This window comes from Amycolatopsis sp. EV170708-02-1, from assembly GCF_022479115.1.
Lineage (GTDB): Bacteria > Actinomycetota > Actinomycetes > Mycobacteriales > Pseudonocardiaceae > Amycolatopsis.
Map to the genome: position 1 here is coordinate 9615357 of NZ_CP092497.1, position 45031 is coordinate 9660387.

The following is a 45031-nucleotide window of genomic DNA, read 5'->3' on the forward strand; positions in this document are numbered from 1 at the left end:
GGCCGAAGACGGCGAACGTCGACGCCGCCCTTCGTGGCCACTATCTGCTGTGGCGCCGCGCGGGCGGCGACCCGTTCGCCGGGCGCTCGCTGCCCGCCGCGGTCACGGCGGCCGGTTTCACCGACGTGCGAACGAAAACGCGCTACCGCACGGACACGACGTACCGTGCGCTGGCGACGTCCGTGGAGGCGCGGCTGGTGACGGCGCTGGAAACCGCGACGACCCCGGACCGCGACCAGCTGGCCTCGGCCGCCCGCTCGGCCTGGTCGTGGGCGCGTTCGGGCGACGGGGATTTCGCGCAGTGCTGGACCGAGCTGCTCGCGACGCGCTGAGCCGCCGCTCTTCGCTTCTTGCTCACCTCCGGCTTTCGGCGCCCCCAATGTGGCACGGGGGAGGTTGAGCGCCCCCAATGTGGCACTGGGGACGTTGAGTGTCCCCAATGCCACATTGGGGACACTCAACGTTCTCGAATGCGGCATTGGGAACCCTCGGTCCTCGGCGGCGCCCTTCGGTTGTCCACAGCCCCTCGCCGTTGTGGACAACCAACCCCTCTGCCCCTCTTTCGCCCGGTCCCGACACCCCTCGGCGATACGCTGGACCCGGGGTCGCCCCCCTGGGAGTGGCGGGGCTGCCGGTGGGGGCTTGGGCCTCGGTGGCTTGGTGCGGCGGGGAGCTGTGTCCTGAAGGGGGCCTTTGGGGCATCGAGCGTCTCAAAGGTGGCCTTGAAGACATGTGGCCCGTAACGCGAAAGAGCCTTGCTCACCAAAGTGAACAAGGCTCTTTCGATCCTGCGTCGGGGTGGCGGGATTCGAACCCACGACCTCCTCGACCCGAACGAGGCACGCTACCAAGCTGCGCCACACCCCGGATACTTCTTAGCGGGTCGAGGAGAAGTTTAGCGGACGGTGTTTCGGGCTTTGCGGGGGGCTGCTTTCCGGTGGTTCTCGCTGGTCGTGCCCCGTGGGACGAGGGTCAGCAGGCTCGCCTCGGGCGGGCACGCGAAGCGGGCGGGCGCGTACGGCGAGGTGCCCAGCCCGGCGGAGACGTGGAGCCACATCTGGGCGCCCCAGCGGGACGCGCCGCGGGCGCGGGTGCGGTCCAGTTCGCAGTTGGTGACGAGCGCGCCGTAGCCGGGGACGCGGAGCTGCCCGCCGTGCGTGTGGCCCGCCAGGACGAGGTCGTAACCGTCGCCGGCGAACTCGTCGAGCACGCGGGGCTCCGGCGAGTGCGTGACACCGATGCGGACGGCGGCCGCGGTGTCCACGGGGCCCGCGATGTCGGCGTAGCGGTCGCGGTGGAGGTGCGCGTCGTCCACGCCGGCGGTGAACACGTACTGGTCGGCGACCTCGATGGTGCGCCGCACGTGGGTGAGGTCGTTCCACCCGTGTTCGACGAAGGCCGCGCGGAGGTCGCGCCACGGCAGGTGCTCGCCGTGGATCCGCTTCTTCTTGCCCTTCGGCATGAGGTAGCGCGCGGGGTTCTTGGGTTTCGGCGCGTAGTAGTCGTTGCTGCCGAAGATGAACACGCCGGGCCGGTCGAGCAGGGGGCCGAGCGCGCGCAGCACGGACGGGACGGCCTGATGATGTGACAGGTTGTCACCGGTGTTGACGACGAGGTCCGGTTCGAGTTCGTCGAGCGCCGCTACCCAGCGTTGTTTGCTCACATGACCGGGCAACATGTGCAGATCGGAGATGTGGAGGATCGTGAAGGGCTTCGCCCCTGCCGCGAGGACCGGGAGCTCCGCGGTGCGAAGCGTCCACCGGCGCCTTTCGATACCGACCGCGTAACCGAGGGTCGCGGCTCCCAGGGCGACGGTTCCCACGGCCAAGCGCCGTACCGTCGCCCCCGAAGTGCTTTTGTTACTGAGCGTGCTCACAATGTCCAGTTTACGTGCTCTCCGGTGGTGATCGTTCGCCCCCATTCCGGCGATCTCGGTAAATCGCTGGAATGGCCTCTTTTCTTCACCTTCCGTGGTCGGCGCGGAGTGTCGCGATCAACCGACATGATCCCGTCGACCGCTGTTCCCCGTTAGGCCGCCGAGCGGTCACGCAAAGTTAGATTCGTGTGACTCATCGTGATTTGCGCTGGTGAACGTGGTCAGCGCCCGCCGCCCATGTACTTCGGGTCCGGAGCCGGCAGCGGCAGCGGTTCCTGGCCTTCGAGGATCTTCGACATCGCCCCGAACCAGGTCTGCGCCGGCGTCTTCCCGCCGAACATGTTTTCGCAGCCGCGAGTGGTCACGTTACCCGGGCCGAGGTAGCAGAGGCCGCCGTTTCCACCCTTCGGACGGAACACCATCGCCGCGCCCGCGAGCTGCGGGGTGGCGCCGAGATAGGTCCCCGAGCCGTTGCTCTGGGTCGTACCGGTCTTGCCCATCACCGGCCGGTTCCAGCGGGCGCCGTTCGCGGCGCCGAACGAGGTCCCGCCGGGCTGGCTGTCCCTGCTCATGCCGACCGCGAGGGTGTTCGCGAGACCTTCGGGCACCACCTGCTCGCAGGCGGCTTCCTTGACAGGCACCGGCTTTCCGTCCCGGTCGGTGACACCGGCGAGGGGGGTCGGCGGGCACCAGACGCCACCGCTCATGATCGTGGCACCGACGTTCGCCAGCTCCAGACCGCTCAGCGGGGCCGGGCCGAGCGTGAACGACGCGTTCCCGGCCCAGCCGGGCCTCGGCCCGAAGGCCTGCAGCTGGCTGGTGTTGGCGCCGGGGTTGTCGGACTTCGGATCCACGGCGCCGCCGCCGAGGTTGCTGGCCATGGTGTCGCGCATACCCAGTTTGCGCGCCATCTCCACGATCGGGCCCGTGCTCCCGACCTTCTCTTCGAGGGCCACGAACGCGGTGTTCGGCGAAGTCGCCAGCGCCTGCTGCATCGACATGGTCCCGCCCGCCGGGTTGTAGTCGCCCGCGTTGCCGAGGCAGTACCAGCGGGAGCGCAACGGCGGCCCGGTCGGGGCGCACTTGGGGCCACCGCCGGCGAACACGTGAGAGGTGTAGAAGTCGGGTACCGGAAGGGGAGAGTTGATCCCCGCGACGCCCGCTTCCAACGCCGCCGCGGCGGTGAAGACCTTGTACGCCGAGCCGGCGCCGCCGGTGTTGTAGACGCCGGAAGGCAACGCGAACGTCGTCTGTCCCTGGTCTTCGTGCAGCCCGTAGTCACGGTTCGCCGCCAGCGCCACGACTTCATGCCGCTGTTTGCCCGGCTTCACCAGGGAAAGCGTGTTCGCGACGTTGTCCTGCGTCTTCTTGACCTGGGCTTCGGCCGACATCTTGGCCTCGTGGTTCGCCCGTTCGTCCAAAGTGGTCTTGATCTGGTAGCCGCCGGTGTAGAGGTCGTCCTTCGTCATCCCGGACTTGAGGAGATAGTCCTCGACGTACTGGCAGAAGAAACCGTTCTCCGGGCCGGCGCCGGTGCAATTCGACGCGGGTTTCTGCGGGCCGCCTTCGACGACGCCGAGCGGCTCGGCCTTGAAGCGTTCGGCGTCCACTTTCGCGAGCTTCTGGTTGTCGACCATGCGGTCCAGCACCAGGTTTCGGCGTTCGGTGGCCTTCGCCGGGCTCTTCCAGGGGTCGTTGACGATCGGGTTGTTCACCAGACCGGCCAGCAACGCCGCCTGCGGCACGGTGAGCTTCTCGACGGGCGTGTTGAAGTACGCGTTCGCGGCCGCGCCGACGCCGTAGATCTCGCGCGAGAACTCGACGACGTTCAGGTAGCCGGTCAGGATCTGCATCTTGTTCAGCTTGGTTTCCAGCTGGATCGCGATCCGGGCTTCCTTCAGCTTCCGGGCGACCGACTGTTCCTGTGCGCGCTTCTGGCCCGGTTTGTCGTCCCGGTAGACGACGTTGATCAGGTAGTTCTTGACGTACTGCTGGGTCAGCGTCGACGCGCCCTGCGTGTCCCCGCCGGTGCTGTTGCTGACCGCCGCGCGCAGCGTGCCCTTCCAGTCCACCCCGTTGTGCTCGTAGAAGCGCTTGTCCTCGACCGAGATCAGCGCCCATTTCATGGCGTCGTTGATCTGGGTCTCGGCGGTCGGGATGCGGTACTGCTTGTACAGCGTCGCGATCTGCTTGCCGGTGTTGTCCGTGATCGTCGTCACCAAGGGCGGCGGGATGTCCGCCAAGTCCGAAGATGTCTTGTCGACGGTCTCGCTCGCCTGGTTCGACAGCACCCCCGCGGCGCCCGCCACCGGGAACAACATCCCCGCGACCAGCACCCCCGCGAGCACACAAAGGCCAATGAGCTTCAGCAGACCGTCCGTTTTGCGCACGCGGACCAGGGTACGCGGATGCCGTTAGCCCACCGTGACGTCACCTCGCTGTAAGTGTGGATTCGGTTACGAAATCGACCCCATGAGGTGACGGCCGGTAACGGCAGGCATTCTAGGGCTTGGCGGGGGGAACCGAGGGCCCCTACAGTCCGTCAACGTCTCACGTATGAAAAAGCCGACAGACGGGTGAGTGCGAGCGGCAGTCGCATTCGGCCGAACGGAGGCACCGGCACCGGGGAGGTGTCGGCTCAACCGACGTGAGCACACAGGGAGACACGCTCATGGGGGCAGGAGCGCAGGCTTTTCGTCCTCCCGTGGTGTGTCGAACACCAGGGTAGGGAGCTGGGGGTATGGAAACCAACCAGTCGAGCTGGCGAGTCAATGCGTCGTGCCGCGACACCGATCCGGACGGCTTGTTCGTCCGAGGGGCGGAACAGAACCGGGCCAAGGCGGTCTGCCTCGGTTGCCCGGTCAGGACGGAATGCCTCGCCGAGGCGCTCGATGGCCGGATCAACTTCGGCATCTGGGGAGGTATGACCGAACGGGAACGGCGGGCGCTGCTGCGGCGGCGGCCGGACGTTTCCAGCTGGGCGGACCTGCTTGAAGCGGCGAAGCGCAGTTTCACCGGGATCGACGAAGAGGAAGACGTGCGCGTCCGAGTCTCGTGATCAAGGTTTGGCGTGGAAGGCCCCTTCCCTGAGTCCAAGGTAGGGAAGGGGCCCTTCGCGAAAACTCAGGACTGAGTGGCCAGACGCGTGCCGATGTCGCGCAGGCCTTCGAGATCGTGCACGTCACTGGGGAGCGCGGGCACCCGCACCAGCGGGACCTCGGGATGCGCCCGCGTGAACCTGGCGAGCAGCCGCGTCTCTCGATCGGCCAGCGCGACACGGTCCGCGTGCAGGCGAAGGACGGCTTCGGCCAGCGGAGCGCTGGTCTCGCCCTTCGCGAGCTGCTCGGCGGCCGCGACGGCTTCGGCGCTGGACAGCGGGGCGAGCACCGGATGCGTCCGGTTCGCGACCAGCCCCGCCAGCGGCATGCTCTCCTCCGAAAGCCGCTCCACGAAATAGGACGCCTCGCGCAGCGCGTCCGGCTCCGGCGCGGCCACCACGAGGAACGACGTTCCGCCGGACCGCAGCAGCTCGGAGGTCTTGCGCGCGCGTTCGCGGAACCCGCCGAACATGCTGTCGAAGGCCTGCATGAACGCCGAAGCGTCCGTCAGGAGCTGGCCGCCGATGATCGTCGAGACGGCCTTCGCGAACATCGAGAACCCGGCGTTGACGACCTTGCGCAAACCCCAGCCGCCCGCCTTGGCCGGACCGGTGAGCAGCCGGATCATCCGGCCGTCGAGCGCGCTCGAAAGGCGCGTCGGCGCGTCGAGGAAGTCCAGCGCGGACCGGCTCGGCGGCGTGTCGACGATGATCAGATCCCACTCGTCGGTGGCCGCGAGCTGCCCCAGCTTCTCCATCGCCATGTACTCCTGTGTGCCGGAGAACGACGTGGAAATGGTCTGGTAGAAGGGGTTCTGCAGCAGCTGCTCGGCGCGTTCCGGGCCGGCGTGCACGCGCACCATGTCGTCGAAGGTGCGCCGCATGTCGAGCATCATCGCCCACAGCTCGCCCTTGGGCTCGAAGCCTTCGACCTGCACCTGCTTCGGGTGATTGCCCAGTTCACGCAGGCCGAGCGCCTGCGCCAGCCGCCTGGCCGGGTCGATGGTGAGCACCACCGTCTGCCGTCCGCGTTCGGCCGCGCGCAACGCGAGCGCCGCCGCGGTCGTCGTCTTGCCGACCCCGCCGGAACCGCAGCACACGATGACCCGGCTCTCCGGATCGTCGATCAGCTTGTCGACCTCCAAGACGTCCGACATCAGCGCACCCCCTGCTCGGTCAGCGCTTCGGCGAGGTCGTAGAGCGCCGCGACGTCGACCCCGTCGGTCAGATCCGGCAGTTCGAGGCCAGGCAAGTCCGCTTCGGACAGTTGCTCGCGGGCACGCTGCTCGGCCGCGACCCGCACGGCGTGCTCGACGGTCTCCTCGACCAGCGCGTCGAGGGTGCTGTCGGGCAGGTTCAGCCCGGCCGACGCGAGCCCGGCGCGGACGCGCGAGGCGTCGACGCGGCCGTCGGCGGCGGCGGTCACCGAGCGGGCGGGCAGCCGCGGCGGGCGCACCCGGTTCACCAGCACGGCGCCGGGACGCAGGTCGGCGCCGTCGAGTTCGGCGACGGCTTCGACGGTCTCCCGCACCGGCATCTCTTCCAGGAGCGTCACCAGGTGGACCGCGGTCTCACCGGAGTGCAGCAGCCGCACGACGCCGTCGGCCTGGCCGCGGATCGGGCCGGTCTTGGCGAGATCGGTCAGCGCCTTGGTGACGTCGAGGAATTTCACGACCCGGCCGGTGGGCGGCGAGTCGACGACGACGGCGTCGTAGGTGTGGCGGCCGTCCGATTCGGTGCGGCCGACGCATTCCTTGATCTTCCCGGTGAGCAGGACGTCGCGTAGACCCGGCGCGAGCGTGGTCGCGAACTCGATCGCGCCCATCCGCCGCAGCGTCCGCCCCGCGAAGCCGAGGTTGTAGAACATCTCGAAGTATTCGAGCAGCGCGGCCTCGACGTCGATGTGCAGGGCGCGCAGTTCGCCGCCGCCGGGCACGGCCGCGATGCGCTGCTCGGCGTACGGGAGCGGCTCGGTGTCGAAGAGCTGGGCGATGCCCTGGCGGCCTTCGACCTCGATCAGCAGCACCCGGCGCCCGCCCTTGGCGAGCGCGAGGCCGAGCGAGGCGGCGAGCGTGGTCTTGCCCGTCCCGCCCTTACCGGTGACGAAATGCAGCCTGGCTCTCGCGAGTTCGTCGGTCCAGCCGGCAAGGGGTGTGCTCACCGGTCCCACCCTAATTGAGCGGTCAGCTCGCCAGCATCATGACGCCGAGCGCGGCCACGACCAGTCCCGCGACGCACCAGGTCAGGACGCCGGGCAGCACCGTGAGCATCACCACACCGAGCAGCAGGAGGACGACGAAGGCCACCGCGCCGGTGATCGCGACCGTCCCCGAGCGGTCCGTGCGGTCCCGCGCCTTGGCCATCAGGACCAGCACCAGCGGCAGCCCGGCCGCGGCGAGCAGGACGGTCGCGACCACGCGCCAGGTCTCCACGGCCCCAGCCTAGTGGGGGCTGAAGGGGACTTTCCCCGCATGCGACGCGGTGAAAGCTCCCTTCACCGCGTCGCATGCGGGTATGGCGTCCTTCAGCTCCCGATGGGGGTCGCGGGCACGCAGGGGACCGGCTTCGCGTTCGCCGGGTCCAACGCGTTGAGGACGTGCCCGGCGGCGTTGCGGTCGGCGGCGACCCCGGCGTGTTCGGCCAGGTCGAGCAGGCAGCTGTCCTGCAGCACGATGTTCTTCACGTTCGGGCCGGTGCCCATTCCGCTCGTGTACGGGACGACGGCCTCGTCGTAGCGGGTCATGATGTTCGTGTAGGTCACGCCCGGCTGGAAGACGCCGTTGCCCGACCGCAGATTCGTGAGGAATTCCGAGCCGCGCAGGAACTGGCGGCACGAACCGCAGACCGGGTCGAGGATGCCGTTGAACCCGGGCGTGAGGCCCAAAGCGGCGGCCACTGCGTACAGCTGCGAGGCGCCGAACAAGGTTGTGCCGTTCCAGAGCGGGGTCAGGCTCACGTACTTGTCCACTTTGGACGCCCCGCCGAGGAACTTCACATAGTAAGAAGGCATGAGCGTGCCTTCGGAATGCCCGAGGATGTCCACCTTGGACGCGCCGGTCGCGCCGCGCACCTTGTCGATGAACGCCGAAAGCTCCTTCGCGCTCTGCTCCATCGGCAGCAGCCCGCCGGGCTGGTAGATCGGCAGCGGTTTCCCGGGGACCCCGTAGGTCAGGGAGAAGACGCAGTACCCCTGGTTCTTGAGCAGCGGGGCGAACGTCTGCCAGTTCACCGTCTGGTTGGCGCCGAGGCCGTGGGTGAGCACCACCGGATTCGGATGGGCCGCGCTCGGACGGCAGTCGAAGTCGTTCGCGCCGGGCGGCGGGCCGCCGGGGTTCGCCGCCTGCGCGGGCAGCGCCGCGGCCAGCGTCCACGGGACGGGGAGCTCCTCGTCGGCGTTCGCCGGTGAAGCGCAGATCAGGGCAAGGGCCGCGGCCAGGAAGGTGGCGGCGAGGGACTTCGTCGTCCGCATGTCGGCGTCCTATCTACTCCCGAGTAGGTGTGAAGTGAACCACATCGGCGGGAATTCGGCGAACCGGTCGCGAGAGGGTTTTCCGCATGTGTGTCGGGCGCGCTTGCCGGTTTGGCTACGCTCCCGGGCATGAGCGCCACCAAGTGGGAGTACGCGACCGTCCCCCTGTTGATCCACGCCACCAAGCAGATCCTCGACCAGTGGGGCGAGGACGGCTGGGAGCTCGTCACCGTGCTCCCGAACCCGACCGGCGAGCAGCACGTCGCCTACCTCAAACGAGCGAAGAACTGAGGGATTGAAGCCATGACCTGGAGCGATCGACTCGCCGAGCTCGGTATCGAGCTGCCAGCCGTCGCCGCCCCGCTGGCGGCCTACGTGCCCGCCGTCCGCACGGGTTCGCACGTCTACACGGCGGGGCAGCTGCCCTTCGTGAAGGGTGAGCTCGAAGCGACCGGCAAGGTCGGCGCCGAGGTCAGCCCCGAAGAGGCGAAGCAGTACGCGCGGACGTCGATCCTCAACGCCCTCGCCGCGGTCGACTCGGTCGCCGGGATCGACAACGTGGTGCGGGTGGTCAAGGTCGTCGGGTTCGTCGCGTCCGCGGAGGGTTTCACCGGCCAGCCCGCGGTGATCAACGGCGCGTCCGAGCTGCTGGGCGAGATCTTCGGCGAGGCGGGTATCCACGCCCGTTCGGCCGTCGGGGTCGCCGAGCTGCCGATCGGGGCGCCGGTCGAGATCGAACTGATCGTGGAGGTGAAGTGATGGACCCGGACATCGAACGGTCCTCGCACGAGCTCCTGCTCCGGCTGGCCGGACGGCTGCCGGACCAGCTCTTGTGGCGGTTCCGTGACTGGCTGGGCGAAGGCGCGATGGGCACGCTCGCGCGGACCCTGCCCAGGTCTTTGCTTAAGCACAGGATCGACCTGGATCAAACGGAGTATCGCCTGCTAGTCGCCGGGCTCATCCCTCACGGAGCCGACTGGCATCAGGTGAGTTCCACCCTGGGGGTAGACGACGTCACCGAGACCAGGTACACATTCACGCAGAGTGCGCCCGAATGGGTGAACTCCGTCGACTCTGTGTCCGTATTGATCCACGCAACGTTGCGGGGACGGCCGGATGTGGGTGAAGTGCGGCAAAGCTGGCGACACCTCGGTGTGGTCGGCGAGGGTGGGGCGAAACGAGTCCTCCTGGTCACGGCGACGAACGGGCTGCCGAGGCTGACCGGCGAACTGCAGCGCGTCCTGCGCGTGCTGGGTGACGAGGAGCCCGGCGTCGAGGTTCTCCCGCCGAGCATCGACCTCACCGGCTATCACCGCACCGCGCTCGCCAACTCCGAGCTGGTCTGCGTGGGCGCGGTGGACACCGGAAGTCGGCTGGTCGCCGCTTAACGCTCGCTCCACCAGGCGAGCCGGGAGGGAGCAGAGCAATGGTGGAGGTCCACGACGGCCCGCCCATGGACGGGTTCTCGGTGCCCCTGCGCCTGCACAACCTGTTACTGGCCCTGGCGGGTCGGATCGACGACAGTGCTTTGACCGAAGCGCGTGAGCTGATCGCGCGTGCGCACATCGACGAAGCGGTGGAGCTCACCACCGGCACCCTGATCGCGGGGAAGATCCCGGTGAGCTCCTCCGAACAGCGTGAACTCGCGCTCGTCCTCGAGATGAGCCGGTCGGACGCCACCCTGGCGAACGACCTGCTGGTCGTCGAGGAGGACGAGCCGGTACTCACCCACCGGTTCACCGGGGAGAACCAGCCCGAATTCGGCCTCGCCGAGGCGCTCGACCGCACCCTTCAGGTGCTGCCGGACGTCCGGTCGGTGCACGCGGTGTGGCGGAACACGCCGGCGGGCAGCGTGCCCGGCGCGCTGCCGCAGCGGGTGGTCCTGGTCGAGATCGGGCCCGAGGGCAACCCGCCCGCGGTCGCGTTCCGCGTGGACACCGCGCTTCGCCGCGCGGGTATCCGTTCGGTCGTCGAGGTCGCGGGTCCCGGCGTCGCGCGGTCCGCGTACCACCAGGCCGCGTCTTCGGCCGCGAGTCCTGTCTGGGTCACCGGGAGTACCCACTCCAGTGACTTTCGGTCCGAGCCGGTGACTCCGCCGCCCGCTCCCGCCCCGGCTCCCGAGCCGGTCAAGGAGCAGCCGAGCAGGCATGGGCTGCGGCCGGTGAGCGGCGGGAGCCACGAACCGGCCGAGCCCATCGCGCCGGTGGTGCCGATCGTGCAGCAGGCGCCCGCGGCGACGACGTCGTCCTCGTCCTCATCGGAGTCGGCACCGCCGCGCAAGTCGCGGGCGGAGACCCGCGCCGAGCGCACGGCCGACCTGACGCCGGCCGAGGTGGCGCAGCTTCGCCAGGCGCTCAAGGAGGACCCCGAAAAGGGCCGCGAGATCGCCACGGGCAAGCCGAGCATGCACGAGGTCGTCGAGCTGCCCGCTCTCGACCTCGACGACCCCAGCCTGAGCGAGCGCGACAGGGCGCTCCTGCGCGAGCTGCACGCCGAGCTCGCCGAACGGGAGCGCGCCGAAGCGGCGAAGATCCGGCTGAACGGCGCTTCGCGCAGCAGCGGCTGGTCTTCCTGACGGAGTTCCCCGCGTTTCGTCCTCTGAATGCGGTAGTTGCACGCGCAACGATCGCAACCAGAGGACGAAACGCGATGTTAGGTTGCGGGTGTGGCTGAAGAACTGACATTCGACATCCCGGTGGGGGCCGGGGTGGGCACCCGCGCCAACGCCGACGGCGAGCCCGTCACGCCCAAGGACGCGGCGACCGTGATCCTCCTCCGCGACGGCGCCGAAGGCGTCGAGGTCTTCCTCCAGCACCGGGTGAAGGGCATGCCGTTCGCGGGCGGGATGACCGTCTTCCCCGGTGGCGGCGTGGATTCCCGTGATGTCGACACCTCCGTGAGCTGGGCCGGCCCGAGCCCGCCTGGTGGGCGGAACGCTTCGGCTGCGACGAGTCGCTGGCCCGCGCCCTGGTGTGCGCGGCCGTGCGGGAGACGTTCGAGGAGTCGGGCGTGCTGCTCGCGAGCACCGGGGACACGGTCGTCACCGACACGACGCCGTACCACGACGCCCGCGCGAAGCTGGTCTCCCGCGAACTCTCGCTCGCCGCCTTCCTCGAAGCGAACGGCCTGACACTGCGCGCGGATCTCTTGCGCCCGTGGGCGAACTGGGTCACCCCGCCGCAGGAACCGCGCCGCTACGACACTTGCTTCTTCGTCGCCGTGCTGCCCGAGGGGCAGCAGGCGGACGGCGCCACCTCCGAGGCCGTCAGCTCCGGCTGGCAGCGGCCCGAAGAGGCCATCGCCGATGCCAAGGAGGGCCGCCGCATGCTCATGCCACCCACCTGGCTCACGCTCGCGGAGCTCGGCGAGTTCGACTCGTCGGCCGCGGCTCAGGCCGCCGAGCGCGAGATCTCGAAGATCATGCCGACGCTGGTGCGCGACGGCGACAAGGTCCGCGTCATCCTGGACCCGGCGTGAGCGCCCCCGAGTACGGCGTGCTGCGCCGGATCACGCCGACGACTTCCGTGCTGCTCGAGAACAATCCTTCGTCGATGACGTTGGAGGGCACCAATTCCTGGGTGCTGCGCGGCCCCGGTGCGTCCGGTTCCGTGGTCGTCGACCCCGGTCACGAGGACGTCGAGCATCTGACGCTGCTCGCGGAGACCGGCGCCGTCGAGCTGATCGTGCTGACCCACCATCACCCCGACCACGCCGAGGGCGCGCCCTGGTTCGCCGAGCGCGTCGACGCTCCCGTGCGGGCCTTCGACGAGAAGCTTTGCATCGGCGGGAAGTCCCTTGTGGACGGTGAGGTGATCGAGGCGGGTGGCGTCCGGCTGTCGGTGCTGCACACGCCCGGGCACACCGGCGACTCGATCTGCCTGGTGTCCGACGGCCAGATCCTGACCGGGGACACCATCCTCGGCCGCGGCACCACCGTGCTGCACGACCTCGGCGACTACCTGCGCTCGCTGCGGAAGCTCATCGGGCTGCCGGACGGCACCGTCGGCCTGCCGGGACACGGTCCGGAACTGCCCGATCTGGCCGCGACCGCGCGCGAATACCTGGCACACCGGGAAGAACGGCTCGACCAGGTGCGTTCGGCACTGGAGACGCTCGGCGCGGACGCCACCCCGCGCCAGGTGGTCGAGGTCGTCTACGCCGACGTCGACAAGGCTTTGTGGGCGCCCGCCGAATGGAGCGTGCGGGCGCAGTTGGACTACCTGAGGTCGGAGGACGGCGAATGAGTGACGTCGAGGTCGAGTTCTACTGGCGCCCCGGATGCGGGTTCTGCGCCGCGCTGGAACGGCCGCTGTCGAAGAGCGGCTTCAAGGTGAAGCGGGTCAACATCTGGGAAGACCCGGACGCCGCCGCTCGCGTGCGTTCGGTGGCGAACGGGAACGAGGTCGTACCGACGGTCTTCGTGGGCTCGAAGGCGATGGTGAACCCTTCGTTCGGTGAGATCGAGGCCGCCGTCAAGGCCGCCTCCGCCTGACTCCTCGTGAGTGGCAAGGACGGTTCTAACCGTCCTTGCCACTCACGAGGCGAGTGTCAGCGCGGCAGCATCGGCATCACGTAGTACGTCAGCTCCACCTCGCCCGGCTCCACCGCGCGGATGACGCAGGCCCGCATCCCGGGCTGGATGTCGAGCCGCACCCGTTCCCCGGCGAAACCCTGCAGCGCGTCCAGCAGGTAGCGCGCCTGGAACGAGGGCGACGTCCGGCCGCCGGACACCTCCGCCTTCAGCGTTTCCTCGGCCTCCCCGGTGTTCTGCTTGGCGCTGGCCAGCCTCAGGTGCGAGTCGCCGACTTCCAGCGTCAGCACCCGGCGATCGTCCGCGTAGACGCCGACGCGGCGTACGGCGGCGGCCAGCGCGTCGGCGGCGACTTCGACCGTGGTGTCCACAGTGGACGATTCGATCAGCTTCTCCGACAGGAATCCCGCGTCGAGCACGGCGGTGGTGACGGCGACGCCGGCCCAGCTCAGCCCGAACCGGGTCCCGTCGCCGTGCAGGCCGACGGTGCCACGCGCCTGCTTCGCCGTCTCGGCGAGCAAGCCGGCCGGGACCAGCGCGTCGATCGGCTCGCCTTCGGAGCGCAGCGGCAGGGTGGCCACCGCCATCCGATAGCGGTCCGACGCCGTCAGCCGCAGCTCGCGGCTGAAGCTCTGCACGCGGACACCGGTGAACATCGGCAGCGCGTCGTCCTTCGCCGCCGTGCCCGCGACCGTCCGCAACGCGGTCACGAGCGCGTGACCGTCCACTTCGGACACCTTCGGCGGCATGTCCGGGAGGTTCAGCTCACGGCTCAGCAACGGCAGCGCGTAGCGCCCGCCCTCCACCCGCACGGCCAGCCGCGAACCCTCGACGACCAGGCGCACCAGATCGTCGTCGAGCATGCGCAGCGTCTCCGCGAGGGGTCCGGCGGGGACGAGAACTTCACCATCGGTGTGGACCATGGCTTCGGCGGTCAGGCGGACGGCTCGTTCGCTGTCGTTGCCGCCGACGGTCAGCCCGTCCTTCCCGGCGCGCAGGAGCAGGCCGGAACGGGCCGACAGCAGCCGGGCGGCGGCGGAAACGGCGGACGAAAGGGGACGGGTGGCGGCGGTCAGGTCCATGCCCGCAAGCTAGCGGGCGGCACCGACAAGTTCGGGCGCTTCGGCGACCGCTCCGGCGGGCTGGGGGCGGAAGGTGCCGCGCAGCAGCCACACCACCGCGGCGAGCGCGAACCCGACCCCGCCGGCGGCGAGGAACGCCGCTTCGTGCCCGGCGTGCTCGACGAGGTAGCCGCTGATCGACTGCCCGAACGCGAGCCCGAGGGTCACCGCGGTGAGCACCCAGCCGAACGCCTCGGCCGCCGTGCCCTTCGGCGCGGCGATCTCGATGGCCGCCGAGTGCGTCGTCGACTGCGGGGTGATGAGCGCGCCCGCGGCGAGCATGGCGAGCGCGAGGCCCCAGAGCGAGCCCGGCAGCGCGAGCAGCGCCACCAGCGCGCCGAACCCGGCCAGCAGCACCGGCAGCCGCAGGCCCATCTGGCGCGGCCACGGGCGCAGGCTGTACGCCACCCCGAACGCGACGGAGCTGACCGACCAGGCCGAGAGCAGCAGACCGCCGATGGAGGTGTTCCCCGCCTCGGTCGCGGCCGCCGGGACGGCGACCTCGACGAATCCGATCACCGCGCCGAAACCCAGTGCGGCGATCGCGAGCGTGCGCATCCCGGGGCTGGCCAGCGCGCCGAGCAGTTTGCCGCCCGTCGACGGCGACGGCCCCCACGCGCGCACGGTCGGGCTCAGCGCGAACAGCGTCGCGCCCGCGATCATGGTCAGCGAGCCGGTCACGATGCCGGTGCCCGCCCACGGCGCGGCGATCAGCAGCCCCGCGAAACCGGGGCCGAGAATGAAGAAGACCTCCATGCTGATCGCCTCGTAGGAGAACGCGGCGTTCCGGGTCGGCCCGGCGGGCAGCAGCCGTGTCCACAGCGCCCGCGAAGCCGAACCGACCATCGGCTCCGTGATCCCGGTGCCGAAGGCCAGCGGGACCAGCACGAGCGTCGGGGCGTGCGCCTCGATCGCGAACACCAGCCCGGTCATCGCCAGCGCGAAGAGCACCGTGGTGGTCAGCAGCGGCCGGGTCGGCCCGAACCGGTCGATGAGCCTTCCCTGCACGACTGCGCCGACGGAGACACCCACCAGCGACCCGGCGGACACCAGCCCGGCCGCGGCGAAGGAGCCCGTCTCGCGCTGGACGTACAGCAGCGCGGAGATGCCGATCATCGCGATCGGCAGGCGGGCGAGCAGCGACGCGATCACCGCCCCGCGGGATCCGGGCGCGGTCAGCGCGGCCCGGTAGTCGGCGAGGGAGGTGCGGTGGCTCTCGGCGGAAGCGGACACAGACTGGGACACGCGTACCAGTATGAACACTTTGGTACGCGAGTACCAGATCTGTGGCGGTAAGTTTGGTCACCACCGGATCCGGGTACTACGGACCTTGAATCGCTCCGGTTCATCACGATCAGGTAACAGTCAGTCGATTCTGGGTCATTCGGGGCAACAAATCGACGCAGATGGCGTCCTTGAGAGTGAAAGAACTTGAGTTCACGGCCGATGGCCGTGGATGGTTGTACGACAAACACACAGCTTCCAGCTCCCTCCGGCGTACGGGTCGGGGCCTTGTTCCGGAGGGCGGGGAGCGCGGATCGTCGGGGGATGGTCCGCGCACAGCGAAGAGCCGGTGCGCCACGTCGGGGGTGGCGCCCGGCTCTTCGTTGTGTTTCAGCACAAGTACGTGAAGGCCCCCTTCGCTGCGTTAGACGCAGTGAAGGGGGCCTTCACGTACTCGAAATCAACGGGCGCGGCGGGCCAGGCGCTCCGGGTCCAGGATCAGCACGCTCTTGCCTTCGAGCCGCAGCCAGCCGCGGTGCGCGAAGTCGGCGAGAGCCTTGTTGACGGTCTCGCGCGAGGCGCCGACGTACTGGGCGATCTCTTCCTGCGTCAGGTCGTGCGTGACCCGCAGAAGGCCGGCCTCCTGGCTGCCGAAACGCTGCGCGAGCTGCAGCAGCGCCCGCGCCACGCGGCCGGGGACGTCGGTGAAGATCAGCTCGGCGACCATGTTGTTCGTCCGGCGCAGCCTGCGGGCGACCACACGGAGCAGCTGCTCGGCGATCTCCGGGCGGGTGGAGATCCACTGCCGCAGCGCCGGGCGGTCCATCGTCACCGCGCGGACCTCGGTCACGGTCGTCGCGCTGGACGTCCGGGGGCCGGGGTCGAAAATGGACAGCTCGCCGAACATGTCGGACGGGCCGAAGATGCCCAGCAGGTTCTCGCGGCCGTCGGGTGACTTGCGGCCGATCTTCACCTTGCCGGACTGGATGATGTAAAGCTTGTCGCCGGGTTCACCCTCGTTGAAGATGACATGCCCGCGAGGGAACTCCACGGATTCCAAGGTCTGTGCCAGCGCCTCGGCGGCTGCCGGCTCAACACCCTGGAAAATGCCCGCTCGGGCCAGGGTTTCGTCCACCTCGGGTGCCTCCTCATCGAGATACGACGTCGATCCTCGTCGGGCGGGGACCGTGTCGTCGATCACTTTTCGCGTCAGTCTAGGTCGTGCGCGCGAGATCGCTCGTCGGCACGCCGAACGCGCGCGCGGGCCGGGAACGATCTCGCTCGAACGTGGAGCCTAACTCCGCACGCGTCGCGCGCGAAGCCTGGCCGCCTTCCCGCCCAGCCTGCGCAGCCGGAAGAGCTCGAGCGCGCGCCCGATGCCGTGCCCGTAAAGGGCCCTGACCTCGTTGGGCTGAGCCTGCTCGAGGAACTCCTCGACCTCGTTCTCCTGCACCGCGACGTGCTTGAGCCTGGTCTCCACGCGTTCCATGAACAGCGCGAAGAACATGATCACCAGTGGCACCAGGATGACGAACCAGACGGTCATGCGCCCTGCCCCGGGAATTCCGAAAAGTTGTGCATTACTCCAGATCCTCGCTCATGGCGTCCTCGATCGAAGCGCCGAGGTGGTGCTCTGGCGTGTCGGCCGTCGACCGGCGGGTGCTCCCACTGGCTCGTCCGATGGCGCCCGTAGGCTATCGGGGTGCCTCCTGCCCTCACCAATGCCCCCGCGCGGGGGGCAAGGGTGAAAGCCGGCTCGCGTTGGTGAGACGCGCCAGGCGGATGAAGCGTTGCCTCGACGACGAGTTCCCCGACGCGCACTGTGAGCTCGACTTCACCACTCCGCTCGAACTGCTGGTCGCGGTCGTGCTCTCGGCACAGACCACCGACGTCCGCGTGAATCAGGTCACGCCCGCGCTCTTCGCGCGCTACCGGACCGCGGCGGACTACGCCGGCGCCGACCGCGCCGAACTCGAGGAGTACCTCCGACCGACGGGCTTCTTCCGCGCCAAGGCGAACTCGGTGCTGGGGCTGGGCGCCGCGCTGGTGGAGCGCTACGACGGCGAAGTGCCCGGCAAGCTGAAGGACCTCGTCACGCTGCCGGGGGTCGGCCGTAAGACGGCCAACGTCGTGCTCGGGGACGCCTTCGGGGTCCCCGGGATCACCGTCGACACCCATTTCGGCCGCCTGGTCCGCCGCTGGGGCTGGACCGAGGAGGAGGACCCGGTCAAGGTCGAGCACGCCGTCGGCGAGCTGATCCCGCGCAAGGAGTGGACGCTCCTCTCGCATCGGACGATCTTCCACGGACGCCGCGTCTGCCACGCCCGCAAACCGGCCTGCGGCGCCTGCCCGCTGGCGAAGATGTGCCCCTCGTACGGAACCGGCCCGACGGGCTTCGAAGAGGCCGCGAAGCTCGTCAAGGGCGAAGAGCGCGAGCACATCCTGGAACTGGCGGCCCGCCGGTGACCAGGGTCACCAAACTGGCCCTCGGGGTCGCCGTGCTGGTGGTGGCCCTGATCGTCGCGTTGCTCACGACGCGCGACGGCCAGGCTCCGGCCAAGACGTCGGGGGATCTCACGGCGGCGCGTGCGAAGGCCGCTCTAGCTCCCTGTCCGCCGCCTGGGCCGGGTGAAGTGGCGAAGCTGCGAGGTGTCGACGTCGAGTGCCTTGGCGACGGCTCCAGGGTCGACCTCGCCAAGGTGCTCTCGGGCGGTCCCGTGCTGGTCAACCTGTGGGCGTCGTGGTGCGAGCCGTGCCGCGCCGAGCTCCCGCTGCTCCAGCACTACGCCGCGCTGCCGGGCGCCGCGCGGGTGCTCCTCGTCCAGGTCGCGAGCTCCGGCGCCGACGGGCTGGCGATGCTGAGCGAACTGGGGGTCCGGCTGCCGTCCGTGTTCGACGGTGACGGACAGTCGGGGCCGGTGCGGACGGCACTAAAGGTCCCTTCCTCCCTGCCCGCGACGTACCTGGTCACGGCGGGCGGCGACGTCCGGCTCATCGAGAACCCACGCGTCTTCCTGAACACTGACCAGGTGCGCGCCGCTGTGGAAGGGACATCATGACCGGCCCCCTCGTGGACCCAGAGGCCGTTCCCGCCTGGTTGCAGCCGCTGGTCAAGATCAGCGGCGAGGTCGACGCGCGCACCTTCAGCCGGTTCAGTGTCCCGCCGGACGCGAGCTACCGGTCCGCGTCCGTCCTGATGCTCTTCGGCGAGGGCCCGCAGGGGCCCGACGTGCTGCTCCAGCGCCGCGCGGACACGCTCGGCTCGCACGCCGGTCAGGTCAGCTTCCCCGGCGGGGGCGCCGAGCCGGAGGACGGCGGACCGGTCGGCACCGCGTTGCGCGAGGCGGAGGAGGAGACCGGCGTCGAACCCTCCGGCGTGCTGCCGGTGGCGGTCTTCCCGGAGCTGTTCGTGCCGGTGTCCGCCTTCGCCGTGACACCGGTGCTCGCCTACTGGCGGACGCCGTCGCCGGTGCACGCCGTCGACCCGGGGGAGACGGCGGCGGTGGCCAGGGTGCCGGTCGCCGAGCTCACCGACCCGGCCAACCGGTTTCAGGTCACGCGCGAGGGCTACGACTGGAAGGGCCCCGCGTTCGACGTCGGGGGGATGTTCGTCTGGGGGTTCACGGGCGGCCTGCTGGCGATGACGCTGGCGCTCGGCGGCTGGGAACGGGACTGGGACCACGGCGACGTCCGGGACCTTGACGTAGCGTTGGCCGAACATCAGGCGCGGGTCGACGGGCGGCAAGTGCCGGAGAAGGAGTAGGCGCCGGTGAACTGGGTCGACGTACTGGTGATCCTGCTCGCGCTGCTGGCGGGCGTGTCCGGCGCGTTCCAGGGGGTGATCATCGCCCTCCCCTCGCTGGTCGGGGTGGTGCTCGGCGCGCTCGCGGGGATCAAGATCGCGCCGCTGATCGTGGAACTCTTCCAGCACCCGGCGGCGAAGGTCGCCTTCGCGGTGGCGACCGTGGTGTTCCTGGTCGCGCTCGGCGAGACCCTCGGGGTCTGGGCAGGTCGCAAGCTGAGGCAGAAGATCAACCCGGACAAGCTTTCCGGCGTCGACAAGACGCTGGGCGCGGTGGTGCAGGCCGCCGTGGTGTTCGTGGTCGCGTGGCTGATCGCGACACCGCTCACCGCCGTCTCGGGGGTGCCGGGGCTGGCGAAGTCGATCAACAGCTCGGTCGTGCTCGGCGGCGTCAACGACGTCATGCCCGAAGCGGCGCAAGGCTTCCCGAGCGAACTGCGCAAACTGCTGGACGCCTCCGGCTTCCCGTCCATTGTGGACCCGTTCCAGAAGCCGAACGTCGAGGACACCAGCCCGCCGGACACCGCGCTGCAGGCGAGCGCGATCGTCAAACAGGTGCACCGCAGTGTGGTGAAGATCCGAGGCAACGCGACCTCGTGTTCGCGGGCGCTGGAGGGCAGCGGATTCGTCGTCGCGCCGCAGCGGGTGATGACGAACGCGCACGTGGTCGCGGGCACCGACGAGGTCGCCATCGAGTCGACCTCGGGCAAATTCCCGGCCAGGGTCGTCTACTTCGACCCGGAGGCCGACGTGGCCGTGCTCGCGGTGCCCCGGCTGCAGGCGCCGGTGCTCCCGTTCACGCCGCGGGTGGCGCGGGCCGGCGACAACGCGATCGTGCTCGGGTACCCGCTCGACGGCCCGTACACGGCGACGCCCGCCAGAGTGCGCGGCCGGATCAACCTGCGCGGGCCGGACATCTACGAGTCCAACACCGTGCAGCGTGACGTGTTCACCGTGCGCGGGCAGGTCCGCAGCGGGAACTCGGGCGGGCCGATGATCAATCCCGATGGCGAGGTCATCGGCGTCGTGTTCGGTGCGGCCGTCGAGGATCCGGAGACCGGCTTCACGCTGACTTCGGAACAGGTGCGGCCGGTGGTGGAGACGGCTCCGGCGCTGAGCGCGAACACGTCGACCGGGCCCTGCGCCAACTAGCCTCGTGAGTGGCAAGGACGGTTAGAACCGTCTTTCCCACTCACGAGGACGAGAGGCCTTCGCGCCACGAAGCGACCGTCTCCTCCACATCGAGCGGCCGCGCCCGCAGCACCGGACCGCCCGCCGGGCGCCGGTGCTCGGCGCGGATCCGTTCGTTCAGGTCCTCGACGATCTCCCGCACCCGCGCCTCCCGGCGCACGCGAGCCAGGGTGTCCGGCAGATCGTCGAGCTCCTTCGCGATCGCCAGCGAAGGCGGCAGCAGCGCCGAAACGTCGTGCCCCTCGGCGCGGACCTTGTTCACCACCCAAGCCAGCGCGGTGTCCTTGCCGTCGGTCTTCGGCAGCGGTTTCCCCGCGCCGGGAAGGTCGTCGAACTCGCCCTTCGCCTCGGCCGCGCTGACCTGCCTGTCCACCCAGGACTCGAACGACACGCCCGTCGGTTTGCGCTCGGTCATGCCTCCAAGATACGGAAGAAGTCCAGCAGCGCGGCCGACGTGCGTTCCGGGGCCTCCAGATGCGGGAAGTGCCCGATGCCGGGCCAGCGTTCGAGACGGGCGTCCGGGGCCCAGCGGCGGGACACCGCCGCGGTTTCGGGCAGGACGCACCGGTCCTCCTCGCCGTGCAGCTGCAGCACACGGGGGGCGAAGCGGCCTTGCAGCGCTTCGCTGAACCGGCGTCCTTCGCCGCGGAACTGCGCGCGGAACGCCCATCGGTAGTACTCGAGCGCGCTGTGCGGCACGCCCGGCACGAGCATCGCCTGCCGGAACGTCCGCACGGTCTCGGCGAACTCCGCCGTGTCCGTCCATTGTGGACCGGACCAGTGGCGGAAAAGCTCCTCGACGGCGAGCGCGTCGTCCTTGACCAGCCATTTTTCCGGCGCCATCGGTACTTGGAAGCGGAACAGATGTCCCGAAGCCCGCAGCTGTCCCGGACGGCGGACGGCGCGGCGCAACGCCAGCGGATGCGCGCCGCCCAGCACGCTGACCGACGAGACCAGCCGCGGGTGCAGCGCGCCGACCGTCCACGCGAGCATGCCGCCCCAGGCATGCCCGACGAGATGCGCCTTGCGCGCGCCGAGCGACTTGATCAGGCCGCCGACGTCGCCCGCGAGGGTCCAGGCGTCGTAGCCGCGCGGGGGTTTGTCGGAGTCGCCGTAGCCGCGCAGATCCACCGCGACCGCGCGGAAACCGGCGTCGGCGAGCGCGGTCAGCTGATGGTGCCAGGCCCACCAGAACTCGGCGAACCCGTGCAGCAGCACGACCAGCGGCCCGTCGCCGAGTTCGGCGACATGCAGCCGGATGCCGTTCGCCGAGACGTCACGATGGGTCCACGGGCCGTCGATCCGGACGATCGACGGATCCGGTGTCGCCTGCACCGACTCGAAGACTTCTCAGTCGCGGTCCGCGGGCGCGTCGTCATGACGCGGCTTGAACGCGGCGGCGGTGTCCTTGAAGCTGTTGATCGTGCGCTCGGGCGCCTTGATCTTCTTCACCTTGCGATAGCCGAGGAAGCCCGCGACCGCCGTCGTGGCGAGCATCAGCCCGAACACGATCGCGAACGCCGCCCAGCGCATCAGCCACTCCGACAGCAGCTCGCCGAGGAAGAAAAAGAAGAAGAACGAGCTGTACAGCCCGACGACCAGCGCGACCAGGAAGAAGATGGCGCCCTTGAGGCCCTTCTTCGCCTCCGCGACGACCTCGGATTTGGCCAGCTCGACCTCGGCGCGGATCAGCGTCGAGACATGCTGTGTGGCATCGCCGACGAGTTTCCCGAGGGACTGCTCGCTCGCTACCACGTCGTCATCGCTCGACAGGGGGAGGTAGGGCACGGCCCCCACGCCGTCGGGGCCGGTACGTTCGTGCTTGGGGCTGCTCACACCGGTCATCGTGCCACGTGCCCCGATCACGGGCGCGGCGGACCGGCGAGTGTCGCGTTCTCAATCCTCGCGCGCGTGCACGCGGCTGCGGTGCAGCAGCATCGCGGCGGCCGAAAGCGAGGCGATGGCCGAGGCGATCAGCACCGCCGCCTTCGCCAGTTCGACGGCTTCCCCGTCGAGCGCGAGATCGGCGATCAGCAGGCTCACGGTGAACCCGACGCCGCCGAGCATCGACAGCGCGCCGATGTCCCGCCAGCCCATGCCCCGGGGTTTCTCCGCGAGCTTGAACTTCACGGCGAGCAGGCTGGCGCCGAAGATCCCGAGCAGCTTCCCACCGACCAGGCCGACCAGCACGGCCAGCGGCAACGCCGTGGTGAACACCGCGCTGAGCGATTCGCTGTCCACTTTGATCCCGGCCGCGAACAGCGCGAACAAGGGCACCGCGACCGCAGCCGACCACGGCTGCAACCGGTGTTCGAGCCGGATCGCGGGCGCGTGCTCCTCGCCCTCGTCGGCGCGGACGCGGGTGAGCAGGCCGAGCGCGACGCCGGCGATGGTGGCGTGGATACCCGCCGAATGCACCGCGATCCAGGTGATCAAGGCCAGCGGCACGTAGATCCAGGCGCTGCGGACGCGGCGGTGCTGGAGGTACGCGTACAGCGCGAGAGCGACGACGGCGATGCCCGCGGCGACGAGGTCGAACTTCGCGGTGAACAGGATCGCGATGAGCAGGATCGCGCCGAGGTCGTCGACCACCGCGAGCGAGAGCAGGAAGACGCGAGCGCTGCTGGGCAGGTTCGAGGCGGTCAGCGCGAGCACGCCCAGGGCGAAGGCGATGTCCGTGGCGACCGGGATGGCCCACGCGCGTTCGACCCCCGGCGTGCCCCAGCCGATGGACAGCGCGACCAGCGCGGGGACGACCATGCCGCCGACCGCAGCGACCACCGGCAGGATCGCCTGCTTGAACCGGGAGAGTTCACCGACCACGAGTTCGCGTTTGAGTTCGAGCCCCGCGACGAAGAAGAACAACGCGAGGAGGCCGTCTTTCGCCCAGTCGCCGATCGTCAGATTCAGGTGGAGGAATTCGGGGCCGAGCCGGAAATCGCGAATGGCGCGGTAAATGTCGTCGATGGGCGAATTGGCCCAGATGAGGGCGACCGCGGTGGCGGCGAGCAGGATCATCCCGCCGGTCGTCTCCGTGCGGAGGTAGCGGGCGAATTCGGCGACCGCTTTCGCGGGGCGGGTGGGGCCGGACAAGGCATCCTCCGGGTTTCGGCAACGACGAACACTGTTGCCGACCAGACTTCCCGGCGCACCTTGACACCATTTTAACGCCTCAAGCTGCGGAAATCTCGCGTTCATGACAGCTGCCACAGAGATCGGACGGACGTCGGTGTCCCGTCCACATGGTGGGCTTCTAGCATGTCAACTGAAAACCGACAACGATGTCTTCGATAAGGACGGCATGGTGAGTACCTCTACCGAGGTCCAGCAAGACACGAGGTTCTTCGGGCACCCACGAGGGCTGGCGAACCTCTTCGGCGTCGAGATGTGGGAGCGTTTCTCGTATTACGGGATGCTCGGGATCCTCCCCATCTACCTCTACTACGAAGTCAGTCAGGGCGGCCTCGCGCTGCCGAAGGCCTCCGCGCTCGGCATCGTCGGCGCGTACGGCGGCATGGTCTACCTGTCGGCGGTGATCGGCGCCTGGGTCGCGGACCGCGTGCTCGGCTCCGAACGGACGCTGTTCTACAGCGCGATCCTGATCATGATCGGGCATATCAGCCTCGCCGTGCTGCCGGGGCTGGCGGGGATCGGCGTCGGCCTCGTGTGCGTGGCCGTCGGCAGTGGCGGGCTGAAATCCAACGCCACGGCCATCGTCGGGACGCTGTACGCGGAGGGTGACGAGCGCCGCGACGGCGGTTTCACCATCTTCTACATGGGCGTGAACATCGGCGGTTTCGTCGGGCCGCTGCTGACCGGCCTCGCGCAGAGCGAGATCGGCTTCCACGTCGGCTTCGGGCTCGCCGCGTTCGGGATGGCGCTCGGCCTGATCCAGTACACGATCGGCCGCAAGAACCTCGGCGAGAAGGCGAGCGAGATCCCCAACCCGCTGCCCGCGTCGCAGCGGCCGCTGGTCTTCGGCGGCACCGCGGTGGGTGTCGCGGCGATCGTGCTGCTCGTGGTCTTCGGCGTGATCAACCCGGGCAACCTCGTCGACGTCGTCGTCTGGGCCGTCGCGATCATCTCGGTGATCTACTTCGTGGTGATCATCGGCAGCAAGAAGATCACCTCCGACGAACGCAGCCGGGTGTACTCGTTCATCCCGATGTTCATCGCGAGCGCCGCGTTCTTCTCGCTGTACCAGCAGCAGTTCACCGTGGTCGCGGCCTACACCGACGAGCGGCTGAACCGGACGATCTTCGGCTGGGAGATGCCGGTCGCGTGGGTCAACTCGATCAACCCGGTGTTCATCATCCTGTTCGCGCCGGTGGTCGCGGCGGTCTGGACGAAGCTCGGCTCGCGGCAGCCGTCCTCGCCGATCAAGTTCGTGCTCGGCACGGTCACCATGGGCGTGGCGTTCCTGCTGTTCCTCCCGATGGTCGGCAGTGGCAAGAACGCGAGCCCGCTGCTCGCGCTGGCCGGCATCCTGTTCGTGTTCACCATGGCGGAGCTGATGCTTTCGCCGGTCGGCCTCTCGCTGTCGACCAAACTCGCGCCGGAGGCGTTCCGGACGCAGATGGTGGCGCTGAACTTCCTGTCCATTTCGCTCGGTACGGCGATGTCCGGGAAGCTCGCCGAGTACTACACGGTCGACGACGAAGCGCCGTACTTCAGCATCGTCGGCGGTGTGGCCATCGTGGTCGGTGTGGCGCTCCTGGTGGCGACGCCGATGATCCGCAAGCTGATGAAGGGCGTTCACTGACGCTCTTCCTCCCGCGCTGACGAGCGACCCTCGGAGGTGCTGAAAGGGCCCTTCGCCGCATAGGAAGCGGTGAAGGGCCCTTTCGCTATCCGTAACTCGCGTGCTTGAAGCCGTAACTCGCGTGCTTGGAGGCGTAACTCGTGAGTTACGCCTCCAAGCACGCGAGTCGCGTCTCTGATCACGCGAGTTACGCCTTCGAGCACGTGAGACGGGGCCTAGCCGACGGTGGTCCCGAACAGCACACCGACGTAGTAGGTCACCAGCATCGTCAGCGCGCCGACACCGACGTTCCGCGCGATCGCGCGGCCGGCCCGCGCGTCGCCGAGTTTCGCGCTGATGAACCCGGTCAGCGCCAGCCCGACCACGACGGCCGCCGCGCACGCCCAGACGCGCGCCGAGGTCGACGTCCACACGATCGACAGCAACGGCAGCAGCGCGCCGACGGTGAACGCCACCAGCGAGGCCCACGCCGCCTGCCACGGACTGGTCAGATTGCCCGGATCGATGCCGAGTTCGGCCTCGGCGTGCGCCTGCAGCGCGTCCTTCGCGGTCAATTCGCGGGCGACCTCGGCGGCGAGTTCCGGCGAAAGGCCCTTCTCCTCGTAGATTTCCGCGAGTTCCCGTTCTTCGGCTTCCGGCATCTCTTTCAGTTCACGCTTTTCCAGCCGCAACTGTGCGCGTTCGGTGTCGCGCTGGGTGCTCACGGAGACGTATTCGCCGCCCGCCATCGAAAGCGCGCCCGCGACGAGCCCCGCGATTCCCGCGGTGGCGATCGTGGTGGAGTCGGTGGTCGCGCCCGCGACGCCGACCACGATGCCCGCCACCGACACGATCCCGTCGTTCGCGCCGAGGACCCCGGCGCGCAACCAGTTCAGTTTGCCGCCGAGATCCGCGTGCGGTTCGTGGGGATGCTCGGTCGATACCGTATCGGTCACCGTTTCAGTGAAACACGGAAAACGGCGGGAGGCGAGCGGAAAGCGTTTCGGTCAATTGAGGCAATCCTTATTCATTATTGCCTTACCTAAGTCGTCGGATAGATTGCCGGACATGGCAGAGGTGGTGATCCTGATCGGGTTGCAGGCGTCCGGCAAGTCGACGTTCTTCCGGCGGGTGTTCGCCGGAACGCACGTCCATCTCAGCAAGGACCACTTCCCGAACGCCAAACGACGGCAGCGCCGCCAGCTGCGGATGCTGGCCGAGGCGCTCGGAGAAGGCCGTTCGGTGGTCGTGGACAACACCAATCCGTCGCCGGAGGAGTGGACGCCGCTGATCGAGGTCGCCAGAAGGCACGGTGCGCGCGTGTCCGGATACTGGTTCCCGCCGGACCTCGAAGGCTCCCAAGAGCGCAACGCGCTGCGAAGCGCCAAAACCCGGGTGCCCGACGTCGGTCTGTATGCGACGCTCAAGCGGCTGCGGCGCCCGAGCGCCGAAGACGGTTTCGACGAGCTGTACACCGTCGGTTTCGACGGTGAAGGCGGTTTCGTCGTGGAGCGGGGGTGAACCATGGACGCGAGTGATTTCGAGGCACGGCAACGGGAACGCGAGTGGTTCCACGGGCTGACCGTGCCCCCGGGGGCCTGGACGGTGCTCCGCGTCGACGGCCGGGGCTTCTCCAAGTTCACCGAAGCGCGTTTCGAGAAACCGTTCGATCCGCGGTTCGCCGACTGCATGGCCGAGACGGCGAACGCGTTGCTGGCGGAGTTCGCTTCGCCTTACGTGTACACGGAAAGCGACGAGATCTCGCTCGTGCTCCCTCCGGCCGCCGATCTGTTCGGCCGGGGTGTGGAGAAGCTCGTGTCGATCTCCGCCGGGGTCGCGTCGGCCGCGTTCACCCACGCCGCCGGTGTGCCCGCGCACTTCGACAGCAGGGTCTGGCTCGGCACGACGACGGACGACGTCGTCGACTACTTCTCCTGGCGTCAGGCGGACGCGGCCCGCTGCGCGCTCAACGGCTGGTGTTACTGGATCCTGCGCAAGGCGGGGAAATCGGCGAGCGAGGCCGGTGCGGCTCTCGAAGGCACTGGCGTCTCCGAGAAGAACGAACTGCTCTTCGCGCACGGCGTCAATTTCGCCGAAGTCCCCGCCTGGCAGCGTCGCGGCGTCGGGCTGTACTGGGAGTCCTACGAGCGCACCGGTTTCGACCCGGTGCGAGCGGTCGAAGTCGCCGCGACCCGCCGGCGTGTTCGCGTCGATCGTGAGCTGCCCATGAAGGGCGAGTACCGGGCGTTCCTCGGTGAACTGCTTCAGCCGATCGGCTCGGGCAACCGACGCACCGAGTAGGCGAGTTCGATCGTCTCGCCGGTCGCCGGGTCGCCCAGCTCCACGCGCCAGGAGCCGGCGAACTGGTCGACGCCGTGCACCATCGGGATGGTCCCGGAGATCAGCACGGTGCCCGGGGCGTGGAGGCCGCGCTCGCGCAGCACGTCCAGCCAGTACGACGGCGGCAGCAGTTCCGCGAGTTTCCCTTGCTGGATCAGGGTTTCATCGGCCCAGGCGGACAGCGTGAGGTCGTCGAGCCGGTCCTGCACGTCGACGAGACGCCAAGCCTTGGCGGCGAGGACGTCGGGGCCGGCGTTCTTGCTCCACGCGACGCCGTGCGCTTCGAGCGCGCGGTCGGTGTGGTCGCAGGCGGCGGTCAGGAGGACGTCCTCGGGCTCGGGGCCGGTGATGACGATGGCCCATTCGGCCTCACCGGAGGTCCGCTCGTGCTGCACCGGGACCTCGTCGGTCTGGCTCGCGAGGTACGGCGCGACGGGGTAGAGCGCCGGGATCACCGAAGGCGCGGGGACGCCGAGTTCGGCCAGTTCGGCCACGTGGGCGGCGACGTCCTCCTGGCTGCGACCGGCGTATCCGGCGTTCAGCAGCGTGTGGACCTCGGTCCGCCGCTCCTGGCCGTCGGGAAGGGTGAAACGCAGCTCAGGCATCTGTCCTCCGAGATTGGGGGTTGCGCATACAGCTTGTATACAAGGAGTATATCCGCAATTCAACCCCTCCCGGCGGGGTTGCGGACCTCCTACGGACGGATGTGGACATGACCTCACCAGCCGGTGACCGGCGTTCGTTGCACAAGGCCTTCGCGGCCAGCCTCTCGGGAACAGCGCTCGAGTGGTACGACTTCGCGGCCTACTCGGTGGCGGCCGCGACGATCTTCGGGCATCTCTTCTTCCCCTCGGAAGACCAGCTCGCGAGCACGATGGCGGCGTTCTCCACCTACGCCGTCGGCTACCTCGCGCGGCCGCTCGGCGGATTCCTCTTCGGCCGCCTCGGCGACGTGCTCGGTCGCAAGCGCATCCTGGTCATGACGCTCGTGCTCACCGGCGTGGCGACGTTCCTCATCGGCGTCCTGCCCACCTACGAGACCATCGGCGGCTTCGCGGCGGTGCTGCTCGTGGCGCTGCGGTTCGCGCAGGGTGTCGGCATCGGCGGCGAATGGGGTGGCGCCGTGCTGCTGTCGAGTGAGTTCGGCGATCCGGGCAAACGGGGCTTCTGGGCGTCGGCCGCGCAGATCGGCCCGCCCGCGGGCAACCTGCTCGCCAACGGTGTCCTCGCCGTGCTGGCCGCGCTGCTCACCGAAGATCAGTTCAACAGCTGGGGCTGGCGGATCGCGTTCCTGCTGTCCGGCGCGCTCGTCGGATTCGGTCTCTGGATCCGGCTCAAGCTGGAGGAGACGCCGGTCTTCAAGCAGATCCAGGAGCGGGGCGAACGTTCGTCCGCGCCGATCTCCGAGGTCTTCCGCACCGAACGCCGCGCGCTCGTCGCGGCCGTCCTGATCCGCGTCTGTCCGGACGTGCTCTACGCGCTGTTCACCGTCTTCGTCCTCACCTACGTCACCACGCACACCGACCTTTCGCGCGGTGCCGGGCTGGCCGCGGTGATGATCGGTTCCGCGTTCCAGCTGATCCTGATGCCGCTGTTCGGTGCGCTTTCGGACCGGGTTTCGCGGCGCAAGATGTACCTGTTCGCGACCATCGCCGCCGGGATCTGGCCGTTCGTGTTCTTCCCGATGGTCAGCGGCGGCTCGTTCGCGATGCTGGCGATCGGGATCGTGCTCGCGCTGGTCATCCACGCCGCGCTCTACGGCCCGCAGGCCGCGCTCGTCACCGAGCAGTTCTCGCCGCGCCTGCGCTACACCGGCAGCTCGCTGGCGTACACGCTCGCCGGCGTGATCGGCGGGGCGCCCGCGCCGCTGCTGTTCACCGCGCTGCTGGCCGGTTTCGACACCTGGCTCGCGATCGGGGGCTACCTGCTCGTGACCGCGGTGGTGACCATCGTCGGTGTCGTGCTCGCCCGTGACCCGGACCGCGAGGAGGCGGCTGCCATGGAGCCCGTGCGATGACCTGGACTTCGATGTCCACTGTGGAGGGTCTGCCGCTGATCGGCGGGCAGGGCCGGTTCCGCACGCTCGCGACGGCGGAAGGCGGGCTGGCATACGAGATCCACTATCCGGCAGGCGTCGCTTCTCCCGTGCACAGCCACGATCACGACAGCATCGTGTACCTGGTTTCGGGTTCGCTGCGTGGCACGCTCGACGGCGAGGAAGTGACGCTCGAAGCGGGCGGGACCATCGTCCACCCGCGCGGCGTCCCGCACAGCGTCGAGGCCATTGTGGACAGTCAGTGGGTCGAGTTCAAAACGCCGCTGCCTTCGCGGCCGCCGATCGCGGAATGAAGAAACCGGGGCGGACACTGATATCCAGCGTCCGCCCCGGTCGGGAGGAAAGTCTCAGGCGTCCAGCTCGGCCAGCGCCAGCTTCGCCTTCTCCAGCTCGGCTTCGAGCTGGGCCACCTTCGCGGCCTGCAGTTCGCGGGCGGCGTTGATGACCTCGTCGATCGGGCCCGACAGGTCCGCGTGCAGCTCCTTCGCGGCGCGGGACACGGCGGCGGCCGGGATCTCCAGGCCCTTCGCGACCCACTTGGCGCCGTTCTTGAGCTCGGCCTGCCACTCGCCGTCGGCGGTGCCGGTGACCGTGAGGGTCAGCTCGACGGTGCGGGTCTTCTTCGCCGTCGTGGCGACCTTCGGACGGCCACGCTTGGGCTTGGGGGACTCCACCGCGTTTTCGTCGGTGGAGGTCTCCGGGGTTTCCGGAGTCTCGGTCTTCGCCTCGGCCGGGGCTTCGGCCGTCTCCGCCTGCGGCGTCGAGTCGACGGGCGCTTCGGTAGCCGCTTCTTCGGACACGGCGTCAGTGCGTGTCAAGGCATCCACGGTCATCGTCGGTGTCGTCTCCTTGCCCGGGTATGGGGTGGTACCCGGCACATCCTAGAACAGGCGTTCGACTGAGGCGAACCGGGGTGTGGTAGGCGTGTCGGATGCGATGAACGGGCCGTTCCTCGCGAGGAACGGCCCGTTCATGGCGCTTGAGGTGGGACTACTCCTCGGTCTTGCCGGACTTCAGGCCCGAAGAGATCAGGTCCATCACCGACGAGTCGGCCAGCGTGGTCACGTCGCCGACCTGGCGGTTCTCCGCGACGTCGCGCAGCAGGCGGCGCATGATCTTGCCCGACCGCGTCTTCGGCAGCTCCTGCACGACCAGGATCTGCCGCGGCTTCGCGATCGGCCCGATCTCCTTGGCGACGTGGTTACGGAGTTCCTGGACGGCCGCGTCGCCACCGTCCACCGCGTTGCCGCGCAGGATGACGAACGCGACGATGCCCTGCCCGGTGGTCGGGTCGGTCGCGCCGACGACGGCGGCCTCGGCGACCGTCGGGTGCGAGACCAGTGCCGACTCGACCTCGGTGGTCGAGATGCGGTGCCCGGACACGTTCATCACGTCGTCGACCCGGCCCAGCAGCCAGATGTCGCCGTCGGCGTCGTACTTCGCGCCGTCTCCGGCGAAGTAGAAGCCCTGGTCGGCGAAGCGGGACCAGTAGGTCTCGCGGAACCGCTGCTCGTCGCCCCAGATGCCGCGCAGCATGCCCGGCCACGGCTTGTCGAGCACCAGGTATCCGCCGCCGCCCTTGCCGACCTCGACACCCTGGTCGTCGACGACCTTCGCCGAGATGCCCGGCAGCGCCTTCTGCGCGGAGCCCGGCTTCGTGGCGGTGACGCCCGGCAGCGGCGAGATCATGATCCCACCGGTCTCGGTCTGCCACCAGGTGTCGACGATCGGCGCGGAGTTCGCGCCGACGTTCTCGCGGTACCAGATCCACGCCTCGGGGTTGATCGGCTCGCCGACGCTGCCCAGCACGCGCAGCGACGAGAGGTCGTACTTCTGCGGGATCTCGTTGCCCCACTTCATGAACGTGCGGATCAGCGTGGGCGCGGTGTAGTAGATGGAGACCTTGTGCTGCTGCACGATCTCCCAGTGGCGGCCCTCGTGCGGGGTGTTCGGCGTGCCTTCGTAGACGACCTGCGTCGTCCGGTTCGCCAGCGGCCCGTACACGATGTACGTGTGCCCGGTGATCCAGCCGATGTCGGCGGTGCACCAGTAGACGTCTTCGCCGGCCTTGTGGTCGAAGACGTTGTGGTGCGTGTACGCGGCCTGCGTCAGGTAACCGCCGGAGGTGTGCAGGATGCCCTTCGGCTTCCCGGTGGTGCCGGAGGTGTAGAGGATGAAGAGCGGGTGCTCGGAGTCGAACGCCTGCGGCGCGTGCTCCGCGGACTGGCCGTCGACCAGCTCGTGCCACCAGATGTCGCGGCCTTCGGTGATCGGCACCTCTTCGCCGGTGCGGCGCACGACGATGACCTTCTCGACCGATTCGGCGCCTTCGAGTGCTTCGTCGACATTGGCCTTCATCGGGGCGGCCTTGCCGCGGCGGTACTGGCCGTCGGTGGTGATGACGATCCGCGCGGCCTGGTCGTCCACCCGGGAACGCAGCGCTGTCGGGGAAAAACCACCGAAGACGACACTGTGCAGGACTCCGATGCGGGCACACGCGAGCATCGCGACGATCGCTTCGGGCACCATCGGCATCTGGATGGCGACGCGGTCACCCGCCTCGAGGCCGAGGGACTCGAGCGCGTTCGCGGCCTTGGAAACGTCTTCCTTCAACTGCGCGTAGGTGATGTCGCGGCTGTCGCCGGGCTCGCCGACCCAGTGGATGGCGACCTGGTCGCCGTGCCCCGAATCGACGTGGCGGTCCACGCAGTTGTACGCGACGTTGAGCTTGCCGCCCACGAACCACTTCGCGAACGGTGCATTGGTCCAGTCCAGTACCTGCGACCACTTCGTTTCCCAGTGCAGGCGCTCGGCCTGCTTGGCCCAGAACGCTTCCCGGTCGGCGTCGGCTTCGGCGTAGAAGTCGGCGGTGGCATTCGCTTGCGCGCTGAAAGCCTCACTCGGGGGGAAGGTCCTGCTCTCCGTGAGCAAATTGTCCAGCGCCGGCGACTGCTCGGTCATGGTGCGATGCCTCCTGTGATTCGCGTGTCTTCACGCCCGTTGGCACGCTATCGACGTTACGACGCGAAGTAAAAGGTTGCATCGTGGTTGCGCGCGGCATTCACACGCTTGAGGACAAGGCGGTGCGGACCGCCGGCCATTCTGGTCCGGTCAGCGAGTAGACGACGGTGTCGCGGATGGTTCCGTCCGGCCGGACGCGATGCGCGCGCAGCACCCCTTCCCGTTGCGCGCCGAGACGTTCGATCGCCTTCTGCGACTTGAGGTTGCGGATGTCGGTCTCCCACGAGACGCGGTTCGCGCCGAGGTCGTCGAAAGCGTGGCGCAGCAACAGGAGTTTCGACTCGCGGTTGAGTCCGGTCCGCTGCCATTCGGAACCGATCCAGGTGTAGCCGACGGAAACGATCCTGTGGCGCGCGTTCATCGCGTAGAACGACGTCGTGCCCGCGACCTCGCCGGTGCGCGCGTCGATCTGCGCCCAGGCGCGGCGGTCGGTGTCGGCGAGGATGTCTTCGACCATCGCTTCGGCAGCGGCGAGATCCCGCGGCTGCCGGAGGCTGAGCCAGGTCCAGATCGCAGGGTCGGCGCCTGCCGCGAAGAGGCCCTTGGCGTGGTCGCGGGTGAGGGGTTCGAGGCGGACGCGTTCGCCGGTCAAGGTCGCGTGGGTGTTCCAGTCGGTCACGATCATGACGTTACGACCGGCAATGGCCTTACTGGATAGCCAGTTTCGAAGCATTCGAGAAGGCCACTGAGTCGTTGCCTATGCTCGCGGGAACGATCGACGAAGGCGAGGCACCATGGCCGAAGAGCGGGAAGAGCTCACCTGGGAGTTGTTCGGCACGGCCAGCAGGGATCTGGCACAGGCCGTCGCCGACGACGGCTTCGAGCCGGACCTGATCCTGTCGATCGCGCGCGGCGGGCTGTTCGTCGCGGGCGCGCTCGGCTACGCGCTGGACGTCAAGAACCTGCACGTGATGAACGTCGAGTTCTACACCGGCGTCGACCAGCGTCTCGACCTGCCGGTGATGCTGCCGCCGGTGCCGAACGTCGTCGACCTGACCAAGAAGAAGGTCCTCGTCGCCGACGACGTCGCGGACACCGGCGCGACCCTGAAGCTGGTCCGCGACTTCTGCGCCGACCACGTCGCCGAGGTGCGCTGCGCGGTGGTCTACGAGAAGCCGCGTTCCGAGGTCAAATGCGAGTACGTCTGGAAGCACACCGACCGGTGGATCAACTTCCCGTGGTCGGTGCAGGCGCCCGTGGTGCGGCGCGTGGGTCAGGTGCTGGACGCGTGACGGATCCGCTGAAGCCGCTGCTGGACCTCGAAGGGGTCGCCGCGGCCGCGAAATCGGCTCAGGACGCGGTGTTCGCCGTCCACCGGCTGCCCGCCAACCTGCGCGGTGGCGCGGCGACGGCCGCCGAAGCCTCCGTGCGGTCGGCGCGCGCGTCGGCGGGGATCGAGGGCGCCGCGCCTGAACTGCCGGAATCCGGCGAGGTGACCGATCCGGTGCTGGCGGGCGCGCTGCGGGTCGCGGAAGCGCTGGAAGGCCTGCTCCCGACATGGCGGCGGGCGCCGCTGCAGGCGTTGGCGCGACTGCACGTTCTCGCCGCGTCGGATCTGGTGACGGACCTCGACGCGCTGGGGCGGCCGCGATCGTCCGGTGACGTCGGGCCGCGGCTGGAGCTGCTGGCGCAACTGGTCACCGGCGCGACGTCGGTGCCGGGTCCGGTGCTGACCGCCGTCGTGCACGGGGAACTGTTGGCGCTCAAGCCTTTCGGCTCCGCGGACGGTGTCGTCGCGCGGGCGGCGGCGCGGCTTTCGGCGGTGGCGACCGGGCTGGACCCGAAGGCGCTGACGGTGCCGGAGGTCGCGTACTTCCGGCGCGTCCCGAAGTACCTCGAAGCGGCTTCGTCGTTCGCGGGCGGCACTCCGGACGGCGTCCGCGCCTGGCTGCTCTTCTCGTGCGAAGCCTTCGAGGCCGGCGCTCGCGAGGCGAAGTCCATCTCCGACGCCGCCGGCTGACGTGGGCTGAAAGCGTCCTTCGCCGCATCTCACGCGACGAAAGCGTCCTTCACCGCGTCCTATGCGGTGAAGGACGCTTTCAGCCCACGTGGTGTCCGGCCATACGGGATCTTGCCAAGGTGTAGTGCGTGACCACATGGTCTAAGCGCGCCGGGCGACCTAACGTCGTCGGGCATGAGTGGTGCGTATCACAGCGATCTGGCGGGTAAGTCCGCGCTGGTCACAGGCGCCGCGGGCGGGATCGGGCTGGCCTGCGCCGAAGCGCTCGCCGAGGCCGGGGCCAAGGTCCACCTCGTCGACATCGACGACGCCGTCGAGAAGGCGGCGGCCGACGTCGACGGCATCCCGCACGTCGTCGACCTCACCGACGCCCAGGCCGTCGAGACGCTGCCCGCCGAGATCGACATCCTCGTCAACAACGCCGGTTTCCAGCACATCGCGCCGATCCACGAGTTCCCGCCGGAGACGTTCACCCGCGTCCAGTCGCTGATGGTCACCGCGCCGTTCCTGCTCATCCGCCGCGCGCTGCCGAGCATGTACGAACGCGGCTGGGGGCGCGTGGTCAACATGTCCAGCGTCCACGGCCTCCGCGCGAGCCCGTTCAAATCCGCGTACGTCACCGCGAAGCACGCGCTCGAAGGCCTCTCGAAGGTCACCGCGCTCGAAGGCGCCGAACACGGCGTGACCAGCAACTGCGTCAACCCGGGCTACGTCCGGACGCCGCTGGTCACCGGCCAGCTCCAGGCACAGGCCGAGGAACACGGGCTCGAACGCGACGCCGTCATCGAGCAGGTCCTGCTGCGGCGTTCGGCGATCAAACGGCTCATCGAACCGGCGGACGTCGCCGCGTGCGTGCTCTGGCTGTCCGGCGATCACGCCGCCCATGTCACCGGTACCTCGATCCCCCTCGACGGCGGCTGGACCGCCGCGTGAACCCCCAAGAAAGGACCTCCCCGGTGACCACCCAGAACCGCGGCTCGATCGCGAAGGTCGTCAGCGCCAGCCTGATCGGCACGACGATCGAGTGGTACGACAACTTTTTCTAAGGTGCGCTGACCAGCCATTATGTAGTTGTTGATCTTGTCAGGCCGTCGTCAGGCCGTCGCGGAGTCGGAGGCCGGTTCAGGCCGTCGACGGGGCTTGAACGTCTTGTTGGCCGCCAGTCGGGCGCGCTTGTGGCTGTTCGGCACGAGGTGGGTGTAAATGCGGAGGGTGTAGCCGGGGTCATGGTGACCAAGGTATTCGGCGACTTCCTTGATAGAGACGCCGTTGGCCAGCCAGGCCGACGCGCAATAATGCCGCAGGGCGTGCATGCCGTCACGTCGTTTGCCGTAGTCGTACCCCGCCGCGCGGACAGCGGGACCCCATACCTCGTTCGTGAAGTTCCCGCCCCGCCACACGCTTGTGGCCAGCGTGCCCCGATACTTGCCCAACTCGTCAGAGTCTTTGTTGATCAACACCCGCACCGTGACCAGATCACCGCCGGGGTGCAGCCAAGGGAGCGTGAGCGTGGCAGGCTCGAACATCTCGCAGTAGTCGTCGATCGCGTCGAGGACCCCTTCCCCGAGCGGCACCACGCGCGTTTTCCCACCCTTGGGAGGCGCGAACACGGGAACCTTCCCGATCCACCTGATTTGCCGCTCTACACGCAACTCAAGGGCGTCACGGTCGATATCGTCCGGACTGGTCCCGAACATCTCCATCTGCCGCAGAGCGCACCCGCCGCCGAGCGGAACCATGATCTGATACACGGGCGGCAGCGCGAGCTGCACCTTGTGGATCTTCGCATCAGGCCAGGGAACGATCTTCCGTTGCTCCGGTTTCGGACGCCGGACACTCTTGGCCTTGCACGGGTTCGCGCGGATCTTCTTGTCCGCCACCGCAGCCTCCAGGATGGCCGACAGCAGATCCCACAACTGTGCCCGGTAGGACGCCTCCACTCCCGCTGTCTTCTCGTCGCCCTCTTTGAGCCATTCCAGCCAGTCCCGCAATGTGTCCACTTTGGCCACAACCTCAAGCGGCTTATCCCCGAGCTTCGGATACACGCGCGCCTTCAATCGGTGCGCAACCGTCTGCATGGTCGACGCGTCCTGCGACTGCCCCTTAAGCCACTGCGCCGTGTAGACACGGAGACTGATCTTGCCCGCGTCCGGATCGATGTACTCACCCGATAGCACATCGTGTTGCATTTTGGTCAGGAACGCCTTCGCCCTTCCCAATTGCTTGTCCGGAAACGACTTCGCCCGCTCCTTGCCGTCCTCATCGTAATAGTGGACCTTGTACCGTTCTCCTTTGCCGAACAATTCCGTCTTTTCCCGCACCGGACGGCCGTTGGCATCGAAAACAAGGCGCTTGCCTTCCTTTTTCTGCCGCCACCACCGGTCTTGAACGTGACCTTTCACCGGGTAGTCCCTTTCTCTTCGAGGTTGCCGAAGCATCGGCGTCCCATAACACGACGACGAGGGACCCGGGCCGCCATGACAGAACGACCCGGATCCCCGCCGGTTAGGAGCTGGACAGCTTCGCCAGCCATGCCCTCACTTGTCCGGGCGCGTAGCGCACATGCCGCCCGACTTTCATCCACGGCGGACCCGATTCACCCTCGGACCGCCAATTTCGTAACGTCTTCTCCGGTATCCGCAGGAACGACGCCAGCTCGTCCGGCGTCCACAACGCCTCAACATCGGCCACATCCGTGCTCACCTGATCCCCCTTCCCCTCGATCAAGCAGCCCGCAGCCCGATTGCCGAAGTTTCGGGACTGTCGTCACCGGGTGGACCTTGCGCAGCGAGTAGCGCCCGGCCGTACTCGGCCCGCCAGGTGATCCGTTCGGCGATGGCGCGCATCACCAGGTGGTCCCTCGGTGGGCAGTGGGTGTCGCCGGGTTCGACCTTGCGCCAGACGAACCGATCCGCCGCCGGTTCCTCTTTCACCACCCCGATATCCGCCAGCGCCGACACCACGAACGCCTTCCGGTCCGCCTTGTGATCGGCCACCGTCTTGCCCGACCACTTCCGCGACACCAACACCCGCCGACCCGGCAGCCCGAGCGTCGTCCGACGGTGAGCGCGTCCCTTGCAGCGTCCGGGAACGGTCTTTCCGTTGGCTCCCTTGGGGTTGATGCCGTACAGCAGCCACACCGCGCACCGAGGCGAACACGGGGTCACCGACAGTTCAGCGTGAAGACGGTCGTGGTGATCCCGCTGCGCCGCAGTGTCAGCGTCGACCACCTCACCCGTCGACTTCGTCAGGTACTTGGTCAGGTAGCCGATATGACGCCCGGATTCCTCCGTGCCGCCCAAGATCCCCTTGGAGTGCACCTGACGGCCGAACGTGACCACGTGCGCCGGTTCCTCCACCGCCTCCCGAGCTTCGTCGAACGACGGCAGAGGCTCCCGCGTGTCCGGGTCCACAAACGAGCGGGAATCCATGTCCCACAACGGTTCCCGGTCCGTGTACACGATCTCGTCATGGTTGGGCCACCACACCTGATGGTAGGTAGCCTCCGTGACCATCCTGATGACTTCGTGGGAGATGGAGCCCCGGAGCGCGGTGTGCAGGTGCGGAGCCGCCCGCCGTTGGGGTTCCACGGTGGCGAAGTACTGCACATCCCAGCCGACCACGCGCCGCAGGTTCTGCCACCACCTGTCCACCAGCGCCGAGAAGTGCACCGCGTCCCGAGCCGCCCGCCGGTAGTCATACGTCGACGGGTTCACCGGCGAACCATCGGACCGCACCGGGCCGTAGGTGTCGCAGGTGAGCGTGACGAACATCGACGGCCGGAACTTCCCCGCGTACTCACGACCCACGGTGGTCTTGGCGACCTTGCGCCGAGGCAGGTTCGGCGCATCCTGCCGCCGCTTCGTGGACCGCTTCACCGGACGCTTCTCCGGAACGTCGAGAGCGGGCAGGCGCCCCGTCATCCCGGACGCCCGCAGCTCCTCGTCCACCGAGGCGACCTCTGCCCGCAGCTCCTCCGCCTCGACCTCATCCCCGGCTTCGATCGCGTCCCGGTAGTGCGCCGCCAGGTCAGCCCGGAACTCCAGTAGCTCCGTTTGCGTCTCTGACGGCCTCTCGCGGGTGATCACGGGTTCTTCGGTCATGTGCCAGCCCTCGCGGCACTGTGCCTGCCTCAGCGCCTTTGCCTTGCGAGCACAGGGAAGGCACACCGACTCCACAGTGGACCCGCACGGCACAGGCACGTAGCGGATCTCGCCGGTTTCGGTGTCTCCGACCTCCATAGTGAACGGCCGAACACACACGCCGTGCTTCTCCGCAGTGGCCTTCACGACCTCCGCTGACAGCGTCCCGCGGCTTACCCTGACCCCTACTCCATTCGGGGGTGCCGGCCGGGCGTCCGCACCCGCTTCTACCTGCGAATTCGTGATTTCGGTGGTGGTCATGCCGTCCCCCTCTCGCCGCGCCGATCTGACAGGTGCACCACCGACGCGCCACCGTTGGTGACGTAGTGCTCCAGATGCTTGACCGTCTGATCGGACACCCAGCCCGCCCGCACACGCAGCGGTTCGCGGATGCCCTCTCCCCACACGTAGCCGACACCGGCCGCCGACTCCGGAATCCGGTTCGCCCACGCCCCGCGCTCGAACGCGCCGTCACCGAGCACCATCGGAACCTGCGACTTGGACGTCACCCGCAGCGCCACCCGCCGGGGCAGCAACTCCCGCACCGGAACGGTTTCCTTCGTCGGCTCCTGCACATAGCCGCGCACCGTGAACAACAGCGCACGGCCTTGCGTGGCCAGCACTGCTACCCGCTCCACAATGGCCTCACGGGTCTTGCGGTCGGTGTAGCGGGTCAACGCGCCGATCTCGTCGAACTCCAGAAGCTCCAACGGATACTCCGTCGAGAGCGGCACCTCACGGGTGTTTCCCGCGAAGACGCGCTTACGGTTCTCCAGCTCATCGATCAGCGCGTCCAGGATCTCCAGAGCCTCCTTACCGCTCTGGCCGTAGCGGGTGAAGATCCCGCGCCCGTAGGACAATTCCATCGCTTTCGGGTCGATCCCCGACACACGCACCAGACCGGCCCGGATGGCCGGGGCAGCCGACACCAGCGGCGACCACATCACCGAGCCCTTACCGGCCCCGGTCGCGCCAGCCACCAACGTGTGCGCGCCACGACCCATCAGCGGCAGCGTCCACGGCGTGCCGTACTCCGTCGACCCCGCATAGACCGCCCGCAGATCCACCCCCGACCCGTCGGTGGGCAGCAGCTCCGGGACAGGCAGGCACGTCACCGCCGCGTCGAGCAGATCACGGCGCATGAAGTCGATGGACACCACATTGGGTTCCAGCTCCCGCACCTGACACCGCTGAACCTTGCGCGCCACCGCCAGCTCCCGCGCGACCTCATCGAAGTCTTCCGGCTTCTGGCCCGGAACCAGCCGGACCCGGACCTCATCCCACGACGGGCCGGAGCGCACGGACAGCAGTTTCGGCACTGCCACCCCGGATGCCTGCCGAGCCTTCGCGACCGCCTCACGCTTACGCCGACGTGACACCAGATTCACCGTCACATCAACGGGAATCGCGTCATCCCGGACAGTCAGGCCGCAGGCGTGCAGCCAACCGGCCAGCTTCCGACCGTAGAGCGCCCAGCGCAGCCACCACCCGCGCAGCCACCGACCGCACCACTGGTCATAGCCCACCTCGTCCAGCCGCCACCACACCAGCAGCACGACCGCCAGCACGCCCACCGTGACGACGAGCGAGATCCAGCCCAGCCAGGTGCACCAGGCCCACAAAGCCAGCAGTGCCAGGCAGGTACGCCAGCGCGTGACCAGTTGCCGAACAATCCAGCCGACCACCCGCAACAGGCCCCACAGCGCCATTCCGAGCACCGCCAGCGCGGCCAATGCCTCCAGCACACTCGCCAGGACACGGCCGACCTTGGCCAGCACCCACAGCACCACCGCCAGACCGCCGCCGACCGCAAGGGTGGTCATGATCTCCTGCGTGTTCATCGCCGACCACCCCGCAGACCAGCAGCGGGAACCACGATCGGCAGCGGCAGCATCCCCATGCACGGGGAGCACTTCTCCTCACCCGGCAGCAGCCGAGCGAACCGTTTGCATTCCGTACAGCGCGTTCGGGTGACCCCCGTTGACGCGCGCCGCGTGTCATCATTTATCTTATTCATTGTTCACTTGCTCCAGTGGACAGGCGCAGAACCGGTTTCAGTTTGCCGACCAAGGCCGGTTCTGCGTTCTTATGGGACACTTTTAGCCGCGTGAGGACGTGTTTATGTATCGCACGTCCTCACGCGCGTTTTTGTTTCTATATTGACTTTTCGTTCGGTCTATCTGAATTAGTAGCGCGAGATTCGATCCGCTCCCCACTGCGTCGAAGCCTGCCTGCCGGGTGGGCGAAGCTGAACACCCTCGGCCAGCAGGACCCGCCGAGTCTGGCCGCAGCTCATGCCATGAATGTCAGCCAGTTGCTGAATCGTGTGGCCGCCGTTGTAAGCGTTCACCAGACCCGGAGGCGCTGGCGGCAGCGGGACCTTTGGGGGGCGAAGCTTGACCTTCGCACCGAGGAGCGCCGTTCGGACCGCCCGATAGCTGAACCCGTATTGCTGAGCCAGGCCCTCGATAGTTCTCCCCTCATTCACGTAACGGTCGGCAAGCTCGACGACCACGTCAGAATCAAGCGCCATCAGCGAGTCTCCGCCTTCTCTTTCGCGATCCTCGCCGCCAGCTCCTCCGCCTTGTCTTCCTCGTGTGCGACCCAGTACCGAATCTCGTGATGATGGAAACGGTCCACATCGGACACTGCGCGGTACATCTTTGCGTTGGCCTGCCGCCATTTCAGCCACGTTGCGAGGTTCGAGCCCGGCAGCGGCCGAGTGGACGCCGCAACGTGGTGAGCATCCTTGAGCGTTTGCGGCTCATTCCTGCCCGGGGTAGTCATCACAGACCCCGTTCCTTGCGCGGCTTTCGAGCAGCGCCGCCAGTTCGTCCGCGCAATCGCGGAGTCGGCGAAGGAAGGCGGCTCGGTCCGGCCAAGTGCTCCGGTCGCCCGGGGGCCTGATCAGCAGCAGGCCAGCCGTACCCGACAGCACCAGCGCCGGGGGTGATTCCGGACTCGAACCAGTCTCCTCCACTGTCGCCTCGTCCCACCGGGAGATCACCCATGTCGGACCGAACCCCTCCCGCATACTCGTCACCTCCTGCCCTGCGTTCCCACTCCCGTGCTTGGTCTTCGAACGCTTGCGCGGCCGAGCCCACGGCGGCAACCACCCACCACGGCTGATCACGGTCACCGGCCAACGCCCGCCAGGCCTGCGCGACCGACCGCGACGCCGCCGCCATCTCCCAGGCAACCTCCGGATTCGTGCCCCGCGACCGTGCGTCCGCGTCCGACGCGTCCCGATAGGCGCGATAGGCCGTCTCCCACGCTGATACCCGCTTGTTCGGCATCACGACACCACTTCCCTGTAGAAGTCAGTGCCGTCACGCGGCCTTGGCCGAGGACTCACCCGCCGTCGACCGGGCCGCCTTCCCACCCGGGGCCGAACCCGAGCCACTCGCCGCAGCCTTGAACCCGGTCGCGCGGAACATGTAGGCCAGGTACTTGAACTCGCCCTGCCCGGTCACCTTCGGCTCAGCGGTCAACCCGTCGAGCTCCACCGGCCGCATCCCCGGCATCACCTCCGCCGTCGTCGGCACCGGCTGCACATCAGCCAGCAACGTGATTTCAAACGATGCCCGCTTCGCCTTCGCCTCACCCGGATCGGTCGCCGTGAACTTCCACTGCCGCTTACCCGTCACTTCATCGACCCTCTGCCGCACCGGCCGCCCCTGCGCCTTGTCCTCACGCGACTGGTACTCGTTGTCCGCCGACACCTCTCCCACCATCACCAGACCCATAGGGAACGCGTCGTCGTGCTCGATGCTGAACCGGATACCTTTTTCGATCGCCATGTCGTGTTGAACCTTTCCGCTTGTCGTTTCCGCCTTTACCGGCGTACCTACAACAATCGGCCAAACAGGTGTCCCGTCACGACACCATGGAGTACTCACCTGAACGCATCGCGTGCTCATGTTGTCTCATCTTGTCTTGTCTCGCGTGCTAGATTGGTCTCATGAGCACCGATACGGCCACGTCGGAGGCCCGCCCCATCGTTCTCAAAGTGCTGCTCAGGGGACGGCACTTGCAGAGCTACCGCGCGTTCTGTCGCGAGTACGACAAGGTGGCCGAGAGGGTCGACAAGAGCCTACGAGGCGGCGCCCCAGCAAGGCCCAGTTCTATCGGTGGCTATCCGGTGACATGGTCGGCCTTCCCTACGCCGACCATTGCCGCATCCTTGAAGCAATGCTCCCCGGCTGGCAGGCCGAACAACTCTTCGAGCCCCACGACGGCGGAATCGAGTTCGTACCCGAACCACCGAGTGCCACCCCGGAGCAGCCCGAGGAAACTCGCCTCGAACCCGAAGTGCGCCGCGCTCCGTACGGAAGCCAAATCGGCGAGGAATTTACTCTATCGGTTCCCCGTGCCGAATTCGGCGAAGCGAAGATCGACGTATTTTCCCTACCAAACCCCCAGCCCGGAAGTCTCCTGGATCTCAACTGGGAAACTTTTGGCCTTGGCATTGAACGACTCGGAAGCCAGATCAAGAACCTCGGAAGCCGTCTCGACGTCGATATTTGCTTCGGCATCAACGAGGCCGGATTGGTAATGGCTACCTTTCTTTCTTCCTCACGGTTCTCGCGATGCCCTATCGGATACCTTCGCTGCAACAAGGTTCGCGGCGGAATTGAACTCGATGACGCTTCCGTCTTCCCGGAATCAAAAGACCATCCCACGATCGTATTGTGCGATTTCGAAGTCAAACACTCGGACGCAATTGGTTACCTCGCAAAACAGGTCCGAGAGCGCTACCCGACGGCAGACCTCTACTTTGCGGTGTTTGGCGCCATGACCCACGGGGACGACCCCCGCGCGTACAGCTTTGACGACCTCGCGGGCGTGCAAAACCTGCGCAAGGCAGACTTCTCGGCTATCTTCATCGCTGCAACCATGAGCCCGCCCGGCATTGAACCCCCATTGGAACTGCGCTAAACCTCGAAGGTGGCCAATCAATGAAGCCCGACAGCTTGATTCCTGATCTGGCGGCAAATATCGCCAATTCAGTCAAGGCAATGATGCTCGAAATACGCCCGCGGCTTGAATACGCCGCCCTTTCAGGCAAGCGTAGTGAGCATGAAAACCTACGACACAGTGACAACTTTCTCTCAGACTTCGACCTCTGGATGCACCAACGCTACAAAGAGGAAATCGCCAAACACGTCCGTTCGTTCGTGTACGCCTCAGAGGAAGCTGATCCCGAGGTGATCGGCCCGGACCCAGACCCCGATCTGTGCGTCTTGGTTGATCCGCTGGACACGAGCGAACTTGCCGTGCGGGGCCTGTACGGCTACACCCACATCATGGTCTACTCGCGCTCGCTTGCGCGACCGATCGTTTCGGTGATCGGAGATATCTTCCATCACATTCAGCTCTACATTGGCGCGCGAGATGCACAAGGCGTGGACCGCGCGTTCATGGTTACCGCCGACTCGACGGAATACGTTCTCGATCGACCGTCCCAAGCCTCTCTGTCGCAAGCGTTGGTCACCAACTACCTCATGCGGCCAGACACACGGTTTGTCTCCCTTGCACAGCAAAGGGATTTTCTCGCTGCGCTCAGCGCGCCGTCCGCCGGGGACAAGAAGAAGGGGCGCATTGGCGTCGACTTCGGCTCGGTGAGCTTGTGTCATGTGGCCGCAGGGATGACCGATGCCACCGTCGAATTTGCCAAGGGTTTCGCCATCTGGGATCTCGCACCAGGCCACTACATACTTCACGCAGCAGGCGGGGCCGTCATCGACCTGCACGGCCGACCGATCCCTCTTGACTACGGCTTTCATTCGCTTGCCGACATTGGTGCAGCGATGGACCCGCGCCAAAAGTTCATCGCCGCCGGTAGCGCCAGCCTTGCCGACGAGATCCTGAAATCCTTGCGCGTGTAGCCCCTCTGTACCTCTCACTTCGGCAGGCGACGGCTACATGCGTTGCCTGCCGAATTTGGCTCTATGGGATCAAGGCGCCGCCGTTGGCGGCGCGCGGGTCACCACCCGTCCGGCGGGCTACGCCCAGGAGGCGACGCCGGCCTCCCGCTCCGCTCCGGCAGGCGCCGCCGGGCGAGCCCGCCGCAGGGCAGCACCCGCAGCGCGCCACCAACGACGACGGAGACCCAGGAGCAACACGGCAGGTCACCCGACCCACCCGACTGACGTGGAGTGGTCACCGGGGCTCCCTCGCCTTTCAGCGTCTAACACCGGCCCGCCCGCATCAAGGCGGGAAAGCGTGCCTTGACACGACCGAACCGGCGCTAGAGGCAGCAGGGACGAGGGGACGGGGGCAGAACAGGGACCGGCATTGGGCCAGGACACAGCGATAGCCCCGCCTCTTGTTCTGAAGCGGGGCTATCGTTTCCTGCTTTCCCACATGATCAGGTTGCTAACACCCAGCTCGAACCCGGGCATGACCGCCTGCCCGCCAGGCCGTCTACAGGCCGTCAGACGACAGGACACGGCCGGAC

At 68.0% G+C, this 45031-nt stretch carries 48 protein-coding genes, 1 tRNA gene and 1 pseudogene (1 of these 50 running past the window's edge); 23 read left to right on the forward strand and 27 right to left on the reverse strand.

Annotated elements, in window-relative coordinates:
* Positions 1 to 332, forward strand: partial view of a methyltransferase domain-containing protein gene (locus MJQ72_RS44315; protein WP_240596889.1) — the final stretch only. It extends 349 nt beyond the left edge of the window; 332 of the gene's 681 nt are visible here — the last part of the coding sequence; the start codon falls outside the window, past its left edge; its stop codon occupies positions 330 to 332.
* 461 nt (positions 333 to 793) lie between these two features.
* On the opposite strand, the gene MJQ72_RS44320 is transcribed toward MJQ72_RS44315, so the two are convergent.
* The 3 genes from MJQ72_RS44320 to MJQ72_RS44330 form a co-directional block, all read right to left on the reverse strand.
* Positions 794 to 867: transfer RNA gene (locus tag MJQ72_RS44320), tRNA-Pro, on the reverse strand.
* A gap of 28 nt (positions 868 to 895) precedes the next feature.
* Entirely contained in the window at positions 896 to 1822 is a 927-nt protein-coding gene (locus MJQ72_RS44325) for a metallophosphoesterase (protein ID WP_198941694.1), read from the reverse strand.
* Between the two features lie 275 nt (positions 1823 to 2097).
* A complete protein-coding gene (locus tag MJQ72_RS44330; protein ID WP_240596890.1) occupies positions 2098 to 4266 on the reverse strand; it encodes a transglycosylase domain-containing protein in 2169 nt (722 codons plus the stop codon).
* A 350-nt stretch (positions 4267 to 4616) separates the two neighbouring features.
* Here MJQ72_RS44330 and MJQ72_RS44335 point away from each other — a divergent pair, with 350 nt between their 5' ends.
* Complete coding sequence (locus tag MJQ72_RS44335) at positions 4617 to 4934, forward strand: WhiB family transcriptional regulator (protein ID WP_005166974.1); 318 nt, start codon at positions 4617 to 4619, stop codon at positions 4932 to 4934.
* 65 nt (positions 4935 to 4999) lie between these two features.
* On the opposite strand, the gene MJQ72_RS44340 is transcribed toward MJQ72_RS44335, so the two are convergent.
* From MJQ72_RS44340 to MJQ72_RS44355, 4 genes are all read right to left on the reverse strand, one after another.
* Positions 5000 to 6130 carry an ArsA family ATPase gene (locus MJQ72_RS44340; protein ID WP_038521085.1) on the reverse strand — a complete coding sequence of 377 codons (1131 nt, stop codon included), beginning with the start codon at positions 6128 to 6130 and terminating at the stop codon, positions 5000 to 5002.
* Positions 6130 to 7134, reverse strand: coding sequence for an ArsA-related P-loop ATPase (locus MJQ72_RS44345; RefSeq protein WP_005166973.1), 1005 nt, complete (start codon positions 7132 to 7134; stop codon positions 6130 to 6132). The genes MJQ72_RS44340 and MJQ72_RS44345 overlap by 1 nt, the downstream gene beginning before the upstream one ends.
* Positions 7135 to 7156: 22 nt before the next feature.
* Positions 7157 to 7405, reverse strand: coding sequence for a hypothetical protein (locus MJQ72_RS44350; protein ID WP_240596891.1), 249 nt, complete (start codon positions 7403 to 7405; stop codon positions 7157 to 7159).
* Positions 7406 to 7497: 92 nt separating this feature from the next.
* A complete protein-coding gene (locus MJQ72_RS44355; protein ID WP_240596892.1) occupies positions 7498 to 8442 on the reverse strand; it encodes a triacylglycerol lipase in 945 nt (314 codons plus the stop codon).
* A 129-nt stretch (positions 8443 to 8571) separates the two neighbouring features.
* On the opposite strand from MJQ72_RS44355, the gene MJQ72_RS44360 reads away from it, so the two are divergent.
* The 7 genes and pseudogenes from MJQ72_RS44360 to MJQ72_RS44390 all read left to right on the forward strand — a co-directional run bounded on the left by MJQ72_RS44360 (position 8572) and on the right by MJQ72_RS44390 (position 12934).
* On the forward strand, positions 8572 to 8733 hold the full coding sequence (locus MJQ72_RS44360) for a DUF4177 domain-containing protein (RefSeq protein ID WP_005166970.1): 162 nt from the start codon (positions 8572 to 8574) through the stop codon (positions 8731 to 8733).
* 12 nt (positions 8734 to 8745) lie between these two features.
* Positions 8746 to 9201, forward strand: a complete 456-nt coding sequence (locus tag MJQ72_RS44365) for a RidA family protein (RefSeq protein ID WP_016337888.1) — start codon at positions 8746 to 8748, stop codon at positions 9199 to 9201.
* Positions 9201 to 9830 carry a hypothetical protein gene (locus MJQ72_RS44370; RefSeq protein WP_016337887.1) on the forward strand — a complete coding sequence of 210 codons (630 nt, stop codon included), beginning with the start codon at positions 9201 to 9203 and terminating at the stop codon, positions 9828 to 9830. Before MJQ72_RS44365 ends, MJQ72_RS44370 begins: the two co-directional genes overlap by 1 nt.
* Before the next feature lie 38 nt (positions 9831 to 9868).
* Positions 9869 to 11017, forward strand: a complete 1149-nt coding sequence (locus MJQ72_RS44375) for a hypothetical protein (RefSeq protein ID WP_240596893.1) — start codon at positions 9869 to 9871, stop codon at positions 11015 to 11017.
* Between the two features lie 90 nt (positions 11018 to 11107).
* Positions 11108 to 11919: pseudogene (locus tag MJQ72_RS44380) on the forward strand (NUDIX hydrolase).
* Positions 11916 to 12686 (forward strand): MBL fold metallo-hydrolase, encoded by a 771-nt coding sequence (locus MJQ72_RS44385; protein WP_240596894.1) that lies wholly within the window; start codon positions 11916 to 11918, stop codon positions 12684 to 12686. The pseudogene MJQ72_RS44380 and the gene MJQ72_RS44385 overlap by 4 nt, the downstream one beginning before the upstream one ends.
* On the forward strand, positions 12683 to 12934 hold the full coding sequence (locus tag MJQ72_RS44390) for a glutaredoxin domain-containing protein (protein WP_034314716.1): 252 nt from the start codon (positions 12683 to 12685) through the stop codon (positions 12932 to 12934). The genes MJQ72_RS44385 and MJQ72_RS44390 overlap by 4 nt, the downstream gene beginning before the upstream one ends.
* A gap of 56 nt (positions 12935 to 12990) precedes the next feature.
* On the opposite strand, the gene dnaN is transcribed toward MJQ72_RS44390, so the two are convergent.
* From dnaN to MJQ72_RS44410, 4 genes are all read right to left on the reverse strand, one after another.
* A complete protein-coding gene (dnaN, locus tag MJQ72_RS44395; protein ID WP_240596895.1) occupies positions 12991 to 14055 on the reverse strand; it encodes a DNA polymerase III subunit beta in 1065 nt (354 codons plus the stop codon).
* A gap of 9 nt (positions 14056 to 14064) precedes the next feature.
* Entirely contained in the window at positions 14065 to 15327 is a 1263-nt protein-coding gene (locus tag MJQ72_RS44400) for an MFS transporter (RefSeq protein WP_396427034.1), read from the reverse strand.
* 451 nt (positions 15328 to 15778) lie between these two features.
* The gene (locus tag MJQ72_RS44405; protein ID WP_003081747.1) at positions 15779 to 16453 is read right to left on the reverse strand and encodes a Crp/Fnr family transcriptional regulator; all 675 of its coding nucleotides are present in this window, start codon (positions 16451 to 16453) and stop codon (positions 15779 to 15781) included.
* Between the two features lie 159 nt (positions 16454 to 16612).
* Positions 16613 to 16864 (reverse strand): hypothetical protein, encoded by a 252-nt coding sequence (locus MJQ72_RS44410; RefSeq protein ID WP_005166943.1) that lies wholly within the window; start codon positions 16862 to 16864, stop codon positions 16613 to 16615.
* Between the two features lie 236 nt (positions 16865 to 17100).
* Between MJQ72_RS44410 and nth the strand changes: the two genes are divergently transcribed.
* From nth to MJQ72_RS44430, 4 genes are read left to right on the forward strand one after another with little or no spacing between them, the layout of a single operon-like run.
* The gene (gene nth, locus MJQ72_RS44415; protein WP_240596897.1) at positions 17101 to 17784 is read left to right on the forward strand and encodes an endonuclease III; all 684 of its coding nucleotides are present in this window, start codon (positions 17101 to 17103) and stop codon (positions 17782 to 17784) included.
* Positions 17781 to 18377, forward strand: coding sequence for a TlpA disulfide reductase family protein (locus MJQ72_RS44420; protein ID WP_240596898.1), 597 nt, complete (start codon positions 17781 to 17783; stop codon positions 18375 to 18377). The genes nth and MJQ72_RS44420 overlap by 4 nt, the downstream gene beginning before the upstream one ends.
* The gene (locus tag MJQ72_RS44425) at positions 18374 to 19081 is read left to right on the forward strand and encodes a CoA pyrophosphatase (RefSeq protein ID WP_240596899.1); all 708 of its coding nucleotides are present in this window, start codon (positions 18374 to 18376) and stop codon (positions 19079 to 19081) included. The genes MJQ72_RS44420 and MJQ72_RS44425 overlap by 4 nt, the downstream gene beginning before the upstream one ends.
* A 6-nt stretch (positions 19082 to 19087) precedes the next feature.
* Complete coding sequence (locus tag MJQ72_RS44430) at positions 19088 to 20272, forward strand: MarP family serine protease (RefSeq protein ID WP_240596900.1); 1185 nt, start codon at positions 19088 to 19090, stop codon at positions 20270 to 20272.
* A gap of 40 nt (positions 20273 to 20312) precedes the next feature.
* Here MJQ72_RS44430 and MJQ72_RS44435 read toward each other — a convergent pair whose 3' ends face one another.
* The 4 genes from MJQ72_RS44435 to nhaA are packed head-to-tail and all read right to left on the reverse strand — an operon-like array spanning position 20313 to position 23404.
* Positions 20313 to 20726 (reverse strand): DUF1992 domain-containing protein, encoded by a 414-nt coding sequence (locus MJQ72_RS44435; RefSeq protein WP_240596901.1) that lies wholly within the window; start codon positions 20724 to 20726, stop codon positions 20313 to 20315.
* Entirely contained in the window at positions 20723 to 21646 is a 924-nt protein-coding gene (locus MJQ72_RS44440; protein WP_240596902.1) for an alpha/beta fold hydrolase, read from the reverse strand. Before MJQ72_RS44440 ends, MJQ72_RS44435 begins: the two co-directional genes overlap by 4 nt.
* 15 nt (positions 21647 to 21661) lie before the next feature.
* Positions 21662 to 22156: a phage holin family protein gene (locus MJQ72_RS44445; protein ID WP_016337874.1), complete on the reverse strand. Its 495-nt coding sequence runs from the start codon at positions 22154 to 22156 to the stop codon at positions 21662 to 21664.
* A gap of 51 nt (positions 22157 to 22207) precedes the next feature.
* Entirely contained in the window at positions 22208 to 23404 is a 1197-nt protein-coding gene (gene nhaA / locus MJQ72_RS44450; RefSeq protein ID WP_240596903.1) for a Na+/H+ antiporter NhaA, read from the reverse strand.
* Positions 23405 to 23612: 208 nt separating this feature from the next.
* Between nhaA and MJQ72_RS44455 the strand changes: the two genes are divergently transcribed.
* On the forward strand, positions 23613 to 25073 hold the full coding sequence (locus MJQ72_RS44455) for a peptide MFS transporter (protein ID WP_240596904.1): 1461 nt from the start codon (positions 23613 to 23615) through the stop codon (positions 25071 to 25073).
* Positions 25074 to 25288: 215 nt separating this feature from the next.
* Here the strand turns inward: MJQ72_RS44455 and MJQ72_RS44460 are convergent, their stop codons facing one another.
* A complete protein-coding gene (locus tag MJQ72_RS44460; RefSeq protein ID WP_240596905.1) occupies positions 25289 to 26008 on the reverse strand; it encodes a VIT family protein in 720 nt (239 codons plus the stop codon).
* Positions 26009 to 26120: 112 nt separating this feature from the next.
* Here MJQ72_RS44460 and MJQ72_RS44465 point away from each other — a divergent pair, with 112 nt between their 5' ends.
* Together MJQ72_RS44465 and MJQ72_RS44470 are read left to right on the forward strand one after the other, a co-directional pair.
* Positions 26121 to 26573, forward strand: a complete 453-nt coding sequence (locus MJQ72_RS44465) for an ATP-binding protein (protein WP_240596906.1) — start codon at positions 26121 to 26123, stop codon at positions 26571 to 26573.
* Positions 26574 to 26576: 3 nt separating this feature from the next.
* Positions 26577 to 27353, forward strand: coding sequence for a tRNA(His) guanylyltransferase Thg1 family protein (locus MJQ72_RS44470; protein WP_240596907.1), 777 nt, complete (start codon positions 26577 to 26579; stop codon positions 27351 to 27353).
* Here MJQ72_RS44470 and MJQ72_RS44475 read toward each other — a convergent pair.
* Entirely contained in the window at positions 27317 to 27997 is a 681-nt protein-coding gene (locus MJQ72_RS44475) for a DUF2848 domain-containing protein (RefSeq protein WP_240596908.1), read from the reverse strand. The genes MJQ72_RS44470 and MJQ72_RS44475 overlap by 37 nt on opposite strands.
* A gap of 107 nt (positions 27998 to 28104) precedes the next feature.
* Here MJQ72_RS44475 and MJQ72_RS44480 point away from each other — a divergent pair, with 107 nt between their 5' ends.
* Both MJQ72_RS44480 and MJQ72_RS44485 read left to right on the forward strand, forming a co-directional pair.
* A complete protein-coding gene (locus tag MJQ72_RS44480) occupies positions 28105 to 29409 on the forward strand; it encodes an MFS transporter (protein ID WP_240596909.1) in 1305 nt (434 codons plus the stop codon).
* Positions 29406 to 29741 (forward strand): cupin domain-containing protein, encoded by a 336-nt coding sequence (locus MJQ72_RS44485; protein ID WP_240596910.1) that lies wholly within the window; start codon positions 29406 to 29408, stop codon positions 29739 to 29741. Before MJQ72_RS44480 ends, MJQ72_RS44485 begins: the two co-directional genes overlap by 4 nt.
* Positions 29742 to 29795: 54 nt before the next feature.
* On the opposite strand, the gene MJQ72_RS44490 is transcribed toward MJQ72_RS44485, so the two are convergent.
* The 3 genes from MJQ72_RS44490 to MJQ72_RS44500 form a co-directional block, all read right to left on the reverse strand.
* Positions 29796 to 30281 (reverse strand): DUF6319 family protein, encoded by a 486-nt coding sequence (locus tag MJQ72_RS44490; protein ID WP_240596911.1) that lies wholly within the window; start codon positions 30279 to 30281, stop codon positions 29796 to 29798.
* Between the two features lie 157 nt (positions 30282 to 30438).
* The gene (gene acs / locus MJQ72_RS44495) at positions 30439 to 32409 is read right to left on the reverse strand and encodes an acetate--CoA ligase (RefSeq protein ID WP_240596912.1); all 1971 of its coding nucleotides are present in this window, start codon (positions 32407 to 32409) and stop codon (positions 30439 to 30441) included.
* A 100-nt stretch (positions 32410 to 32509) separates the two neighbouring features.
* The gene (locus MJQ72_RS44500; RefSeq protein WP_240596913.1) at positions 32510 to 33088 is read right to left on the reverse strand and encodes a GNAT family N-acetyltransferase; all 579 of its coding nucleotides are present in this window, start codon (positions 33086 to 33088) and stop codon (positions 32510 to 32512) included.
* Positions 33089 to 33203: 115 nt separating this feature from the next.
* Between MJQ72_RS44500 and MJQ72_RS44505 the strand changes: the two genes are divergently transcribed.
* From MJQ72_RS44505 to MJQ72_RS44515, 3 genes are all read left to right on the forward strand, one after another.
* Positions 33204 to 33701 (forward strand): phosphoribosyltransferase, encoded by a 498-nt coding sequence (locus MJQ72_RS44505; RefSeq protein WP_072029625.1) that lies wholly within the window; start codon positions 33204 to 33206, stop codon positions 33699 to 33701.
* Positions 33698 to 34429, forward strand: coding sequence for an oxidoreductase (locus tag MJQ72_RS44510; RefSeq protein WP_240596914.1), 732 nt, complete (start codon positions 33698 to 33700; stop codon positions 34427 to 34429). Before MJQ72_RS44505 ends, MJQ72_RS44510 begins: the two co-directional genes overlap by 4 nt.
* A gap of 174 nt (positions 34430 to 34603) precedes the next feature.
* Positions 34604 to 35362, forward strand: a complete 759-nt coding sequence (locus tag MJQ72_RS44515) for a 3-hydroxybutyrate dehydrogenase (RefSeq protein ID WP_240596915.1) — start codon at positions 34604 to 34606, stop codon at positions 35360 to 35362.
* 161 nt (positions 35363 to 35523) lie between these two features.
* Here MJQ72_RS44515 and MJQ72_RS44520 read toward each other — a convergent pair whose 3' ends face one another.
* The 7 genes from MJQ72_RS44520 to MJQ72_RS44550 all read right to left on the reverse strand — a co-directional run bounded on the left by MJQ72_RS44520 (position 35524) and on the right by MJQ72_RS44550 (position 42371).
* Positions 35524 to 36831 (reverse strand): site-specific integrase, encoded by a 1308-nt coding sequence (locus MJQ72_RS44520; protein WP_240596916.1) that lies wholly within the window; start codon positions 36829 to 36831, stop codon positions 35524 to 35526.
* A gap of 103 nt (positions 36832 to 36934) precedes the next feature.
* Positions 36935 to 37132 (reverse strand): helix-turn-helix domain-containing protein, encoded by a 198-nt coding sequence (locus tag MJQ72_RS44525; protein WP_315860817.1) that lies wholly within the window; start codon positions 37130 to 37132, stop codon positions 36935 to 36937.
* Between the two features lie 20 nt (positions 37133 to 37152).
* Positions 37153 to 38832: a replication initiator gene (locus MJQ72_RS44530; RefSeq protein WP_396426917.1), complete on the reverse strand. Its 1680-nt coding sequence runs from the start codon at positions 38830 to 38832 to the stop codon at positions 37153 to 37155.
* Positions 38829 to 40412 (reverse strand): FtsK/SpoIIIE domain-containing protein, encoded by a 1584-nt coding sequence (locus MJQ72_RS44535; RefSeq protein ID WP_240596917.1) that lies wholly within the window; start codon positions 40410 to 40412, stop codon positions 38829 to 38831. Before MJQ72_RS44535 ends, MJQ72_RS44530 begins: the two co-directional genes overlap by 4 nt.
* A 344-nt stretch (positions 40413 to 40756) precedes the next feature.
* Positions 40757 to 41104 carry a helix-turn-helix domain-containing protein gene (locus MJQ72_RS44540; protein ID WP_240596918.1) on the reverse strand — a complete coding sequence of 116 codons (348 nt, stop codon included), beginning with the start codon at positions 41102 to 41104 and terminating at the stop codon, positions 40757 to 40759.
* The gene (locus tag MJQ72_RS44545) at positions 41104 to 41358 is read right to left on the reverse strand and encodes an AMED_5909 family protein (RefSeq protein ID WP_240596919.1); all 255 of its coding nucleotides are present in this window, start codon (positions 41356 to 41358) and stop codon (positions 41104 to 41106) included. The genes MJQ72_RS44540 and MJQ72_RS44545 overlap by 1 nt, the downstream gene beginning before the upstream one ends.
* A gap of 542 nt (positions 41359 to 41900) precedes the next feature.
* Positions 41901 to 42371 (reverse strand): hypothetical protein, encoded by a 471-nt coding sequence (locus MJQ72_RS44550; RefSeq protein ID WP_240596920.1) that lies wholly within the window; start codon positions 42369 to 42371, stop codon positions 41901 to 41903.
* A gap of 346 nt (positions 42372 to 42717) precedes the next feature.
* On the opposite strand from MJQ72_RS44550, the gene MJQ72_RS44555 reads away from it, so the two are divergent.
* A complete protein-coding gene (locus MJQ72_RS44555; RefSeq protein ID WP_240596921.1) occupies positions 42718 to 43509 on the forward strand; it encodes a hypothetical protein in 792 nt (263 codons plus the stop codon).
* Between the two features lie 20 nt (positions 43510 to 43529).
* The gene (locus MJQ72_RS44560) at positions 43530 to 44459 is read left to right on the forward strand and encodes an inositol monophosphatase family protein (RefSeq protein WP_240596922.1); all 930 of its coding nucleotides are present in this window, start codon (positions 43530 to 43532) and stop codon (positions 44457 to 44459) included.
* The last annotated feature ends 572 nt before the right edge of the window (positions 44460 to 45031 follow it).

What these genes read in the sequence shown, in the direction of transcription:
- MJQ72_RS44445 (WP_016337874.1), bottom strand. Translation starts at nt 22,156, where the DNA reads ATGACCGGTGTGAGCAGCCCCAAGCACGAACGTACCGGCCCCGACGGC.
- MJQ72_RS44455 (WP_240596904.1), top strand. Translation starts at nt 23,613, where the DNA reads ATGGTGAGTACCTCTACCGAGGTCCAGCAAGACACGAGGTTCTTCGGG.
- MJQ72_RS44410 (WP_005166943.1), bottom strand. Translation starts at nt 16,864, where the DNA reads ATGACCGTCTGGTTCGTCATCCTGGTGCCACTGGTGATCATGTTCTTC.
- MJQ72_RS44540 (WP_240596918.1), bottom strand. Translation starts at nt 41,104, where the DNA reads ATGGCGCTTGATTCTGACGTGGTCGTCGAGCTTGCCGACCGTTACGTG.
- MJQ72_RS44530 (WP_396426917.1), bottom strand. Translation starts at nt 38,832, where the DNA reads ATGACCACCACCGAAATCACGAATTCGCAGGTAGAAGCGGGTGCGGAC.
- MJQ72_RS44390 (WP_034314716.1), top strand. Translation starts at nt 12,683, where the DNA reads ATGAGTGACGTCGAGGTCGAGTTCTACTGGCGCCCCGGATGCGGGTTC.
- MJQ72_RS44425 (WP_240596899.1), top strand. Translation starts at nt 18,374, where the DNA reads ATGACCGGCCCCCTCGTGGACCCAGAGGCCGTTCCCGCCTGGTTGCAG.
- MJQ72_RS44490 (WP_240596911.1), bottom strand. Translation starts at nt 30,281, where the DNA reads ATGACCGTGGATGCCTTGACACGCACTGACGCCGTGTCCGAAGAAGCG.
- MJQ72_RS44375 (WP_240596893.1), top strand. Translation starts at nt 9,869, where the DNA reads ATGGTGGAGGTCCACGACGGCCCGCCCATGGACGGGTTCTCGGTGCCC.
- MJQ72_RS44550 (WP_240596920.1), bottom strand. Translation starts at nt 42,371, where the DNA reads ATGGCGATCGAAAAAGGTATCCGGTTCAGCATCGAGCACGACGACGCG.
- MJQ72_RS44470 (WP_240596907.1), top strand. Translation starts at nt 26,577, where the DNA reads ATGGACGCGAGTGATTTCGAGGCACGGCAACGGGAACGCGAGTGGTTC.
- dnaN (WP_240596895.1), bottom strand. Translation starts at nt 14,055, where the DNA reads ATGGACCTGACCGCCGCCACCCGTCCCCTTTCGTCCGCCGTTTCCGCC.
- MJQ72_RS44535 (WP_240596917.1), bottom strand. Translation starts at nt 40,412, where the DNA reads ATGAACACGCAGGAGATCATGACCACCCTTGCGGTCGGCGGCGGTCTG.
- MJQ72_RS44545 (WP_240596919.1), bottom strand. Translation starts at nt 41,358, where the DNA reads ATGACTACCCCGGGCAGGAATGAGCCGCAAACGCTCAAGGATGCTCAC.
- MJQ72_RS44480 (WP_240596909.1), top strand. Translation starts at nt 28,105, where the DNA reads ATGACCTCACCAGCCGGTGACCGGCGTTCGTTGCACAAGGCCTTCGCG.
- MJQ72_RS44505 (WP_072029625.1), top strand. Translation starts at nt 33,204, where the DNA reads ATGGCCGAAGAGCGGGAAGAGCTCACCTGGGAGTTGTTCGGCACGGCC.
- acs (WP_240596912.1), bottom strand. Translation starts at nt 32,409, where the DNA reads ATGACCGAGCAGTCGCCGGCGCTGGACAATTTGCTCACGGAGAGCAGG.
- MJQ72_RS44485 (WP_240596910.1), top strand. Translation starts at nt 29,406, where the DNA reads ATGACCTGGACTTCGATGTCCACTGTGGAGGGTCTGCCGCTGATCGGC.
- MJQ72_RS44335 (WP_005166974.1), top strand. Translation starts at nt 4,617, where the DNA reads ATGGAAACCAACCAGTCGAGCTGGCGAGTCAATGCGTCGTGCCGCGAC.
- MJQ72_RS44365 (WP_016337888.1), top strand. Translation starts at nt 8,746, where the DNA reads ATGACCTGGAGCGATCGACTCGCCGAGCTCGGTATCGAGCTGCCAGCC.
- MJQ72_RS44355 (WP_240596892.1), bottom strand. Translation starts at nt 8,442, where the DNA reads ATGCGGACGACGAAGTCCCTCGCCGCCACCTTCCTGGCCGCGGCCCTT.
- MJQ72_RS44475 (WP_240596908.1), bottom strand. Translation starts at nt 27,997, where the DNA reads ATGCCTGAGCTGCGTTTCACCCTTCCCGACGGCCAGGAGCGGCGGACC.
- MJQ72_RS44515 (WP_240596915.1), top strand. Translation starts at nt 34,604, where the DNA reads ATGAGTGGTGCGTATCACAGCGATCTGGCGGGTAAGTCCGCGCTGGTC.
- MJQ72_RS44360 (WP_005166970.1), top strand. Translation starts at nt 8,572, where the DNA reads ATGAGCGCCACCAAGTGGGAGTACGCGACCGTCCCCCTGTTGATCCAC.
- MJQ72_RS44435 (WP_240596901.1), bottom strand. Translation starts at nt 20,726, where the DNA reads ATGACCGAGCGCAAACCGACGGGCGTGTCGTTCGAGTCCTGGGTGGAC.
- MJQ72_RS44340 (WP_038521085.1), bottom strand. Translation starts at nt 6,130, where the DNA reads ATGTCGGACGTCTTGGAGGTCGACAAGCTGATCGACGATCCGGAGAGC.
- MJQ72_RS44370 (WP_016337887.1), top strand. Translation starts at nt 9,201, where the DNA reads ATGGACCCGGACATCGAACGGTCCTCGCACGAGCTCCTGCTCCGGCTG.
- nth (WP_240596897.1), top strand. Translation starts at nt 17,101, where the DNA reads ATGAAGCGTTGCCTCGACGACGAGTTCCCCGACGCGCACTGTGAGCTC.
- MJQ72_RS44560 (WP_240596922.1), top strand. Translation starts at nt 43,530, where the DNA reads ATGAAGCCCGACAGCTTGATTCCTGATCTGGCGGCAAATATCGCCAAT.
- MJQ72_RS44465 (WP_240596906.1), top strand. Translation starts at nt 26,121, where the DNA reads ATGGCAGAGGTGGTGATCCTGATCGGGTTGCAGGCGTCCGGCAAGTCG.
- MJQ72_RS44555 (WP_240596921.1), top strand. Translation starts at nt 42,718, where the DNA reads ATGGTCGGCCTTCCCTACGCCGACCATTGCCGCATCCTTGAAGCAATG.